This is a genomic window from Actinacidiphila epipremni (assembly GCF_012034175.1).
GTDB lineage: Bacteria > Actinomycetota > Actinomycetes > Streptomycetales > Streptomycetaceae > Actinacidiphila > Actinacidiphila epipremni.
In genome coordinates this window covers 1-56,298 of the sequence record NZ_JAATEJ010000040.1, presented here as the reverse complement: position 1 = coordinate 56,298, position 56,298 = coordinate 1, and the positions used below count along the sequence as shown (strand labels likewise).

At 75.2% G+C, this 56,298-nt stretch carries 50 protein-coding genes; 31 read left to right on the top strand and 19 right to left on the bottom strand.

Annotated features, from left to right (window positions below; translation table 11 throughout):
- Positions 1–295 precede the first annotated feature (295 nt).
- Entirely contained in the window at positions 296–1,369 is a 1,074-nt protein-coding gene (locus HCN08_RS32755) for a hypothetical protein (protein WP_167986957.1), read from the bottom strand.
- Between the two features lie 541 nt (positions 1,370–1,910).
- Positions 1,911–2,159, bottom strand: coding sequence for a hypothetical protein (locus tag HCN08_RS32750; RefSeq protein WP_167986956.1), 249 nt, complete (start codon positions 2,157–2,159; stop codon positions 1,911–1,913).
- Positions 2,160–3,148: 989 nt separating this feature from the next.
- On the opposite strand from HCN08_RS32750, the gene HCN08_RS32745 reads away from it, so the two are divergent.
- Entirely contained in the window at positions 3,149–4,738 is a 1,590-nt protein-coding gene (locus HCN08_RS32745; RefSeq protein WP_167986955.1) for a GMC family oxidoreductase, read from the top strand.
- A 191-nt stretch (positions 4,739–4,929) separates the two neighbouring features.
- On the opposite strand, the gene HCN08_RS32740 is transcribed toward HCN08_RS32745, so the two are convergent.
- Positions 4,930–5,655 (bottom strand): class I SAM-dependent methyltransferase, encoded by a 726-nt coding sequence (locus tag HCN08_RS32740; RefSeq protein ID WP_167986954.1) that lies wholly within the window; start codon positions 5,653–5,655, stop codon positions 4,930–4,932.
- A gap of 195 nt (positions 5,656–5,850) precedes the next feature.
- On the opposite strand from HCN08_RS32740, the gene HCN08_RS32735 reads away from it, so the two are divergent.
- From HCN08_RS32735 to HCN08_RS32725, 3 genes are all read left to right on the top strand, one after another.
- Complete coding sequence (locus HCN08_RS32735; RefSeq protein WP_167986953.1) at positions 5,851–6,195, top strand: MerR family transcriptional regulator; 345 nt, start codon at positions 5,851–5,853, stop codon at positions 6,193–6,195.
- A gap of 321 nt (positions 6,196–6,516) precedes the next feature.
- Entirely contained in the window at positions 6,517–6,720 is a 204-nt protein-coding gene (locus tag HCN08_RS32730) for a cold-shock protein (protein ID WP_009715709.1), read from the top strand.
- Positions 6,721–6,911: 191 nt separating this feature from the next.
- Positions 6,912–8,432 carry a DEAD/DEAH box helicase gene (locus HCN08_RS32725; RefSeq protein ID WP_167986952.1) on the top strand — a complete coding sequence of 507 codons (1,521 nt, stop codon included), beginning with the start codon at positions 6,912–6,914 and terminating at the stop codon, positions 8,430–8,432.
- Positions 8,433–8,519: 87 nt separating this feature from the next.
- Here HCN08_RS32725 and HCN08_RS32720 read toward each other — a convergent pair whose 3' ends face one another.
- From HCN08_RS32720 to tap, 3 genes are all read right to left on the bottom strand, one after another.
- Positions 8,520–10,532 (bottom strand): RICIN domain-containing protein, encoded by a 2,013-nt coding sequence (locus HCN08_RS32720; RefSeq protein WP_167986951.1) that lies wholly within the window; start codon positions 10,530–10,532, stop codon positions 8,520–8,522.
- 525 nt (positions 10,533–11,057) lie between these two features.
- On the bottom strand, positions 11,058–11,618 hold the full coding sequence (gene tpg / locus HCN08_RS32715; RefSeq protein ID WP_167986950.1) for a telomere-protecting terminal protein Tpg: 561 nt from the start codon (positions 11,616–11,618) through the stop codon (positions 11,058–11,060).
- A gap of 3 nt (positions 11,619–11,621) precedes the next feature.
- Complete coding sequence (gene tap, locus HCN08_RS32710) at positions 11,622–13,931, bottom strand: telomere-associated protein Tap (protein WP_167986949.1); 2,310 nt, start codon at positions 13,929–13,931, stop codon at positions 11,622–11,624.
- Between the two features lie 206 nt (positions 13,932–14,137).
- Between tap and HCN08_RS32705 the strand changes: the two genes are divergently transcribed.
- The gene (locus HCN08_RS32705) at positions 14,138–15,640 is read left to right on the top strand and encodes an extracellular catalytic domain type 1 short-chain-length polyhydroxyalkanoate depolymerase (protein WP_167986948.1); all 1,503 of its coding nucleotides are present in this window, start codon (positions 14,138–14,140) and stop codon (positions 15,638–15,640) included.
- Positions 15,641–15,694: 54 nt separating this feature from the next.
- Here HCN08_RS32705 and HCN08_RS32700 read toward each other — a convergent pair whose 3' ends face one another.
- From HCN08_RS32700 to HCN08_RS32685, 4 genes are all read right to left on the bottom strand, one after another.
- Positions 15,695–16,219 (bottom strand): methylated-DNA--[protein]-cysteine S-methyltransferase, encoded by a 525-nt coding sequence (locus tag HCN08_RS32700; protein ID WP_240970670.1) that lies wholly within the window; start codon positions 16,217–16,219, stop codon positions 15,695–15,697.
- A gap of 81 nt (positions 16,220–16,300) precedes the next feature.
- Entirely contained in the window at positions 16,301–17,206 is a 906-nt protein-coding gene (locus tag HCN08_RS32695; protein WP_240970668.1) for an aldo/keto reductase, read from the bottom strand.
- A 176-nt stretch (positions 17,207–17,382) separates the two neighbouring features.
- The gene (locus tag HCN08_RS32690; protein WP_167986947.1) at positions 17,383–18,282 is read right to left on the bottom strand and encodes an RNA polymerase sigma-70 factor; all 900 of its coding nucleotides are present in this window, start codon (positions 18,280–18,282) and stop codon (positions 17,383–17,385) included.
- 85 nt (positions 18,283–18,367) lie between these two features.
- Positions 18,368–19,114, bottom strand: a complete 747-nt coding sequence (locus tag HCN08_RS32685) for an SDR family oxidoreductase (protein WP_167986946.1) — start codon at positions 19,112–19,114, stop codon at positions 18,368–18,370.
- Positions 19,115–19,331: 217 nt separating this feature from the next.
- Here HCN08_RS32685 and HCN08_RS32680 point away from each other — a divergent pair, with 217 nt between their 5' ends.
- The 4 genes from HCN08_RS32680 (at position 19,332) to HCN08_RS32665 (ending at position 26,739) form a co-directional block, all read left to right on the top strand.
- A complete protein-coding gene (locus tag HCN08_RS32680) occupies positions 19,332–20,783 on the top strand; it encodes a cytochrome ubiquinol oxidase subunit I (RefSeq protein ID WP_322974819.1) in 1,452 nt (483 codons plus the stop codon).
- On the top strand, positions 20,780–21,802 hold the full coding sequence (locus HCN08_RS32675; protein WP_167986945.1) for a cytochrome d ubiquinol oxidase subunit II: 1,023 nt from the start codon (positions 20,780–20,782) through the stop codon (positions 21,800–21,802). The genes HCN08_RS32680 and HCN08_RS32675 overlap by 4 nt, the downstream gene beginning before the upstream one ends.
- Positions 21,803–22,150: 348 nt before the next feature.
- A complete protein-coding gene (locus tag HCN08_RS32670; RefSeq protein WP_407648924.1) occupies positions 22,151–26,389 on the top strand; it encodes a SpoIIE family protein phosphatase in 4,239 nt (1,412 codons plus the stop codon).
- Entirely contained in the window at positions 26,386–26,739 is a 354-nt protein-coding gene (locus tag HCN08_RS32665) for an STAS domain-containing protein (protein WP_167986944.1), read from the top strand. Before HCN08_RS32670 ends, HCN08_RS32665 begins: the two co-directional genes overlap by 4 nt.
- Before the next feature lie 82 nt (positions 26,740–26,821).
- On the opposite strand, the gene HCN08_RS32660 is transcribed toward HCN08_RS32665, so the two are convergent.
- On the bottom strand, positions 26,822–27,376 hold the full coding sequence (locus tag HCN08_RS32660) for an SRPBCC domain-containing protein (RefSeq protein WP_167986943.1): 555 nt from the start codon (positions 27,374–27,376) through the stop codon (positions 26,822–26,824).
- A 312-nt stretch (positions 27,377–27,688) separates the two neighbouring features.
- Between HCN08_RS32660 and HCN08_RS32655 the strand changes: the two genes are divergently transcribed.
- The 16 genes from HCN08_RS32655 to HCN08_RS32590 all read left to right on the top strand — a co-directional run bounded on the left by HCN08_RS32655 (position 27,689) and on the right by HCN08_RS32590 (position 42,735).
- Positions 27,689–28,762, top strand: a complete 1,074-nt coding sequence (locus HCN08_RS32655; protein WP_167986942.1) for an NADH-quinone oxidoreductase subunit B family protein — start codon at positions 27,689–27,691, stop codon at positions 28,760–28,762.
- Positions 28,759–28,881 (top strand): hypothetical protein, encoded by a 123-nt coding sequence (locus HCN08_RS36320; protein WP_265738303.1) that lies wholly within the window; start codon positions 28,759–28,761, stop codon positions 28,879–28,881. The genes HCN08_RS32655 and HCN08_RS36320 overlap by 4 nt, the downstream gene beginning before the upstream one ends.
- Positions 28,882–28,910: 29 nt before the next feature.
- Entirely contained in the window at positions 28,911–30,698 is a 1,788-nt protein-coding gene (locus HCN08_RS32650) for a nickel-dependent hydrogenase large subunit (RefSeq protein ID WP_167986941.1), read from the top strand.
- Entirely contained in the window at positions 30,695–31,270 is a 576-nt protein-coding gene (locus HCN08_RS32645; RefSeq protein WP_240970667.1) for a hypothetical protein, read from the top strand. The genes HCN08_RS32650 and HCN08_RS32645 overlap by 4 nt, the downstream gene beginning before the upstream one ends.
- Entirely contained in the window at positions 31,267–31,917 is a 651-nt protein-coding gene (locus tag HCN08_RS32640; protein ID WP_167986940.1) for a DUF5947 family protein, read from the top strand. Before HCN08_RS32645 ends, HCN08_RS32640 begins: the two co-directional genes overlap by 4 nt.
- Positions 31,914–32,582: a DUF6084 family protein gene (locus HCN08_RS32635; protein WP_167986939.1), complete on the top strand. Its 669-nt coding sequence runs from the start codon at positions 31,914–31,916 to the stop codon at positions 32,580–32,582. Before HCN08_RS32640 ends, HCN08_RS32635 begins: the two co-directional genes overlap by 4 nt.
- The gene (locus tag HCN08_RS32630) at positions 32,579–33,976 is read left to right on the top strand and encodes a hypothetical protein (protein WP_167986938.1); all 1,398 of its coding nucleotides are present in this window, start codon (positions 32,579–32,581) and stop codon (positions 33,974–33,976) included. Before HCN08_RS32635 ends, HCN08_RS32630 begins: the two co-directional genes overlap by 4 nt.
- Positions 33,973–34,545 carry a hydrogenase maturation protease gene (locus HCN08_RS32625; protein WP_167986937.1) on the top strand — a complete coding sequence of 191 codons (573 nt, stop codon included), beginning with the start codon at positions 33,973–33,975 and terminating at the stop codon, positions 34,543–34,545. The genes HCN08_RS32630 and HCN08_RS32625 overlap by 4 nt, the downstream gene beginning before the upstream one ends.
- 3 nt (positions 34,546–34,548) lie before the next feature.
- Positions 34,549–34,656, top strand: a complete 108-nt coding sequence (locus HCN08_RS37020) for a DUF6893 family small protein (protein ID WP_407648923.1) — start codon at positions 34,549–34,551, stop codon at positions 34,654–34,656.
- 158 nt (positions 34,657–34,814) lie between these two features.
- Positions 34,815–35,216, top strand: coding sequence for a hydrogenase maturation nickel metallochaperone HypA/HybF (locus HCN08_RS32620; protein ID WP_167986936.1), 402 nt, complete (start codon positions 34,815–34,817; stop codon positions 35,214–35,216).
- A gap of 3 nt (positions 35,217–35,219) precedes the next feature.
- Positions 35,220–36,188, top strand: coding sequence for a hydrogenase nickel incorporation protein HypB (gene hypB, locus HCN08_RS32615; protein ID WP_167986935.1), 969 nt, complete (start codon positions 35,220–35,222; stop codon positions 36,186–36,188).
- The gene (gene hypF / locus HCN08_RS32610) at positions 36,185–38,545 is read left to right on the top strand and encodes a carbamoyltransferase HypF (protein WP_167986934.1); all 2,361 of its coding nucleotides are present in this window, start codon (positions 36,185–36,187) and stop codon (positions 38,543–38,545) included. Before hypB ends, hypF begins: the two co-directional genes overlap by 4 nt.
- 83 nt (positions 38,546–38,628) lie before the next feature.
- A complete protein-coding gene (locus HCN08_RS32605) occupies positions 38,629–38,985 on the top strand; it encodes a HypC/HybG/HupF family hydrogenase formation chaperone (protein ID WP_240970665.1) in 357 nt (118 codons plus the stop codon).
- Positions 38,982–40,106, top strand: a complete 1,125-nt coding sequence (gene hypD, locus HCN08_RS32600; protein WP_167986933.1) for a hydrogenase formation protein HypD — start codon at positions 38,982–38,984, stop codon at positions 40,104–40,106. Before HCN08_RS32605 ends, hypD begins: the two co-directional genes overlap by 4 nt.
- Before the next feature lie 55 nt (positions 40,107–40,161).
- The gene (gene hypE, locus HCN08_RS32595; RefSeq protein ID WP_167986962.1) at positions 40,162–41,202 is read left to right on the top strand and encodes a hydrogenase expression/formation protein HypE; all 1,041 of its coding nucleotides are present in this window, start codon (positions 40,162–40,164) and stop codon (positions 41,200–41,202) included.
- A 3-nt stretch (positions 41,203–41,205) separates the two neighbouring features.
- Positions 41,206–42,735: a N,N-dimethylformamidase beta subunit family domain-containing protein gene (locus HCN08_RS32590; RefSeq protein ID WP_322974817.1), complete on the top strand. Its 1,530-nt coding sequence runs from the start codon at positions 41,206–41,208 to the stop codon at positions 42,733–42,735.
- Positions 42,736–42,737: 2 nt separating this feature from the next.
- Here HCN08_RS32590 and HCN08_RS32585 read toward each other — a convergent pair whose 3' ends face one another.
- Positions 42,738–43,451 (bottom strand): ScbR family autoregulator-binding transcription factor, encoded by a 714-nt coding sequence (locus tag HCN08_RS32585; protein WP_407648922.1) that lies wholly within the window; start codon positions 43,449–43,451, stop codon positions 42,738–42,740.
- Positions 43,452–43,590: 139 nt separating this feature from the next.
- On the opposite strand from HCN08_RS32585, the gene HCN08_RS32580 reads away from it, so the two are divergent.
- Positions 43,591–44,529 (top strand): ScbA/BarX family gamma-butyrolactone biosynthesis protein, encoded by a 939-nt coding sequence (locus HCN08_RS32580; protein WP_167986932.1) that lies wholly within the window; start codon positions 43,591–43,593, stop codon positions 44,527–44,529.
- A gap of 327 nt (positions 44,530–44,856) precedes the next feature.
- Positions 44,857–45,549, top strand: coding sequence for an HAD family hydrolase (locus HCN08_RS32575; protein WP_322974821.1), 693 nt, complete (start codon positions 44,857–44,859; stop codon positions 45,547–45,549).
- A 20-nt stretch (positions 45,550–45,569) separates the two neighbouring features.
- On the opposite strand, the gene HCN08_RS32570 is transcribed toward HCN08_RS32575, so the two are convergent.
- A complete protein-coding gene (locus tag HCN08_RS32570; RefSeq protein WP_167986930.1) occupies positions 45,570–46,337 on the bottom strand; it encodes a DAK2 domain-containing protein in 768 nt (255 codons plus the stop codon).
- Positions 46,338–46,375: 38 nt separating this feature from the next.
- The gene (locus HCN08_RS32565) at positions 46,376–47,395 is read right to left on the bottom strand and encodes a dihydroxyacetone kinase subunit DhaK (protein ID WP_167986929.1); all 1,020 of its coding nucleotides are present in this window, start codon (positions 47,393–47,395) and stop codon (positions 46,376–46,378) included.
- 151 nt (positions 47,396–47,546) lie between these two features.
- Here HCN08_RS32565 and HCN08_RS32560 point away from each other — a divergent pair, with 151 nt between their 5' ends.
- The gene (locus HCN08_RS32560) at positions 47,547–49,217 is read left to right on the top strand and encodes an ATP-binding SpoIIE family protein phosphatase (RefSeq protein ID WP_167986928.1); all 1,671 of its coding nucleotides are present in this window, start codon (positions 47,547–47,549) and stop codon (positions 49,215–49,217) included.
- Positions 49,218–49,245: 28 nt separating this feature from the next.
- Here the strand turns inward: HCN08_RS32560 and HCN08_RS32555 are convergent, their stop codons facing one another.
- Positions 49,246–49,629, bottom strand: coding sequence for a DUF3040 domain-containing protein (locus HCN08_RS32555; protein WP_167986927.1), 384 nt, complete (start codon positions 49,627–49,629; stop codon positions 49,246–49,248).
- A gap of 197 nt (positions 49,630–49,826) precedes the next feature.
- On the opposite strand from HCN08_RS32555, the gene HCN08_RS32550 reads away from it, so the two are divergent.
- Positions 49,827–50,372, top strand: a complete 546-nt coding sequence (locus HCN08_RS32550) for a cysteine hydrolase family protein (RefSeq protein ID WP_167986926.1) — start codon at positions 49,827–49,829, stop codon at positions 50,370–50,372.
- 105 nt (positions 50,373–50,477) lie between these two features.
- On the opposite strand, the gene HCN08_RS32545 is transcribed toward HCN08_RS32550, so the two are convergent.
- Complete coding sequence (locus tag HCN08_RS32545) at positions 50,478–51,788, bottom strand: alcohol dehydrogenase catalytic domain-containing protein (RefSeq protein ID WP_167986925.1); 1,311 nt, start codon at positions 51,786–51,788, stop codon at positions 50,478–50,480.
- Positions 51,789–51,974: 186 nt separating this feature from the next.
- On the opposite strand from HCN08_RS32545, the gene HCN08_RS32540 reads away from it, so the two are divergent.
- Positions 51,975–52,631, top strand: coding sequence for an HhH-GDP family DNA glycosylase (locus HCN08_RS32540; RefSeq protein ID WP_167986924.1), 657 nt, complete (start codon positions 51,975–51,977; stop codon positions 52,629–52,631).
- 39 nt (positions 52,632–52,670) lie between these two features.
- Here HCN08_RS32540 and HCN08_RS32535 read toward each other — a convergent pair whose 3' ends face one another.
- Positions 52,671–54,194 carry an MFS transporter gene (locus HCN08_RS32535; RefSeq protein WP_206319519.1) on the bottom strand — a complete coding sequence of 508 codons (1,524 nt, stop codon included), beginning with the start codon at positions 54,192–54,194 and terminating at the stop codon, positions 52,671–52,673.
- A gap of 87 nt (positions 54,195–54,281) precedes the next feature.
- Between HCN08_RS32535 and HCN08_RS32530 the strand changes: the two genes are divergently transcribed.
- Positions 54,282–55,181 (top strand): LysR family transcriptional regulator, encoded by a 900-nt coding sequence (locus tag HCN08_RS32530; RefSeq protein WP_322974816.1) that lies wholly within the window; start codon positions 54,282–54,284, stop codon positions 55,179–55,181.
- Positions 55,182–55,197: 16 nt separating this feature from the next.
- Here HCN08_RS32530 and HCN08_RS32525 read toward each other — a convergent pair whose 3' ends face one another.
- Positions 55,198–55,476 (bottom strand): hypothetical protein, encoded by a 279-nt coding sequence (locus HCN08_RS32525; protein ID WP_167986922.1) that lies wholly within the window; start codon positions 55,474–55,476, stop codon positions 55,198–55,200.
- Positions 55,477–55,562: 86 nt separating this feature from the next.
- The coding region (locus HCN08_RS32520) for a phosphatase domain-containing putative toxin (RefSeq protein ID WP_322974815.1) at positions 55,563–56,298 on the bottom strand (736 nt) is incomplete at its 5' end.

Genomic DNA, 56,298 nt, shown 5'->3' with positions numbered 1-56,298 from the left:
CTAGCGCTTCGGCCGCCTGGCCGACGAACCCTCCCCCGTCGACTTCACCGCCCCCGCCTCCCGCTGCGAGCCCATCGAGGGCCAGGCGTACGGCCAAGTGCCCACCGAGCGCGCCGGCGTCGCCCCAGCTTGGAAGGTCGAAGAGCCGGTCTACTTCGGTCCGGAGCGGGGCCCAGCCCGCATCGTGCACCGCGGCGACTGCCGCGCCGCCCGCGAGCGGCCCGACGCCGCACCATGCCCGCTGTGCCGGCCAGACCGGCCGCTGCGCACTGCGGCGTAGGCCCGCCTGACGCCGTCACTCCGGGAAGTCGCCCTCTTCGACCATGCGGAGCAGCTGCGCGCGGAGCTCTGCCAGCTTGGCGGGGTCGCCGGCGACCTCCGCCGTCACCACCATGCAGCCCATGCTGGGATCCCCCTCCACGACCTCCACAACCTGGTGGTCCGTGCGGCCGGTGGCCGCCATCGTCAGGACCGTCGCGGGTTCGCGGCGCACGTCGTCGGTGAACAGCTCTTCGCTGACGCCGAAGCCCGTCCCGTCGAAGCCGGCCTCCGACGCCTGCTTGAACCCCTTCAGCGCATCGGCCAGGACGCCGAACTTCTCCGGCTCTATCCGCAGCCGCAGCGTCTCCAGGTACATCGCGCTCAGCGCACCCGCGTCCGGCCGATTCGTGCTGTCCTCATCACTCATCCGCCCACCCCTCCCCGGCCGCTGCGGCACGTCCACCCCCGTGCACACCGGGCCTCGCCAGCGCATGAGGCGCCGGCCCCAGCGGCGCGGCCGGTAGCCGGGCCGCTGCGGCAGTGCCCCTGCGGGACCGCCGCGGCCCTTCTTCTGCGCCTTCGGCCTCGAGGCGTCCCGCCCGAGCTCGCCAGCCCGGCGCTTGAGCTCCTCGAGCCGTGCCTGCCGCTCCGGGCTGATGACGAACTCCTGCTCCTGGTCGTCGTCCTGGCCGTGCTCCTGGTCCTGCCCGGCGTCGCTGGCGGCGCCGAACGCCAGCTGCTCGTACAGCACGGTCACGGTCTCCCGGTCGATCGGCGAGGGCTTGCCGCGCCGTGCGGACCGGCCCGGCCGGCTGCCGGAGCCAGGGTCCTGGAGGCCCCCAGGAGGGCCTGGAGGCGGATGCGGGTGGCCACCCGCGTCGTACACACTCAGCTCCACAGCGGTGCCCTCAGGGGGCGGCGGGGCGCGGTGCCAGGCGGCGGTGTAGACAGTGTTGCCCGGGCGGCCCGCCCGGCGCCCGGGAGCCGGCTGCGGAGTGACGTCGACACAGTGGCCGCAGATCGCCGCGTCCACGAACCGGCTCTCCAGGCCGGATTCGGCGCGGCGGAAGTGCCCGCGGTGGATGTAGACCGTCGCAGCAACGTCCACGCCCGCCAGGTCCACGTCGACACCGGCTCCGGTCCCGGCCGGGGTGGGCCAGATGGTGCGGATCGCGACCGCGGCTCTCCCCCGGCCCCACTTCCCCCGCCGCAGCTGAGCCTGGTTGTGCCGAAGCGGTGTCAGTCCTCAGAGCTGCCGTAGCGAGCACGCAAGGATCGCCTCCCGCCCCTGGACCAGAGGCCGACAAGTACAGAGGGTTCGCCCGCAACTCCGACCACGCTGCCGACGGTTCCGCCGATCCCCAGGTCGAGGCAGCCCTCCGGGCAATGGCGGTTGGCCAACGCACTCTGGCCGATGATGCCGAGGCCCTGGACCTCGATGCTGCTGACGCCGTGGGGAACCAGTCCCGCACCGGCGCTTCCGCACTCTCGACGGCCTGTCGAAACGCATGGCAGGGCTGATCCAACGCCCTCCTTCGAGCATGCGGTACCCGGGCAGGCCAGCGGTCCGGCAGGCCGGACGTCCGTCTGACCGGTCCGCCGGATGCAGCAGGGGCGGTCGGTCCGCCGGGGCCTGAGCAACTGGCAGGTCAGCCGGCGTGCTTGCTATTGCTCCTGGACGTGGTGTTCTTCTCCGCCGGCTTCCTGCGGTCACCGAGGTGGTGGACGGCGTCCCGGTCGCCGCGCTGCCCCCGGGCGCGGCCTGCCGATACCTGCAGCGCCGGCATCAGGTCGACCACGCCGCCCTCGGGCACCGCCGGCCCGGGTGCCTCGGGCGGCCCCCGGTGCACGGCCCTGGCGCCGATCAGCGCCCTTGACCGCTGCGGCGCACTCGTCACGCACCCCGGTTCATGTCCAGGCCTCAGCCGGCGGAGATGCACTTCACCGGCCGCGTCCACTCCGTCCTCGGACAGGCCGACGAAGGCCGAGCGCGGCAGCCCGGCCCCGTCCGGGACAGCACCGGGACAGCACCGGGAGGTGGGCTTCCCCCGCGCAGGCGCGGGCGCGGTCCCGGCAGCAACAGTCCAACCTGACCGTATTGAGCGGTATTTGAAAGGTTTTCATTTCGACTGCTCATGTCCTATCAGTTGCTTTCGATGGACGAGCGAAAGGTGATCCGTGCGACGAACCGAGGACGACGCGGGCCCAACCGCCAAGCGCCCGCGGGTGCCCGCCGCAGCCCTCCGACGGGCCCGTCACACCGGTCTCATCCCCGCCCCCGGCATGTCCCCGGGCCGCCGATCCCGGGCCGCCGTGGAGGCCCGGGACGCCGTCCGGGCCGCGATGTTCTCCTTGCCCGTCCCCGGCGTCGCGGCGGCCGACCCGACCGCAGGCGCGCCCGGCGCCCGGACCCGACCGCGTACGGCGAGCAGGCGAACATGACCGCGTTCGCGATGCGGGTGGCGCCCGAGGGGGTGACGGAACCGGGCCGGGCCATGACACTGCTGCGAGGGCACGGTTCCCTCGCCGCCCGGAGCATCACGCTACCGGGCCGGCAGCAGGGCACGGAGCGCCAGGGGGCCAGGAGGGCGGGCGCGGTGGGCAGGGGTGGGCAGGGGCGTGTTCGGCGGGGGCGGACGCTGCGGGTCCGGGGGGCGAGGGCGGTCGGAGGGGTGCGGGGTCGGGAGGGGCCGTGGGGGGCGAGGCGGACGGGGGGCGGGGTTCGGGTGGGGGTACGGGGCGGGGGCGGCTCGCGGGGGCCGGGGGTGGCCGGTGCCGGGGCGGGCGGGCCGCACCCGGGGCGGGGCGGGGCGGGGGGCCGTGCACGTTGAGGTCGAAGTGGCCGCGGTGCGCGGCGCGTTGGATTCCCACTCGTGATCGGAGAAGCATGTCGACACCGTCATCATCCTCCCCGTTCGACTACATCGTCGTCGGAGGCGGCGCAGCCGGATGCGTGCTGGCCGCCCGGCTGTCGCAGGACCCCGCGTGCCGGGTCCTGCTGCTGGAAGCCGGCCCCGAACTCGACCCGGCCGCCGTGCGGACACCGGGGACGGCGCTGCAGCTGCTCGGCACCGACGCCGTCTACCGCGACCGCACCGTGGCCCAGGACGGCGCCGGCGGCCGGGTGATCGACCTCCCCAGCGGCCGGGGCCTGGGCGGCGGGAGCTCCGTCAACACCCTCACCTGGTTCCAGGGCCACCCGCAGGACTACGACGGCTGGCGGGCCGCCGGAGCCGAGGGCTGGGGATGGGAGGACGTACTGCCCTACTTACGGCGCGCCGAGCACCACATCCTGGGCGACGGCCCCTTCCACGGCGCCGGCGGCCCCATGACCGTCGACTTCGCCCGGGACCTCAACCCCTCCTCCATCGCGTTCGTCCAGGCCGGCGAACAACTCGGGGCACCGGTCAGCCAGGACCTCAACGGCGCCGAGCGCACCGGATTCGGGGTCACCCAGTCCAACATCCGCAACGGCGTGCGCCACAGCGTCGTCGACGGCTACCTGCGCCCCGCCCGCACCCGGCCCAACCTCGTCGTCCGCACCGGCACCCCCGCCACACGCATCCTGTTCGACGGCCGCACAGCCACCGGCGTCGAGACAGCCGGGAGCGGGCCCGCCACCGCCCGCCGGGGCGTGATCCTCAGCGCCGGTGCACTGCGCACCCCCCAGCTCCTGATGCTCTCGGGCATCGGACCGGCCGCACACCTGGCCGAACACGGCATCCCGGTACTCGCCGACCTGCCGGGCGTGGGATCCAACCTCCACGACCACCCCATGATCACCCCCGTGTGGCCGATCACGTCCGGACCCACCCTCCTGGACGCCTTCGACGACCACGCACAGACCGCCTACCGCCTCATACACCGCGGCCCACAGGCCTCCGCAGCGGCCCAGACCCTCGCAATGCTGCCACTACGCGACGGCGACGCACCGGACCTGCAGATCTACTGCTCACTACTGGGAGTCGAACCCGGCCTGATCCCCATGGACCGCCCCGCGGTGACCGCCCTGACCGTACTGCTCACCCCCGCCAGCCGAGGCAGCGTCCGCCTCCGCTCGGCCGACCCCCACCAACCCCCGCTCGTCGACCCCGCCTACCTGACCGACGACCGCGACCGCACCGCACTACGGCACGGCCTGGACCTGGTACGAGCCCTGTTCCAGACGCCCGCGCTCAAAGCCGTCACCGGCCCCGCCCTCCACCCCTCCCCCGACGCCGACCAAACCGAACTCGACACCTTCATCACCCAAAGCCTCACCTCCATCTGGCACCCCGTAGGCACCTGCCGCATGGGCCCAGGCCCCGACACCGTCGTCACCCCGCAACTCAACGTCCACAACCTCCACCACCTCTACATCGCCGACACCTCAGTCATACCGACCATCCCCCGCGCCAACACACACGCCCCCACCATCATGATCGCCGAAAAAGCCGCCGACCTCATCACCACCCAAACCCACCCCCACGCCCAGTAACACCACAACCCCAACACCGGAACAGGGCACGGCGGCAGGGCGGGGCGGGGCGGGGCAGCAAGATGCACACCGGACCGCACATGCGGGGCGGGACGGACACATCACCAACCCCCCCGCCCCGCACCACACAACACCCCACCACCGATCCACAGCCACAAACCGCAGCGATAACCACCGCCGAACACCACCGATCAGGCGCGGCGGGCCAGGAAAACGAACTCCCGCCCCGGACGGTCCGGTGCGTCACGGACCTCCTCCACCACGAAGCCGTGCGCGAGCAGGTCCCGTTCCACCTCCCCCCGCTCGCGGAAGCGCAGCGTCGAATCCGACGTCAGCACCTGGCCGTCCGCGGCAAAGACATAGGTCCAGCGGAACGACACCAGCGGCAAGCAGACCTCCGTCAGATCGACCCAGCTCTCGACGGGGCCGACACCCGGGACCTCCGTCACACTGGAGGACAGCTCGCGCGTCCACTCCTGCCAGGCGCGCCTGGCGGGGATGCGGGTCTCAAAAACGAGACGGCCGCCCGGACGCAGCGCGTCATGGGCCGCGTGCAGGGTCCTGTGCCACGACCACGGATCGACGATGGCCTGGGCGACGTTCGCCGTCATCGTCGCCAGGTCGGCCCGCAACGCAGGCGCGCTCGTGGCGTTGCCGCAGAGCCAGCGGACGCGTTCGGCGCCGGGCTTGGTCCGGGCCACGTCGATGGAGGCCTGGGCGGGGTCGACGGCGGTGACCTCGATTCCCCGTTCGGCCAGCAGGAGGGCGAAGACGCCCGTTCCGCAGCCGATGTCCAGCACGCGGTGGGCCTCATGCTCCTGGGCCATGCCGAGGTAGGCGTCGAGGTCGCTGCGGTCGGGGTCGAGCAGGTCGTAGATCGCGGCGAGGCGGGGATGCGTGAAGCACTCGTCAGGCATGCGACCGACCGTAGGCCGGGCTGGGCCCGGGAGCCACGGGGTTTCACGGGTGGCGTGGGTCGGGGCGACGCGGCGGGGGAAATCTGTCGTGGGGGCGTTAGACATGGTTGGGGGGCGGGGATAGGGTTTGGGGGGTAGGTGGCGGTTGGGAAGGGTGCCCGGGGCGTGGGGGCCGGGGCCGAGATGAATGGTGTGATGGGCGACAGGAACGGCCGGGCGGTCGACAATCTCGATGACGATGACTACCCCGCGTACACGATGGGGCGGGCCGCCGAGATGATCGGGACCACGCCGGCGTTCTTGCGGGCGCTCGGGGAGTACCGGCTGATCACGCCGTTGCGGTCGGGCGGCGGGCATCGGCGTTACTCGCGGTATCAGCTGCGGATCGCCGCCCGGGCGCGGGAGCTGGTCGACGCGGGGACGCAGCTGGAGGCGGCGTGCCGGATCATCATGCTCGAGGACCAGCTCGACGAGGCCCTGCGGATCAATGACGAGCTGCGCCGGTCGATGCAGGGGGCCGCGCCGGGCGGCGGGGGCTGAGGGCGGGGCCGAATCCGGGGCGGGGCGGTTGCGGATATCTCCTGTCGGCGGTGCAGAAATGCGCGCGGGGGGAGATGAGTAATGCGGGGTGACGGTGCCGAGGGGAAGGCAGCGCCATGCGCCGCGGGCCTCGCCGTGCTAGCGTTGATCTCGGTTGCAGTTGTGGTTCCCAGTACTTCGGGCGCTTTTCACCGTCGCTGACTCGCTGACGGTGGAATGCGTTCACGTGTGTCCCGGTCGATTTCCGGGAGGGGCAATCATTGCGGCGACACGGGGTCCGCGAGGTGCGGATTCCGGGCACTGCCCCGAAGGAGATTTGACATGGCTACTGGCACCGTGAAGTGGTTCAACTCGGAAAAGGGTTTCGGCTTCATCGAGCAGGACGGTGGCGGCGCCGACGTCTTCGCCCACTACTCGAACATCGCCACCCAGGGCTTCCGTGAGCTCCAGGAAGGCCAGAAGGTGACCTTCGACGTCACCCAGGGCCAGAAGGGCCCGCAGGCCGAGAACATCGTTCCCGCCTGATCTCACGCACAGCAGGCCGGGGCCCGCACCTTGGGGTGCGGGCCCCGGCCTGTGACGCGCTGGTCTCCTTTTCGAGGGCCGCCGTACGACCGCGGCCCGTATATGCATTTCCATCGGTTCGTTCCTGCGATTCTTCTGCGCGTGACTTTCTGCGGGGGATTCTCGACGTGCCGTATCAAGGAAGGTTCTCCGTGAACCGTACCGTTCGCACGAACGACCGATTCTCCCGAAGCCGCACCAACCGCAGCGGCGAATTCTCCGGCACTTCCGAGCGTGGCGGCAGCCGCGGCCAGGGGCGCCCCTCAGGAAACCGGTCCCGTAACACCGGACGACGCCCCGCCGCGCCGCAGGGGGAATTCGCCCTGCCTGTCGCCGGCACTCCCCCGCTGCCCGCCGTGGAGACGTTCGACGCCCTGGAGATGCCCGCGCCGCTGCTGGCGGAGCTCGTCCGGCAGGGTGTCACCGTTCCCTTCCCGATCCAGGCGGCCACGCTGCCGAACTCGCTGGCCGGGCGGGACGTGCTGGGCCGCGGGCGCACCGGGTCGGGCAAGACGCTCGCCTTCGGGCTCGCCCTGCTGGCCCGCACCGCCGGGCAGCGCGCGGAGCCCGGCCGGCCGCTGGCCATGGTGCTGGTGCCGACCCGGGAGCTGGCGCAGCAGGTGACCGACGCCCTCACCCCGTACGCGCGGGTCCTGCGGCTGCGGCTGGCGACCGTGGTCGGCGGTGTGTCGATCGGCCGGCAGGCCAGTGCGCTGCGCAGTGGCGCGGAGGTCGTGGTCGCCACGCCCGGACGGCTCAAGGACCTGCTGGCGCGCGGCGAGTGCCGGCTCGACCAGGTCGCGATCACCGTCCTCGACGAGGCCGACCAGATGGCGGACATGGGCTTCATGCCGCAGGTCACCGAGCTGCTCGACCAGGTGCGCCCGGGCGGCCAGCACATGCTGTTCTCGGCGACGCTGGACCGCAACATCGACCTGCTGGTGCGGCGCTACCTGACCGACCCGGTCGTCCACTCGGTGGATCCCTCGGCCGGCGCGGTCTCCGCGATGGAGCACCGGGTGCTGCGGGTCCAGGAGACCGACAAGCGCTCGGTCGTCACCGAGATCGCGGCGCGCGACGGGCGGGTCCTGCTGTTCGTGGACACCAAGCGCTCCGCCGACCGGCTCACCCAGCACCTGCTCAAGAACGGGGTGCGCGCGGCGGCGCTGCACGGCGGGAAGTCCCAGCCGCAGCGCACGCGCACGCTGGCGCTGTTCAAGACGGGGCATGTCTGCGTGCTGGTGGCGACCAACGTCGCGGCCCGCGGCATCCATGTCGACAACCTCGACCTGGTCGTCAACGTCGATCCGCCCGCGGACCACAAGGACTACCTGCACCGTGCCGGGCGCACCGCGCGGGCCGGCGAGTCCGGCAGCGTGGTCACCCTGGTGATGCCCGAGCAGCGGCGCGAGATGGACCGCGTCATGGCGACCGCCGGCATCAGCCCGCAGACCACCGCGGTACGGCCCGGCGAGGCGGAGCTGAGCCGGGTCACCGGGGCCAGGACGCCCTCCGGTGTCCCCGTCACGATCACCGCGCCCGTCGAGGAGACGGCCCGGCGTACGGCCGCCTCCCGGGCCGGCGGGGGGCGCTCCGGGCGCAGCCGCCGCTCCGGCGGGCCGGCCCGTGCCAAGGCGCCCGCCGCGTCGAGGCGGCGGCCCTCGGCCGCATAGCCTCCCTCGGCGCCCGTACGGCCCCGGCCCCTCCCCCACGAGCAGTCGTGGGGGAGGGGCCGGGGCCGTTCTGCCGGGGCCGGGGGGCTACTGCCGGGCCAGGGTGAAGGACTGCGCCGGGCCGCCCGTGCAGGACCACTGCTGGAGCAGGGCGCCGTCGGCGGTGGAGACGTCGGTGACGTCGAGGCAGTTGGCGGTGTTGTTGCGCGGGGTGAAGGTGTAGCTGCCGTCGGGGTGGGAGACGGGCTTGAACTGCTCGTTGGTCGCGCCCCCGTACGACCACAGCTGGATCTTCACGCCGTTGCCGGTGGCGGCGGTGCCGCCGGTGACGTCCCAGGCGGCGCCAGCGGACTTACGGGTGACGACCTTGTAGAAGCCGCTGTCGGTCGGCTGGAACTGCCACTGCTGGTTGGTGTTCCCTGCGGTGCAGGTCCACTGCTGGACGGCGGTGCCGTTGGCCGTGCTGCCGCCGGTGGCGTCGAGGCACTTGTGGCTGTTGGCGTTGGTGACGGTGTACCAGGCGGTGGGGTCGAGGGTGCCGGGGGTGGTGCCGCCGGTGGACGCGGGCCAGATGTAGGTGCCGACGGTCTTGGCGGGGAGGGTGGAGGCGATCTGCTGGGTGCCGTTGCGCAGGGTGAAGGGCTGGTTCGCGCCGGTCTGGTTGACCACGACGGTGACGAGGGAGCCGTCGGGGTTGAGGAAGGCGACGTCGGTGACGGTGCCGGTGCTGCCGTAGTTGGTGGACACCCGCTGGGCGCCGCGGGCCACGAACTTGGAGAACTGGGAGAAGATGTAGTACTCCGGGGTGGCCCAGTAGGTGTCGGGGTTGCTCGCGCTCTGGATGAGCATGCTGGGGTCGGGTGAGCCGGACCACTGCTCGGGCTTGCGGTTCTGGTCCAGCATCGTGACCCAGTCCTCGTACATGATCGACTGGTTGCGGAAGTACTGGACGATACGGTCGGCTCCCGCGGTGCCCCAGACGGCGCGTTCGGTCATGGCGACGTCCTTGCCGGGGTAGTTCGCCTTGACCTGGCCCATGGTGGACGGGTCGCCGCCGTAGTCGTGGAAGGCGATGCCGTCGACGGCGTTGAAGGCGTCGCTGGGTGAGCCGGGGGCGCCGAGGACGCCCGAGGTGTAGGAGGCGCCGTCGGAGAAGTTGTGGTCGAAGGCCCAGATCTTGGTGCTCGCGGCGCCGTTGGCGTTCAGCTCGCCGCGCAGGGCGACGGCCAGGCGGCGTTCCTGGTCGGCGGTGAGGGTCATGCCGGGGTAGTCCGGCGGCGAGAACAGGGGCTCGTTCTGCAGGGTGAGCGCGGTGAGCGGGAGGCCCTGGGCGGCGTAGGCGGTGACGGCCTTGCGCAGGTAGGTGGCGAGCACCCCGATGTTGCTGTCGGGCAGGGAGCCGCCAATGAGGCTGTTGTTGGTCTTCATCCAGGCCGGCGGGCTCCAGACGCTGCCGAAGAGCTGCAGGTCGGGGTTGATGGCCTTGGCCTCGCGCAGGACGCCGATGATGTTGTAGTCGATGTCGTGCTGGATGGAGAAGCGCGACAGGGTCGGGTCGGGCGCGCCGTCGTCGTAGGTGTAGAAGGTGCGGGCGGTGAAGTCGCTGGTGCCCAGCGGGATACGGGCGACGTTGAAGCCGGCGCCGCTGACCGGGTCGACGAGCTTGTGGAGGGCGGCGTCGCGGGCGGCGGGGCTCATCCGGGACAGGTTGTAGATGGTGGACTCCTCCAGGGAGGAGCCGACGCCCATGACGGACTGGTAGCGCGTGCCGGTGTCGGCGGTGATGGTCGCCGTGCCGCTCGCGCCGCCGGCGGTGAGGTCGGGCTGCCGGGAGAGCTGGTACGGGGTGCCGGCCAGGCCCGCGGCCGGGTTGGTGAACCAGTTGCCGTCCATCGGCGCGAAGCCGGAGGTGCGCGACTCCGAGCTCCAGTAGACCTGGACCTGGGTGCCCGCGGCGGACGCCGGCTGGACGGCGGCGAGGCCGCCGGTGCCGATGAGCGCGCCGGCCAGGGCGGCGGCGGTCGCGGCCAGCCGCCGGGTACGGCCGGGGCGGCGCGGTGCTCGCCGGGTCGGGTGGGGGCGCGGGTGGAACGGGTGCATCGGTCCTCCGGGGTGGGGGGCGCGGGACAGGGCCGGCGTACGGGGCCGGTGGTGGTCGGTGCGCAGGGCGGGGCGACGGGTCGACGGTGCGGGAAGCGCGGCCGGCGTGACGGTCCGCCGGGGCTGCCGGGGTGGCCGGTGCGCCGGGGCGTCAGGCCGGGCCGGCTGTGGGGGACGACCGCCGTGTGTTCAGAGGTTGTCGTCAAGGGTGGGGCTGTCGCCGGGTTGCCTTCAGCGCCTGATTGAAGGGGAGGCACTGGGGGCGGTCAAGGGGGCGGGCGGAAAAAACGGTGGCGTCGGCCGAATCCCCTTGTTACAGCACAATGTTTCATGGTTCGGGATACGCAAGCGCCTGTACGGGCCGCCCACTGGCGCACCCTTGACAGCGTCGGACGCGGCGGGCTTTGCTGAGGGCGCGCCACAAGCGCCGCTCGTTTGTTACAGGTTGTTTCAGCCGCCGTATGCCTTCGTGCCGTTGCGGAACAGCGGCCGATGTTCACCGCTTCCGCCCGCCGCCGCGGCCGGTCAGAAGTCGAGTTCGATGTAGTCGATGTCGGTGAGGCGGACCTCGTCCAGGGTGGCGGCGCGGCGCCCGCGGTCGCGGAAGTACATGTCGCGCAGGCCCTCGGCGACGATCTTCCGCAGGTCGCTCTCGGTCGCGCCGGCGGTGCGGGCGTCGAGGAGGCGGGCGGCGATGTCGGGGGGCAGGTGCTGGGTGATGCGGCGCATGCGGGAGTCGTCGGTGGAGCCGGGGGCGCCGGAGTAGCCGAACCGGGCGCGGGTCTCGACCACCAGGCCGGTCGCGGTGGCGGCGCGCTTGTGCGCGCGGGCGCGGACCCGGGGCTGCCAGTCCTTGCGGACCTCCTGTTCGAGGCGGGCGGCGAGTTCGGGGCGGGGGTGGCGCAGGGTGCCCTTGACGTAGCGCTCGACGGTGCGCCGGGAGATCCCGAGGCGGGCGGCGACCTGGCGGGTGGAGCCCTTCTCGTGCCGGACCAGGAAGCGCATCCGCGCGCCGGCGGTCTTGGGGAGGGGGCGGGTCGCGGTGGCGGCGCTCGCCCGGTCCAGGCTGTCCTGCAGCAGGCCCACCGGCTACTCCCCCTCGTCCGGGGCGTCGTCGCCCTTGATGTGGCGGGCCGGGTTGTACTGCTGCTCCAGCAGGTCGACCGCCCAGTACAGCTCGCGGGTGCCCTCGTGCTTGACCATGCCCGGTGAGACGCCGAGGCGGAAGGTGCCGGGGGCGGGCTTGCCCGCGGCGTCGTACGGCAGGACGTCGAGCGGCGAGGGGCCGGGGGCGGGGTAGACCGCGCAGTCCGACAGCAGCGCGACCGGGGTGCGGGCGCGGTCGCCGAACCGTACGGTCCACACGCCGTGCTCGGCGGTCGCGGACAGCACTCCCCCGGTCGCCGCCGCGACCTTCAGCAGCTTGCGGTGCATGTTGACGCGGGCCGCGGAGATCACGGCGGCGCGGATGTCGGGCCGCCAGGTGGGGCGCTCCAGGGCGGGCCACCGCTCGCCGGGGCGGTACTGGGCGCCCTGCGGGCGTTCGCGCAGCTTGCCGATGCCGCCCTTGACGGTGGACTTGACCGCCGTGAGGACGGCGGCCATGCCGGGGTCGGCGTCCTTGTGGCCGGCCATCGCGTCGAGGAAGCACCGCGGGGTGAGGTCGGCGGTCACGCCGAGGTCGGCCATGGTCGCTTTGTACGCCTCGCTCAGGTGCTTGTACCAGGGGTCCAGGTACGGGCCCGCGGCGGGCCGGACGTACGCCTCGGCCGGGCGCAGCTCCAGGGGCAGCCGGTAGGTGTCGATCAGCTCGGCGGCGTAGGCGACGGTCGGGGTGGCGTACCAGGCGGGTCCCGTGGGGCGCCGGCCGTCGGGCGTGAAGGGTGACGGGAGGCGCGGGTCCAGGGCGATGCCGGACAGGTCCACCAGCCATGCGCCGGGCAGGGCCTTGTCGAATCGCGGGGCCCGTACGTGCTCGGGTGCGCCGAGGCCGACGACCAGGCGGTTGGCGGCGGCGAGGAAGGCGGTGTTGACGTCGATGCCGACCGCGTAGCCCTGCGCGCACTCGGCGTCCGTCAGGTCCTGCGGGTCGCGGATCCAGTCGAAGGCCTCCTCGTCGATGACCTCGGCCGTGGTGCGCCGGTGCCCGCGCGGGAAGAGGGCGGTGACGACCGGGTGCTCGTCGGGGGCTTCGGGCGGTGCCGGGTCCACCGGGTGGGTGAGCGAGCCGGGGACGGGCCCGGAGACCCAGGCGCCGGTGGTGTCGTCGCGGACCGCGCGGGTGGGCGGGCGCAGGGCGGTCATCAGCTCCAGGCCGGTGACGGCGGTGGAGCCGCGCGGGGTGAGCACGCGGGTGGCGTACGTGGTCAGGGCGCGGGCCAGTTCCGCGGGCGGGAGCGTGTCGGCGGCGGCCCAGGCGCGGGAGTCCAGGGCGTGCCAGGGCAGGACGGCCAGTTGTACGCACTGGCGTTCGCCGCCCTGGACGGGGCGGTAGCCGCGGGCCCAGGGGCCGAAGCCGCGCCGGGTCAGCTGCCATTTCGCGCGGGTGATCTGCCGGACGACCGGGTGGTCTTCGGCCAGGCGCATCGAGCGGCGGTCGGTCAGTTCCGGCGGGAGGCCGAGGCGCTCGGCGGCGGCTGCGGTGAGGACGACGAGCGGGTCGGCGTCGCGGCCCGAGCGGTGCAGGCGGGGTGCGCCGAGCCGGGCCTCGGCGAGCGTCCACTCCACCAGTTCCGGCACGGACGACGCCGGGCACGGCAGGACCAGGCCGCCGGCGCAGTAGAGCGAGCCGTCGCCGTCCAGGACGCCGAGGGGGCCGTGGGCGAACCTCGGGTCCGCGGGCGCCGGGGTGGCGGGGGCGGGCGCGGGCCCGGCGTTCCGCGCCGGCCGGCTCGCGGGGGCCGGGCGGCGCGGCCGGGGGGTGGCGGCGGGCGGCGGCGCGGCCGGGGCGGGCGGTACGGGATGCGGGGCGGCGGGCAGTGCCGGCGGCTCAGGGATTGCGGGCGCCGGACCGGAGGCGGGGCCGGCGGGCGGTGCCGGCGGCTCGGGGGCTGCGGGCGCCGGGCGGGGCTCGGGGCCGGCAGCCGGGGCGGGGGCCGCAACAGTAGCCGCAGCCCCCGCAGCCGCAGCCGGTGCTTCCGGCGCCGGGAAGCGGGCCGCGAGGCCCTCCAGCAGCCGGGCGTACGCCGCGCGCTGCGGCGGGCGCGGCTCGGTCCTGCCGGCCTCCCAGTTCCCCACCGCCTCCCGGCGGGTGTCGACCGCCTTGGCGACCTGCGCCTGGCTCAGCCCGGCGGCCTCCCGCAACCGCTTGCGCTCGGCCGGCGGCGGCAGGGTCTGCCCGGCCGCGACCTCGTCGAGCAGCGCGTCGACGGCGCCGAAGAGTTCGTCCTGTGTCGGCACGGCTCACCTCCGCCATGATCCTATCGGCGATCGCGCACCCGATAGCGTACGAATCGCTCATGACACGCGCGGCCCGCGCCCGCCCGGCCGCGCAATGGCGGTGGGCGCCACTTGTGGGCGCAGGGCATGGCGGTCCGTCACGTAGGGGGCGGGGAAGGGCGGTCGTACCGTCCAACGGCAAAGGATCCCCCCCTCAGGAGTGCGCCATGACCAGCTCTCCCGTTGTTCCTCCCCCACATGTCCGATGGCGGGCCTGCCGCCGGGCCCTCGGCGCGGTGGCCGGTGTGCTCGCGCTGATCGCGGCCGGGCTCGGTGTGCTCGCGGGTGCCGGTACGGCCGCCGCGGCGGCGACGCTGACGCAGGTGACGTCGTTCGGCTCGAACCCTGGCAACCTCGCGATGTACGAGTACGCGCCGGCCGGGCTGCCGGCGGGCGCGCCGGTGGTGGTCGCGCTGCACGGCTGCGGGCAGTCCGCGAGCGACTACTTCACCCACTCCGGCTGGCAGAAGTACGCCGACCTGTGGGGCTTCGCGCTGGTCTTCCCGCAGACCAGCGCCTCCAACAACGCGCTGTCGTGCTTCAGCTGGTTCGACCCGGCCAAGGACGGCCGCGGCAAGGGCGAGGCGGCCTCGGTGGTCTCGATGGTCTCGCACGCGGTCGCGCAGTACGCCTCCGACAGCCGCCGGGTGTACGTCACCGGGCTGTCGGCCGGCGGCGGGATGACCGCGGACCTGCTGGCCGACTACCCCGACGTCTTCGCCGGCGGCTCGGTCGACTCGGGGCTGCCCGCGCAGTGCGCCACGTCGCAGACGGCCGCGTCCACCTGCCAGTACGGCAGCCTCAACCTGACGCCGGCCCAGCTGGGCGACAAGGTGCGGGCGTCCTACCCCGGCTACACCGGGCCGTGGCCGCGGGTGGCGATCTGGCAGGGCGCCTCGGACTACACCGTCTACCCGGTCAACGCCACCGAGCTGCGCGACCAGTGGACGAACGTGTGGGGCATCGGCCAGACCGCGTCGTCCACGCAGTCCCTGCCGGGCGGCACCACGCTGAGCGTGTACGACGACGCGTCGGGCGCGCCCGCGGTGCAGCTCTACCAGATCGCGGGGATGGGCCACGGGCTCGCGGTGGACCCCGGTTCCGGCACCGAGCAGTGCGGTACGGCGGGCTCGTACTACCTGGACACCATCTGCTCCAGCTACTACACGGGGCTGTTCTGGGGCCTGGACGGCGGGTCCACGCCGCCCGGCGGCGGTGGCGGCGCGCTGCCCGCGCCCGGCGGGCTGGCGGTGTCCGGCACGACGGACACCTCGGTGTCGCTGAGCTGGTCGGCGGTGGACGGCGCGGCCTCCTACCGGGTCTACCGCGGCGGCGCGCAGGTCGGGTCGCCGGCGTCGGCCTCCTTCACCGACACCGGCCTGGCGGCGGGCACGGCGTACAGCTACACCGTGGCGGCCGTCGACTCCTCCGGGGCGGTCGGGGCGGTGTCGGCCGCGGTCGCCGCGACGACCACCGGGGGCGGCGGCAGCGGGCAGTGCTTCACCGCCAGCAACTACGCCCAGGTGGCGGCCGGCCGCGCGCACACCGCCGGCGGGTACACGTACGCCGACGGGTCGGACCAGAACATGGGCCTGTGGAACGTGTTCACCACGCACACCCTGCGGCAGACCGGCCCCGACTACTACGTGATCGCCGACGGCGGCTGCTGACGCGCGCGCCCCGTCCCGCGGGCCGGTACGGGTCCGCGGGACGGGGCGCGGCTGTCACATCAGGGCCGGCTGGAGGGCGCCCTCGTGGGTGAGCAGCCACACCTTGCGGTCCACGCCGCCGGCGTAGCCGCGCATCGTGCCGTCTGCGCCGATGACGCGGTGGCAGGGGCGTACCAGCAGCAGGGGGTTCGCGCCGATCGCCGCGCCGAGGGCCTGGATCCGCTCGCGCGGCAGGCCGAGGCGTGCGGCCAGGGTTCCGTAGGTGGTGGTCGTGCCGTAGGGGATCGCCTCCAGGGCGTTCCAGACGCGTTGCTGGAAGTCGGTTCCCGCCGGGGTGAACGCGACCGGGAAGCCGGTGGGTTCGCCGGCGAAGTACGCCTCCAGCCGGGCGGTGACGTCCGCGAACGGCGCCGCGTCGTGCCGCCAGGTGGGCAGGACGGCCGGTGCGTTCCTGGCGCCGGGCATCGACAGCGCGGTCAGCGTCGGGCCCGCTTCGGTCTCCTCCCCCACCAGCAGCAGGTCGCCCAGGGGGCTGGTGAAGGTCGTCCAGGCGGTCATCGTCGCCTTCCTCTCGTCCATGGCCTCTGCTTCCACAGTGCCGTGCGGGAGGCCCGGCTTCCGGCGGTTTTCGGACATGGCGTTGAGGGGCGGGCCGGGAGCTCAGGGGGCGGCCGGTCCGCCGAGCAGGGCGAGGTCGTCCGCGGTCAGGCGCAGGTCGCCGGCGGCGATGTTCTCGGCGAGGTGGGCCGGATCGGTGGTGCCGGGGATGGCCAGCATGTGCGGGCCGCGGTGCAGCGTCCAGGCCAGCCGGATCTGCGCGGGGGTGGCGCCGTGGGCGCGGGCGACGGTGTGCACGCGGGCGTCCTGCTCCGGTGCGGCGGCCGACTCGCGGCGCAGGCCGGAGACGGCGAAGTAGGGGACGAAGGCGATGCCCAGATCCCGGCAGAGGTCGATCGTGCCGTTCTCGTCGGCGCGCCGCCAGTCCAGGCCGTACGCGTTCTGCACGCAGACCACCGGGGCGACGGCCCGGGCCTCGACGATGTCGTCAGGACGGGCGCTGGACAGGCCCAGGTGCCGGATCAGGCCCTGGTCGCGCAGTACGGCGAGGGCGCCGAAGAGCTCGGCGACCGGCGCGGTGCCGCCGGGGCCCTGGAGGCGGAGGTTGACGACGTCGAGGTGGTCGCGGCCGAGCTGGCGCAGGTTCTCCTCGACCTGGCCGCGCAGCTGGTCGGGGCGTGCGGGGCCGAGCCATTCGCCGGAGGGGTCGCGGCCGGGGCCGACCTTGGTCGCCACGACCACCTCGCCGGGCCAGGAGGCGAGCGCGCGGCCCAGGAGCTCGTTGGCCGAGCGCAGCGGCGAGAAGTAGAAGGCGGCGGTGTCGACGTGGTCGACGCCCTGGTCGAAGGCGCTGTGCAGCAGCCGGACGGCGGCGGCGCGGTCGATGGGCGCACCGTCGGAGTTGCCGCGCATGCCGTTGCCGGTCAGCCGCATCGCGCCGTAGCCGACCCGGTGGACCTCCAGGTCGCCGAGTGTCCAGGTCCCCGCCGCAGTCGTCCTCGTGCTCAATCCCGCTCCTTCGCCCGCCGGTCGGTCAGGGTCCGGAGTATGCGGGAGCCGGGGCCCGCGGCGACAGGGCGGCGGGGCGGGGGGAATGTCACACGCGCGGCGGGAACCGGGGTGCGCCTGCCGGGCGTTGGAGGAGGTGGACGCGGTACTCCCCTCGGCCTCGACGCGGCACTCCCTCAGCGGCGGATGAGGTGCGCCTCGGAGGCGACGACGCGGGTCAGCTTCTCGGGGTTGCGGACGTAGTACATCCCGGTGACCAGGCCGCCGCGCATGCTGAAGGACAGCACTCCGTCGAGCTCGCCGTCCAGCCGCACCACGAGGGCGGGGTTGCCGTTGACGGTGGTGGCCTCGCCGGTGGGGGTGCCGCCGGTCTTGCGGATGACGCCCACGAGGAAGCGCAGTACGTTGTCGGCGCCCGTGATGGGGCGCAGCGCGGCCTGCCTGAGCCCGCCGGCGTCGTTGACGTAGACGACGTCCGGGGCGAGGACGTCGAGCAGGCTGCGCAGGTCGCCGGTCCGCAGCGCGTGCTGGAAGGAGTCCAGCGCGGCTCGGGACTCGGCGCTGGTGACGGCCGTACGGGGGCGGCGGGCGTCGACGTGCCGGCGGGCGCGGTGGGCGATCTGGCGCACCGCGGCGGGCGTCTTGTCGACGGCGGCGGCGATCTCGTCGTACCCGACGTCGAAGACCTCGCGCAGCACGAAGACCGCGCGCTCGGTCGGCGAGAGCGTCTCCAGGACGAGCATGAGCGCGAGCGACAGGCTCTCGGCCAGCTCGACGTCCTCGGCCACGTCCGGTGCGGTGAGCAGCGGTTCGGGCAGCCAGGGGCCGACGTACGCCTCGCGGCGGCGCTTGAGGGTGCGCAGCCGGTTGAGGGCCTGGCGGGTGGTGATCCGCACCAGGTACGCGCGGGGGTCGCGTACCTGTGCGAGGTCGGCGCCGACCCAGCGCAGCCAGGTCTCCTGGAGGACGTCCTCGGCGTCGGCGGCCGAGCCGAGCATCTCGTAGGCGACGGTGAACAGCAGGTTGCGGTGGGCGACGAAGGTCTCGGTCGCCGGGTCGGCGGCGTGGTCGTTCATGCGGAAAGCGTCTCTCCGTCTCTTTCCGGGTCGTCGGGCGGGGCTGTCCGGCGCAGGTGTCAGGCGGGGCTGTCCGGCGCGGGTGTCAGGCAGCGGTCGCCGCGGTCTGCTCCGTGAGCCATTCGGTGAACGTCTGGGTGCCCCGGGTGCCGGGCCCGGACGGGCGCAGGCCGCCGGCGCTCATCCCGCCGGGGAAGCGGACGGGCACGACGGGGCGGCGGCGGGCGAGGCCGGCGGCCATGACGCGCCGGGCCATGTCGACCAGCGACTCCTCCCGCGGGCCCGCGAGGTCGGGGGCCATGCCCTGCGGCCCGGCCAGGACGAGGTCGGCGAGCGCGGCGGCCACCTCCCGTACGGCGACGGGCTGGACGGGGGCGGTGGGCACCAGGGCGACGGGGCCGGGGAGGTTGGCGAGCATCTGGCCGGCGAACTCGTGGAACTGCGTGGCCCGCAGGATGGTCCACGGCACCGCCCCGCCGCGCACGATCTCCTCCTGCCGCACCTTGCCGGCGTAGTACGGGTACCTGACCCGGTCGACGTTGACGATGGACAGCGTCACCAGGTGCGCCACGCCGGCGTGCTCGGCGGCCCGCAGCAGGTTGCGCCCGGCCGTGTCGAAGAAGCCGACGGCGACGGACTTGCGCATGGCCGTGACGTTGCTGGCGTCGACGACCGCCTCGGCTCCGGCCAGCGCCGCCTCCAGGCCGTCCCCGGTCACCAGATCCACGCCCGCGCGGCGGGACAGCGGCACGGGGGCGTGGCCGCGCGCCCGCAGCTCCTCCACCACGAGCCTCCCGGCGACGCCGGTGCCACCCGCGACTGCGATCTTCATGACTGCTCCCGTTCCTGTCGTCCCCGCCCTGTCGGCGCTTGCGGACATCAGGACACCGGGAGCGCGCGCCCCGTGACAGCCTGCGGCCCGTGACCAGTGTCACACCGCCCCCGGCCGCAACGCTTTGTCCCGGCGCGTCATATATGCCGCCAATGGGGGGTTTACCTAGAATCCAGGGACCATCGGCTGCGGCCGGCGAGCTGCGAGACGGGGAAAAGTGACCACTGCGAAAGAGCTGGCGGCCGGGTTGCTGTCGGCCGCTCCGGCCGATCCCGCGCAGCTGCTGCCCGCGCGCCAGCAGATGGCCTTCACCCTCGGCTTCCACATCATCCTGGTGCCCTTCGGCATCGCGCTGACCACGCTGATGCTGGTGGCGAACTGGCGGGGGCTGCGGAAGGGGGACGCCGAGGCGCTGGTGCTGGCCCGGCGGTGGTCCAAGGTGGCGGCGGTGCTCTTCGCGGTGGGGGCGATCACCGGGACGGTGCTGTCGTTCGAGCTGGGGATCCTGTGGCCGGGCCTGATGCGCGACTACGGCGCCGCCTTCGGGTTCCCCTTCGCGATCGAGGGGCTGTTCTTCTTCCTCGAAGCGATCTTCGTGTCCATCTACATCTACGGATGGGACCGGATGCGGCCGTGGGCGCACTTCTGGTCGGGCATCCCGGTGTCGCTGGCCAGCGTGGGCGGGGCGGCGTCGGTCATCGCGGCGAACTCCTGGATGAACCAGCCCGGCGGTATCACCGTCAGGGGCGGCCGGGTGGTGGACGTGCGCCCCGGGGAGGTGTTCTTCAACGGCGCCTTCTGGCTGGAGTTCCTGCACATGTTCCTGGCGGCCTACATCGTCGCCGGCTTCGTGGTGGCCGGGGTCTACGCGGTCGGCATCCTGCGCGGCAGGAACGACCGCTACCACCGGCTGGGCTTCCTGATCGGCTTCGTCACCGGGGCGGTCGTCATGCCCTTCCAGATCCTGGTCGGCGACACCATCGCCCGCGCCGTCTACGACGACGAGCCGGTGAAGTTCGCGGCGATCGAGATGCTGCCGCGCACCGGCAGCCACGTCCCCGAGACCCTCGGCGGGGCGCTGGTGGACGGCCGGGCGCAGTACGGGCTGCGTGTCCCGGACCTCGCCTCGCTGCTGGCCGGGTTCTCCCCCTCGACCACGATCCACGGCTTCGAGGAGGTGCCGGCCGCGGTGCGGCCGACGCAGGCCCAGGTCAACATCGTGCACTGGGCGTTCGACGTCATGGTCGGCACCGCGACGCTGCTGCTGCTGCTCGCGCTGTGGTTCGCCTGGCTGTACTGGCGGCGCCGGCAGGACTTCGCCCGGAACCGCTGGCTGATGTGGCTGGCGGCGGTGGCCGGGGCCATCGCGGTGCTGTGCCTGGAGAGCGGCTGGGTGGTCACCGAGGTGGGCCGCCAGCCGTGGATCGTGGTCGGGCAGCTGCTCACCCGCGACGCGGTGACCACCCGCGGGAACATGTGGGCGGTGTACGCGGTCGTCCTCGGCGTCTACGCCGGGGTCGGCGGCGGCGCGCTGTGGGTGCTGCGGGTCATGAAGCGCCGGTGGGGCAGCGAGGGCGACACGGCGGTCGCGGTGCCGTACGGTCCGGCGCCCGGCGGCGGCCGGCAGGCGGTGCCGGCCGGGCGGTCCGACGAGGGGGGCCGTGGATGACCGACACGGTGGCGGTGTTCCTGTTCGTCGGCGTCGTCGCCTACTGCCTGCTGGGCGGCGCGGACTTCGGCGCGGGCTTCTGGGACCTGGTCGCGGGCGGCGCCGAGCGGGGCCGCGGGCCCCGGGCGCTCATCGACGACTCGCTGGCACCGGTGTGGGAGGCCAACCACACCTGGCTGATCTACTGCCTGGTCGTGCTGTGGAGCGCCTTCCCCCGGGCCTTCGCCGCCATCACCACCACGCTGTACGTGCCGCTGCTGCTGGCGGCGCTCGGCATCGTGCTGCGCGGCGCCGGGTTCGCCTTCCGCAAGGCGTCCTTCACGACCGCGCACCGGCGTGTGTACGGGGCGGTGTTCGCGCTGTCCTCGGTGCTGACGCCGTACTGCTTCGGCGCCGTCGCCGGCGGCATCGCCTCGGGGCGGGTGCCGACCCGCGGCTACGGCGACGCCGTCACCTCCTGGTGCAATCCGACGAGCGTGCTCGGCGGGGCGCTCGCGGTCGTGGTGTGCGCCTTCCTGGCGGGCGCCTACCTGACGGTGGCCGCGCGGCAGCGCTCGGGCCGCTCGGGGCTCTTCGGGTACTTCCGGCGCCGGGCGCTGGCGGCCGGGCTGGTGGCGGGCGCCGTGAGCATCGGCGGCATCTTCGTGCTGCGGGCCGACGCGCGGCGGCTCTTCGACCACCTCAGCGGCCGGGCGCTGCCGCTGGTGGTGGTCGCGGCCGTCGCGGGGGCGGCGGCGGTCGTGCTGCTGTGGAGCGGCGGCACACGGCTGCTGCGGGAGATCGCCGCGCTGGCGGTCGCCCTGGTGGTCGTCGGCTGGGGCGTGTCGCAGTACCCGTTCCTGCTGGGCACCCATCTGAGCCTGACCGAGGCGGCCTCCCCCGGCAGCACCCTGAACGTGGTGGTCGCGGTCGCCTGCGTCGCGGTGGTGCTCATCGTGCCGTCGATCGTCCTGCTGTTCGCGCTGGCCGGGCGGGGCAGCATCGGCGCGGACCACGCCCGCGCCGGCGAGGCCCGCTGAGGCTGCGCCGCCCGGCTGCCGGGCCCCGGAGGGCCGGGAGCACCCGGTCCGCCGCGGGGTGGCAGAAGCACGGCTCGTGCAGGCCGGTAAGGTCGGTGACCGGGCCGAGGGCGTCATGAGCGTGTCGTCGAGGGCGCCGCGCGGGCCGGCGGTGGAGAAGTCCGGTCCCGCACGGTTCTTCCGCCGCCCGGACGCCTGTCCGCCGCCACGCCTTCCACTGGTTCCGCACGGCGCCGTTTGCCCGCCGGTCAGAGGGCAGCAGAGGGCTGGAGGCATCCTACGGGCCCGGCCGGTGCGGGCGGTGCGGGGGCCGGCGGCGGAGCAGGGCACGCGGACGAAGGGTCGGAAGTGGCGGTACGGGACGACGGGCAGGGCCGGAAGCGGGCCGCGGCCGGCGGCGGGGTGTTCGCCGGCGACGGGCAGATCCACCGGGACCTCGCGGCGGTCGACTGGGCCGCGACACCGCTGGGCCGGCCGGAGTCCTGGCCGCAGAGCCTGCGCACCGCCGTCGGCATCCTGCTGTCGTCGCGCTTCCCGATGTGGATGGCCTACGGGCCCGAGCTGACGTTCTTCTGCAACGACGCCTACCGGCGCGACACGCTCGGCCGCAAGTATCCGTGGGCGCTGGGCCGGCCGTCCCGCGAGGTGTGGACGGAGGTGTGGGAGCACAGCTACTCGCGCATCACCACGGTGCTCAGCACCGGGCAGGCCACCTGGGACGAGGCGCTGCTGCTGCTCCTGGAGCGCTCCGGCTACCCGGAGGAGACGTACCACACGTTCTCCTACAGCCCGCTGCGCGACGACGCCGGCACCGCGGTCGGGATGCTGTGCGTGGTCAGCGAGGACACCGAGCGGGTCATCGGCGAGCGGCGGATGGCCACGCTGCGCGACCTGGGGTCCGACCCGAGCGTGGCCCGCACCGAGGAGCAGATGCTGGCGTTCGCCGGCCGGCAGCTCACGCGCAACCCGTACGACCTGCCGTTCACGCTCACGTACCTCTACGACGAGGACGGCACCGCGCGGCTGGCCGGCCGCACCGGCCTGCCCGCCGGTCATCCCGCGGCGCCCGCGCGGCTGGCGGCGGCCGGGGACGGGGAGGGAGCCGGGGACGGGGACGGGGCCGGCGACGGGCGGCCGGGGAAGGACCCGGTGTGGCCGGCGCGGCAGGCGGCGGCGGGCGAGCCGTCGGTGGTGGAGCTGGTCGGCGAGCCGTTCGCGGCGCTGCCGGCCGGGGCGTGGCCGCTGCCGCCCACGCGGGCGCTGGTCGTGCCGCTGCAGCGGCAGGGCGCCGGGCCGTACGGCTTCCTGGTCGCCGGGCTCAACCGCTACCGCCCGCTGGACGACGCCACCCGCGGCTTCGTGGAGCTGGTCGCCGGGCACCTGGCCGCCGGGATCGGCAGCGCCCGCAGCTTCCGGGCGCAGCAGCGCAGGGCCGAGGAGCTGGCGGAGCTGGACCGCGCGAAGACCGCGTTCTTCTCCAACGTCAGCCATGAGTTCCGCACCCCGCTGTCGCTGATCATGGGCCCGGCCGAGGAGCTGCGGGCCCACCTGGCCGGCGCCGGGCCCGAGGTGCGCGGCGAGCTGGAGGTGATCCACCGCAACGCGCTGCGGCTGGGCAAGCTCGTCAACACGCTGCTGGACTTCTCCCGTATCGAGGCGGGCCGGATGCAGGCGCGCTACGAGCCGGCGGACCTGGCGACGCTCACCGCCGAGCTGGCCAGCGTGTTCCGCTCGGCCGTCGAGCGGGCGGGGCTGGCGTACGAGGTGGACTGCCCGCCGCTGGCGCAGCCGGTGCACCTGGACCGCGGCATGTGGGAGAAGGTGGTGCTGAACCTGCTGAGCAACGCGCTGAAGTTCACCTTCGACGGCACCATCCGGGTCGCGGTGCGCGACGAGCGCGGGCAGGCGGTCGTGACGGTCGCCGACACCGGGGTGGGGGTGCCCGGGCACGAGCTCCCGCGGCTGTTCGAGCGGTTCCACCGGATGGAGAACGCCCGCGCGCGCTCCCACGAGGGCAGCGGTATCGGGCTGGCGCTGGTCAGGGAGCTGGTCGCGCTGCACGGCGGCACGATCACCGCGGACAGCCGCGAGGGCGAGGGGACGGTCTTCACCGTGCGGCTGCCGTACGGGCACGCGCACCTGCCGGCGGACGCGCTGGTGGCGGGGGGCGGCGGGCCGGCGGTGACGGCGGTGGCCGACCCCTTCGTGCAGGAGGCGCTGCGCTGGCTGCCGGAAGCGGAGCCGGAACCGGAACCGGACGCCGGCGACCGGGGCGGGGGCGGCTCGGGCGCGCGGCAGCGGGCGGGGGCGGCGGCCGGCGGGCCCTTCGACGTGGTGGTGGCCGACGACAACGCCGACATGCGCGGCTACCTCACCCGGCTGCTGCGCGGCGCGGGCCACCGGGTGCGGGCGGTCGGCGACGGGCGGGCGGCGCTGGAGGCGGTGCGGGCCGATCCGCCGGACCTGCTGGTCGCCGATGTGATGATGCCGCGCCTTGACGGCCTGCGGACGGTGGCCGCGCTGCGCGCCGCCCCGCGGACGGCCAGCGTGCCGGTGCTGATGCTGTCGGCGCGGGCGGGCCAGGAGGCGTCCGTGGAGGGCCTGGAGGCCGGCGCGGACGACTACCTGGTCAAGCCGTTCTCCGCCGCGGAGCTGCTGGCCAGGGTGCGGGCGACGGTGGAGCTGGCCCGGCTGCGCTCCCACCACGCGCGGTGGCGCAGGGCGCTGACCGACGCGATGCAGGAGGCGTTCTTCGTGTGCGACGGGCAGGGCGCCGTCGTGGAGGTCAACGCGGCGTTCACCCGGATGCTGGGTTTCGGCCCGGAGGACCTGCCCTACCCCGCGGTGCCGCCCTGGTGGCCGGCGCGGGAGGCGGAACCGGAGGCGTACCGGCAGGTGGCCGACGCCTTCGGCGCTCTCGTGGAGCAGGGCGCGGGCACCCACACGCTGCCGGTGCGGCACCGCGAGGGGCACCGGCTGTGGGTGTCGGCGAGCCTGGCGCGGGTGCACGACCCGGACAGCGGGCGGTCGATGGTGGTGGGGACGTTCCGCGATGTGACGGCCGAGCGGTACGCGGTGCGGCGCGAGTCGGCGGTGGCGGCGCTGAGCCTGCGGCTGTCGCGGGCGGGCAGCACCGCGCAGGCGCTGGACGGCGCGCTGGAGGAGCTGTGCGGGCTGTGGCGGGCCGGAAGCGGCGTCGCGGCGGTCTTCCCCGCCGCCGGCCCGCCGCAGGTCACGGCCTGGGGTGCGCCCGCCGCCTGGGACGCGCTGGACGGCGGGCTGCGCGAGGCCCTCACGGCGCTGCGCGACGGGCCGCGCCTCGCGCCGTACGCGGACGGGCGCGGCGGGGTCGGGGTGGGCCTGGAGCATCCGCGCGGGCCGATGGCGGTGTGGCTCGGCCTCGGCGCGGGGCGGCCGTTCACCGACCGGGACGGGACGCTGCTGTCGCTGCTGGCCGGGCACCTGGCGCAGGGGCTCGCCCGCGCCTTCCAGATAGACCAGCAGCGCGAGACCGCGCTGGCGCTCCAGCGGGCCATCCTCGGCCCCGCGGCGCTGCCCGCGGGTTTCGCGGTGCGCTACGAGCCGGCGGCGCGTCCGCTGGAGGTGGGCGGCGACTGGTACGACACGGTGGCGCTGGCCGACGGGCGGATCGGCATCGTCGTCGGGGACTGCGTGGGGCGGGGCCTCCAGGCCGCCGCGGTGATGGGCCAGTTGCGCAGCGCCTGCCGGGCGCTGCTGCTGCAGGACCCGCGGCCGGACCGGGTGCTGCTGGCCCTGGACCGGTTCGCGGCCGACCTGCCGGGCGCGGGGTCCACAACCGTCTTCTGCGGCGTCCTGGACCCCGGCAGCGGGCGGCTGGCGTACTCCAGCGCGGGGCACCCGCCGGGTGTGCTGGTCGGCCCGGACGGTGCGACGCGGCTGCTGGACCAGGGGCGCTCCACGCCGCTGGCGGTACGCGGGCGGTCGGGCACCCGCCCGTACGCGCAGGACGTGGTGCCGGCGCGGGCGCTGCTGCTCCTCTACACCGACGGGCTGGTGGAGCGGCGCCGCCGGCCGCTGTCGGAGGGCGTGGAGCGGGCGGGCGCGACGCTGCGCGAGGGCCGGCACACCGGGACGCGGGAGCTGGCCGCGCTGGTCATGGAGCGGATGGCGCCGCCGGACGGCTACGACGACGACGTGGCGCTGCTGCTCTACCGCAGCCCGGCCCCGCTGGAGGTGGACTTCCCCGCCGAGGCGGGCCGGCTCGCGCCCGTGCGCAGGCAGCTGCGGGAGTGGCTGGACCGGTGCGAGCTGCCGGCGCAGACGGTGCAGAATGTCCTGGTGGCGGCAGGGGAGGCATGCGCCAACGCGGTGGAGCACGGCCATCGCGACGCGCCGGGCGGGACCGTGCGGCTGCGGGCGGAGGCCCGGGCGGACCGGCTGTACCTGTCGGTCGCGGACTCCGGGCGGTGGAAGCCCCCGGAGCCGGAGGCCGCGCCGCACCGGGGCCGCGGGCTGGCGCTCATGCGCGCCCTGATGCAGCACGTCACCGTCACACCGGGAGCCGGCGGCACGACCGTCGCGATGGACACCAGGACCGCCCCATGACCACACCGCTGACCTTCACCTCGTACGTCCGCGCCGACGGCGTGTCCGTGCTGGTCGCGACAGGCGAGGTGGACCTGAGCAACAGCGCGGACTTCGCCGCGGCCACCGACGCGGCGCTCGCCGGCGCCGCCGGGCGGCTGCTGGTCGACCTGCGCGGGGTGGAGTACCTCGACAGCGCGGGCCTGAACGAGCTGCTGATCCGGGCCGGGCGGCTGGAGATCGTGGCGGGCACGCTGCTGGCGCCGCTGCTGACGATCAGCGGGATCACCGAGCTCACCACGGTGTACGGCCTGACGGGCGGCGGCCCGACCGGCGTGGTGGCGCCGTGGGCGGCCGAGCCGCCGGCGTGAGCCGCCGCCGCGGCGCCGGGCGGCGTACCCGCGGCGTCCCGGCGGGCCGGGAAGCGCGGCAGGCCTGCCCGGGGGCGGCCGGTCAGGCCGGGCGGGAGGTGGCGGGGGCGGGGTCGACGGTGGCGGACAGGCCGTTGAGGACCAGCCGGGTGCCGCCGCGCAGGTGGGCGACGGCCTGGGCGGCGTCGGGGGCGGCGGTGAGCCAGGCGTACTGCTCGGTCCAGGTCAGGCGGGAGCCGGTGGGGGTGTCGGCGAGCTCGACGGTCACCAGGGACGTCCAGGTGCGGACGGCGTCGACCTCGGCGGTGTAGGCGTACACGATCCGGGTGTCGGGGACGATGTCGAGGAAGTGCGAGCGGTTGGCGAGGTGTTCGCGCAGGTCGCCGGAGACGAAGACGTTGCGGGAGGTCTCGCCGCCGCCGACCCGGAAGTCCAGTGCGTGCTCGGCGGTCGCCGACGGGCCGGGCAGCCGGAACCAGCGGCGGCGCAGCCCGGGGTCGGCGAAGCCCTGGAAGACCCGGGCGCGGGGGACGGTGAAGTCCACCGCGAGGACGAAGGAGCCGTGCAGGGCGCGTGCCGCCGGGTCGTCCCCGGCGGCGCCGGCGGCCGGTTCCGCGGCGCGGTCGTCGTCGTCCATGGCGGCAACGTAGCACGGCGGCCGGTACCCGCCGGCCGGGGGAAGCGCGGCGTGCATTGGTGTGACCCGGCGGCCGGGGCGCGCGGGGTGCGCGGCGGGGCGGCCGTAGCGTCGCGGGCGTCGGCACGTCCCCGTCGTCCCGGCGCCGTGCGCACGCCCTCGCGGGCGGGCCTTGCCCGCGAGGGCGTGTGGCGGTCGCTGCGGCGGGGCCGCCACCGGAACGGCGCAGTCCGATGTCGCACCGGCTGGCGCGCGGCAGAACAGTGGTTCTGACATGCGGGTTTCGTCCCCCGCGCGCAGAGGAGGATCCCGATGACGACCGCGCCACCGGCCGAGCAGGCCGACACCACGGGCCAGGGGGACAAGCCGATCCATGTGCTGTGGATCAACGCCGGGCTGAGCTGCGACGGCGACTCGGTGTCGCTGACCGCGGCGACGCAGCCGAGCATCGAGGAGATCGCGCTCAGCGTGCTGCCGGGCCTGCCGAAGGTCGAGGTGCACTGGCCGCTGATCGACTTCGAGTGCGGTCCGGTGCAGGGCGCGGACACGTTCATCGAGTGGTTCTTCAAGGGCGAGCGGGGCGAGATCGACCCGTTCGTGCTGGTGATCGAGGGCTCGATCCCCAACGAGGCGATCAAGCCCGAGGGCTACTGGTGCGGTTTCGGCGACGACCCGCAGACCGGGCAGCCGATCACCACCAGCGAGTGGATCGACCGGCTGGCGCCCAAGGCGCTCGCGGTCGTCGCGATCGGCACCTGCGCGGCGTACGGCGGCATCCACGCGATGGAGGGCAATCCGACCGGCGCCATGGGCGTGCCGGACTACCTGGGCTGGGACTGGAAGTCCCGGGCCGGCATCCCGCTGGTGTGCGTGCCGGGCTGCCCGATCCAGCCCGACAACTTCGCCGAGACGCTGGTCTACCTGCTGCACCAGGCCGCGGGCCAGGCGCCGATGATCCCGCTGGACGAGCAGCTGCGCCCCAGCTGGCTGTTCGGCGCGACGGTCCACGAGGGCTGCGACCGGGCCGGCTACTACGAGCAGGGGCAGTTCGCCGCCGTGTACGACAGCCCGCAGTGCCTGGTGAAGCTGGGCTGCTGGGGCCCGGTGGTCAAGTGCAACGTGCCCAAGCGGGGCTGGATGAACGGCATCGGCGGCTGCCCGAACGTCGGCGGCATCTGCATCGCGTGCACGATGCCGGGCTTCCCGGACAAGTTCATGCCGTTCATGGACGAGCCGCCCGGCGCGACGCTGTCGGTCGCCGCGAGCGGCACGTACGGGCATCTGATCCGCCGGCTGCGGGCGGTCACGCTGCACACCGTGGACGCCGAGCCGAAGTGGCGCGGCCCGCGCGAGAAGCTCACCACCGGCTACCGGCCGCCGTGGTGAGCGCCGCCGGGAGCGGTGGCCGCCGGCGGCCCGCCCGTACCACCGCCGGCGCCACCACCCGGCTCAGCGCCCGGATCGGCGCCCGCACCACCACCCGCATCCCCGTCCGCATTCACTGACGTTCCACCGAAGGGCACGGCACGAGACGATGGCGACACCGACGAAGAAGGCGGCCGGGGACGGCAGCGGCCTGGTGGAGATGTCCTGGGACCCGATCACCCGGATCGTGGGCAGCCTGGGCATCCACACGAAGATCGACTTCAAGCAGAAGAAGGTCGCGGAGTGCTACAGCACCTCGTCGGTCTTCCGCGGCTACAGCGTCTTCATGCGCGGCAAGGACCCGCGTGACGCGCACTTCATCACCAGCCGCATCTGCGGCATCTGCGGCGACAACCACGCCACCTGCTCGGTCTACGCCCAGAACATGGCCTACGGCGTCAAGCCGCCGCACCTGGGCGAGTGGATCATCAACCTCGGCGAGGCCGCCGAGTACATGTTCGACCACAACATCTTCCAGGAGAACCTGGTCGGGGTCGACTACTGCGAGCGGATGGTCCGGGAGACCAACCCGGGCGTGCTGGAGCTGGCCGAGCGCACCGAGGCGCCGCACGCCGCCGACCACGGCTTCCGCACCATCGCCGACATCATGCGCTCGCTCAACCCGCTGGAGGGCGCGTTCTACCGCGAGGCGCTGCAGGTCAGCCGCTACACGCGGGAGATGTTCTGCCTGATGGAGGGGCGGCATGTGCACCCCTCGACGCTCTACCCGGGCGGTACGGGCACGGTCGCGTCGGTGCAGCTGTTCACCGACTACCTCAGCCGGCTGATGCGGTACGTGGAGTTCATGAAGCGCGTGGTGCCGCTGCACGACGACCTGTTCGACTTCTTCTACGAGGCGCTGCCCGGTTACGAGGAGGTCGGCCGGCGGCGGGTGCTGCTGGGCTGCTGGGGCGCGCTCAACGACCCGGAGCACTGCGACTTCACATACCGCAACATGTCTGACTGGGGCAAGCGGATGTTCGTCACCCCGGGCATCGTGGTGGACGGCAAGCTGGTCACCAACGACCTGACCGAGATCAACCTCGGCATCCGCATCCTGCTGGGCAGCTCGTACTACCAGGACTGGGAGGGCCGGGAGAAGTTCGTCACGCACGACCCGCTCGGCAATCCGGTCGACGAGCGGCACCCGTGGAACCAGCACACCATCCCCGCGCCGCAGAAGCGGGACTTCGACGGCAACTACAGCTGGGTGATGTCGCCGCGCTGGTTCGACGGCAAGGACCACCTGGCGCTGGACACCGGCGGCGGCCCGATCGCCCGGCTGTGGTCGACGGCGCTGTCGGGGCTGGTCGACATCGGCTACGTCAAGGCCACCGGCCACAGCGTGGTGATCAACCTGCCGCGGACGATGACCAAGCCGGAGACCACCTTCGAGTGGAAGATCCCGCAGTGGAGCAACGCGCTGGAGCGCAACCGCGCCCGCACGTACTTCCAGGCGTACGCGGCAGCGGCGGCGCTGCACTTCGCCGAGCAGGGGCTGGCCGAGGTGCGGGCCGGGCGCACGCAGACGTGGGAGAAGTTCGAGGTGCCCGACGAGGGCCTGGGGGTCGGCTTCACCGAGGCGGTGCGCGGTGTGCTCTCCCACCACATGGTGATCCGCGACGGCAAGATCGCCAACTACCACCCGTACCCGCCGACCCCGTGGAACGCCAGCACCCGCGACAGCTTCGGCACGCCCGGGCCGTACGAGGACGCGGTGCAGAACACCCCGATCTTCGAGGAGAACTCCCCGGAGAACTTCAAGGGCATCGACATCATGCGGGCGGTGCGCAGCTTCGACCCGTGCCTGCCGTGCGGGGTGCACATGTACGTCGGCGGCGGGCGCACGGTGCAGACGCTGCACGTGCCGACGGGCCTGAGCGGGATGGGCGGATGACCGCGGCCCAGGTACGCGAGGGCGCGCCGCGGGTGGGGAAGGGCGCGCCGGAGGTCCCGGACGCCGAGGCGGCCGGGCGGCGGGTCGAGGCGGTCCTGGACCGGCTCGCGCAGACCGGCGACCGGGCGGCGTGCCGGGCCGCGGAGGAGCTGGTGCGGGCGCTGATGGAGTTCTACGGCGCCGGTCTGTCGCGGGTGCTGGCGCTGGCCGGGCAGGGCGGGCGGCAGGCGGTGGAGCGGCTGCTGGACGACGAGCTGGTGTCGGGGATGCTGGTGCTGCACGACCTGCACCCCGAGGGCATCGAGGCCAGGATCGCCCGGGCGCTGCGCGCCCTGCCGGGTGGCCCGGTGGAGCTGGTGGGCTTCGACGCGGCCACCGGGGTGCTGCGGCTGCGGACGGCCGCCACCGGCGGCTGCGGCTGCGGGGGCGGCACGGAGGCGTCGCGGCAGGCGGTGGAGGACGCGCTGGCGTGCTTCGCCGCGGAGGTGACCCGGGTGGAGCTGGAGCCGGCCTCGGGTGGGCCGGTGCTGCTGCAGATCGGGCCGCGGCCCGGTGCGGCGGGCCCGTCATGACGGTGGGCCGGCGCGCCGCGGGCCCGGCGGCGACGGGGCTGCGGCGCTTCGCCGCGCCGGCATCGCGGGAGGAGCGGTGCGAGCTGTGCGACGCCGAGGTCGCCGGTGGGCGGCACCGGCACCTGGTCGACACCGAGCGGCGGGTGCTGGCGTGCGCGTGCCTGGCGTGCGCGATGCTGTTCGAGAACCCGGGCTCGGCGCGCGGCCGGTTCCGTACCGTGCCCGACCGCTGGCTGACCGATCCGCGGCACCGGGTGGACGACGGGGCGTGGGAGCTGCTGCAGATCCCGGTCGGGGTGGTGTTCTTCTTCCGCAACGCCGCCCTGGACCGCTTCGTCGCGCTCTACCCGAGCCCGGCGGGCGCGACGGAGAGCGAGCTGGACCCGGCGCTGTGGCAGCAGGTGCTGGACCGCACCCGGCTCGCGGGGCTGCTGGAGCCGGACGTCGAGGCGCTGCTGCTGCGCCGGGGCGACCGGGGCTGCGCGTGCTACCTGGTGCCGATCGACGTGTGCTACGAGCTGGTCGGGCGGATGCGGATGCTGTGGCAGGGCTTCGACGGCGGGGCGCAGGCCCGGGCGGCGCTGGAGGACTTCTTCGCCGCCGTGGCCCGGCGCGCCAGGCCGCTGCGGGAGGACGGGACGACGTGACGGGCTTCTCCTTCGCGTGCACCGGGGTGCGCGCCGACCGGTACGCGGCCGGGCCGACACTGGTCTTCCGGCTGCGGGTGGCCACCGCCGAGCAGGACACCCGGGTGCACGCCATGGCGCTGCGCTGCCAGTTGCGCATCGAGCCGGCCCGCCGCGGCTACGGCGAGGCGGAGGCGGCCGGGCTCGCCGACCTGTTCGGTGAGCGGTCGCGCTGGGGCGGCACGCTGCTGCCGCTGCAGTTCGCGCACGTGTCGGTGATGGTGCCCGGCTTCACCGGCAGCACGGAGGTGGACCTGCCGGTGCCGTGCACGTACGACCTGGACGTGGCCGCGACGCGCTACTTCGACGCGCTGGAGGGCGGTGAGGTGCCGCTGCGGCTGCTCTTCTCGGGCACGGCCTTCACCGGGCCGGGCGGTTACCGGGTGGAGCCGGTGCCGTGGGACCGGGAGGCGGCGTACCCGATGCCGGTCGCGGTGTGGCGGGAGATGGTCGAGCAGCACTTCCCGGGCTGCGGCTGGCTGCGGCTGCCGCGGTCGGCGATGGACGCGCTGCTGGCCTACCGCTCGCGGCGGGCGCTGCCGTCGTGGGAGGCCACCGTGGAGGCGCTGCTGGCCGGGGCCGGCGGCGCCGCGGCGGAGCAGGTACGGGAAGGGGCGGTGTCGTGACGGCGCGGGCGGCCGGGCGGTTCGAGGCGGCGCGGGCGGTGGCGGACGCGGTGCTCTTCGAGGGGTACGTGCTCTATCCGTACCGGGCGTCGGCGGCGAAGAACCGGCTGCGGTGGCAGTTCGGCGTGCTGGTGCCGCCGCGGTGGGGCGAGGGCAGCGGGGAGCCGGCCTTCCAGCGCACCGAGGTCCTGATGGAGCCGCGGCGCGGTGCCCGGCTCTTCGCCGAGCTGCGCTTCCTGCACGCCCGGCGGCGCAGTGTGCAGCAGGCCCTGCCCGGCGGGGGCTTCGCGGACGTCGAGGCGCTGGAGCTGGCCGACCGGGTGCTCACGCCCTGGGACGAGGGCGTGGAGGAGCGGGTCGAGGTCGAGGTGCCGGTGGCGGAGCTGGAGGGCGGGCACGTTGTGCCGTTCACCGTCGCCGGGAGCACGCAGAGCGAGGACGTGCACGACGGCGGGCGGCTGGTGGGCCGGCTGGTGCACACCCGCGAGGAGCTGCGCGGGCGGATCGTGCTGTCGGCGGTGGAGCTGCCGGGGCCGTACGCGGTCCGGCGGCTCACCGCCGTGGTGGACAACACCGCGGACTGGGCGCCGGATCCGCCGGTCGAGGGCGGGGCCGGGCGGGCGGCGGCGCTGCCGCGGTCGCTGATCTCGGCGCATCTGATGCTGGGGCTGGACGCCGGGCGCTTCCTGTCGCAGACCGATCCGCCGCAGTGGGCGAAGGCGGCGGTGCAGGAGTGCGAGAACGTCCACTCCTGGCCGGTGCTGGCCGGCTGCGGGGGCGGCGCGGACGTGGTGCTGGCGTCGCCGATCATCCTGGAGGACCATCCGGCGATCGCCCCGGAGAGCCCGTGCGCGCTCTACGACGCCCTGGAGATCGACGAGATCCTGGCGCTGCGCACCGCGACGCTGACCGAGCAGGAGAAGCGGGAGGCGCGCGGCACCGACCCGCGGGCCGCCGCCGTGATCGACCTGGCCGACTCGATGCCGCCCGAGGTGCTGGACCGGCTGCACGGCGCGGTGCGGTCGCTGCGCGAGGTCACCGGGCCGGACACGCCGGCCGGTGACGTGGACCTGCTGCCGGAGCCCGGCACGCCGTGGTGGGACCCGGGCGGCGACCGCACGGTCGACCCGGAAACCGACCGGGTCGTCGTCGACGGCCGGCAGGTCGGCGCGGGCTGCCGGGTGGTGCTGCGGCCGGGGCTGCGCCGCACCGACGCGCAGGACCTCTTCCTGCACGGGCGCAGCGCGCTGGTCGAGGCAGTGCTGCACGACGTGGACGGCGGGGTGCACCTGGCCGTCACCGTCGACGGCGACCCGGGCGCCGACATCCGGCGCGAGCAGGGCCGGTTCCTGTACTTCCAGCCCGACGAGGTCAGCCCGCTGGAGGACGCGTGAACGCGGCCGGGCCCGCCGCGGGCGCGCGGTCCGCGGGACCGGAAGCGCGCGGGCGGACGCTGGTGGCGGGGGTCGGCAACATCTTCCTCGGCGACGACGGCTTCGGCGTGGAGACCGTACGGCAGCTGTCCGCGGCCGGCGGGCTGCCCGCCGGGGTCGAGGTGCTGGACTCCGGGGTGCGCGGCGTGGACCTGGCGTACCGGCTGCTGGAGGGCTACGACACCTTCGTGCTGGTCGACGCGACCGCGCGGGGCGGTGCGCCCGGGACGCTGTACGTCCTGGACGCCGGGGAGTGCGGGGCGATCGAGAGCCCCGACGCGGTCCTGGACGGGCACCGGATGACGCCGGACGCGGTGCTGGCGCTGCTGGGCACGCTGTGCGCGGGCACCGGCGGCACTCCCCCGCGCCGGGTGACGGTCGTGGGCTGCGAGCCGGCCTCGGTGACCGAGGCCATGGGCCTGAGCCCGCAGGTGCGGGCGGCGGTGCCGGCGGCGGTCGGGCTGGTGCGCGACCTGGTCGGCGCGGACGAACCGGCCGCGGCAGCGGTCGCACACGAGAGGAACACGTAAGCCATGGTGAAGAAGTTGCTGACCGTCGGGGCCGTCGCGGCGGCCATGGGTGCGGCGCTGGCGCAGGTACTCCCGGACATCCGGCGCTACTTGCGGATGCGCGCGATGTGACCCGTGGGCGGTGGGCCGGTGCGCCGGCGCGCGGCATCAGCGCGGGGCGCCTTGCGCCGAACGGGTAGTCGCGCGCGGCGCCGGCCGCGTGGCGGCGGCCGGGCGGCGCCGCCGGGTCCTTTAGTGGAGCCGGGCGGCCGGTCGGCAGGGGATGAACGATGCACGAGATGTCCATCGCGATGGCGGTGATCGAGCAGGTGGAGCAGGCGGCGCGGTCCGCCGGCGCCACCGGTGTGCACAGCGTCCACCTCCAGGTCGGCGAGCTGGCCGGAGTGGTGCCCGACGCGCTGTCGTTCGGCTTCGGGCTCGGCTGCGAGGGCACGCTGCTCGCCGACGCCCGGCTGGTCACCGAGACCGTGCCGGGGCGCGCCCGGTGCCTGCCGTGCGCGGACGAGTGGGCGGTCGGGATGCCGCCGGACCTGTGCTGCCCGGTGTGCGGCACGGCCGCCGCCGAGCTGGTCTCGGGCCGTGAACTGCAGATCACCGGCGTGCGGTTCGACGACGCCGGCACATCCGGCGGGCAGCGCCGGGAACGGCAACCGACCGGTGAGGAGCGCTGAAGCATGTGCCGAGTGGTGGACCTGCAGCAGGCCGTACTGGCGGGCAACGACGTCCGGGCGCAGGAGTTGCGCGCCGGGCTCGCCGCGCGCGGCACGACGGTGGTCAACCTGCTCTCCAGCCCCGGCAGCGGGAAGACCGCGCTGCTGGAGCAGGAGCTGCTGCTCGCCGGCGAGCGCGGCCTGCCGGTCGCGGCGCTGACCGCGGACCTCGCGACGGAGAACGACGCCAGACGGCTCGCCAGGTCCGGTGCGCCCGTCAAGCAGGTGCTCACCGACGGGCTGTGCCACCTGGAGGCGCACATGCTCGCCCGGCACCTCGACGGCTGGCTGCCGGACGGCACGCGGCTGCTCTTCGTGGAGAACGTCGGCAACCTGGTGTGCCCGGCCTCCTACGACCTCGGCGAGACGCTGCGGGTGGCGCTGGCCTCGGTGACCGAGGGCGAGGACAAGCCGCTGAAGTACCCGGCCGCCTTCGGTCTCGCCCATCTGGTAGTGGTGACCAAGGCGGACCTGGCGCAGGCGGTGGGCTTCGACGAGGCGGCCTTCCGGGCGCATGTGGAGCAGGTCAACCCGGGCGTGGAGGTGCTGCTGACGTCGGTGCGCGGCGGGCTGGGCGCCGGGGCGCTGCTGGACCGGGCGACGGCCGCGGCGGACGGCGGGCCGGTGCACGCGCCGGTCATGGCGCGCGGCGGCACGGCGGCGGGGCACACGCACGGCGGCCACGGGCACGCTCACCCGCACGAGGACGAGCACACGCACGACCGCATGCATGACCACGGGCACGGCGGTGCGCCGGAGGGCGTGCACGCGCATCCGCACGCCCTTCCGGCGTCCCACGCGCACGCGCAGGGCGGCGCGCACGCGCCCGGGCGCCCTCACCCGCACGAGGACACACCCGAAGGCACGCGCGAACCCGCCCCGGGGCACGCCGCCGCGAGCGGGCGGCCCGGCGCGGTGACCGCGCGGTCATGACGCAGGCCCCCGTGGAGGCCGCCGCCGGGCCGCGGCGGCGCAGCCGGGTGACCGTCACGGGCGTGGTGCAGGGCGTCGGCTTCCGCCCCTACGTGCACGCGCTCGCGACCTCCCTCGGGCTCGCCGGCCATGTCACCAACACCGGGGACGGCGTCGTCGCGGAGGTCGAGGGCCCACCCGGCGCGGTGGCCCGGTTCTGCGAGCGGGTCGGGCCGGGGGCGCCGCCGCTGGCCGCGGTGGAGTCGGTGGACCTGTGCGAGCTGGCCGTGACCGGCGGCAGCGGCTTCGCCATCGTGCCCTCACGCGGCGGCGGCCCGGTCCGTACGCTCGTGCCGCCCGACACCGGGACGTGCGCGGACTGCCTGGCCGAGCTCGCCGACCCGGGCGACCGGCGGTACCGCCACCCGTTCATCAGCTGCACCAACTGCGGGCCGCGGCTGACCATCGTGACCGGGCTGCCGTACGACCGGGCGCACACCACGATGGGCGGCTTCCCGATGTGCGGGGCGTGCGCGGCGGAGTACGCCGACCCGGCCGACCGGCGCTTCCACGCCCAGCCGATCGCCTGCCACGACTGCGGCCCGCGGCTGCGGCTCGTCGTCCCCGGCAGCCCGGACACCGGCGGCGCGGACAGCGGCGGAGACCCGGTGGCGGCGGCCCGGGCGCTGCTGGCCTCGGGGGCGATCGTCGCCGTCAAGGGCCTGGGCGGCTACCACCTGGCGTGCGACGCCGGCGACGAGGCCGCGGTGGCGCTGCTGCGGCGGCGCAAGGCCCGCGGCGGCAAGCCGTTCGCGGTGATGGTGCGCGACCTCGCGGGCGCCGGGCGGCTCGCGCAGGCCGGGCCGCGGGAGCGGGAGCTGCTCACCGGGCCGGTACGGCCCATCGTGCTGCTGCGCCCGCGCCGCCCGGGCGTCGCGGGCGCGGTGGCGCCGGGGGCGCCCGACATCGGGGTGATGCTGCCGTACACACCGGTGCACCATCTGCTGCTGGGGCTGCCCGGGGACCCGCCGGGGCCGGCGGCGCTGGTGATGACCAGCGGGAACGTCTCCGGTGAGCCGATCGTGACCGACGACGCCGAGGCGCTGGAGAGGCTGGGGCCGCTCGCGGACGCCTTCCTCGTCCACGACCGGCCGATCCGGGTGCCGTGCGACGACTCGGTGGTGCGGGTGGTGGACGGGGCGGTGTCGCTGGTGCGCCGCTCGCGCGGCTACGCGCCGCTGCCGGTCGCGCTGCCGGTGGACGTGGAGCCGGCGCTGGCGGTCGGCGGGGACCTGAAGAACGTGCTGTGCCTGGGCGCCGGGCGGCGCGCGTGGCTGTCCGGGCACATCGGCGACATGGACGGCCTGGCCACGACCCGGGCCTTCGAGCAGGCGCTGGGGCAGCTGTCGGACGTGACGGCGGTACGGCCGCGGGTGCTGGCCGCCGACCGGCATCCGCGCTACCGCTCGGCGGCGTGGGCGCGGGCGCACGCCGAGGGCCGGCCGGTGGTGCGGGTGCAGCACCACCACGCGCATGTGGCGGCGGCGATGGCCGAGCACGGGCTCGGCGCGGACCGCCGGGTCGTCGGGGTCGCCTTCGACGGCACGGGCTACGGCGACGACGGTGCGGTGTGGGGCGGGGAGTTCCTGCTCGCCGGCTACGACGGCTTCGCGCGGCTGGCCCGGCTGGCGTACGTACCGCTGCCCGGCGGCGACGCGGCGGTGCGCCGGCCGTACCGGATGGCGCTGGCGCACCTGCGGGCCGCGGGCCTGGCCTGGGCGCCGGACCTGCCGCCGGTCGCGGCCTGCCCGCCGGACGAACTGCGGGTGCTGGAGCGGCAGCTGGAGCGCGGGCTGAACTGCGTGCCGACCTCCAGCATGGGGCGGCTGTTCGACGCGGTGTCGTCGCTGGCCGGGGTGTGCCGGCTGGCCGGCTACGAGGCGCAGCCGGCCGTGGAGCTGGAGGCGGCGGCGCTGGCGGCCGGGCCCGGCGGCGGCCTGCACCCCGGTTACGCCTTCGCGCTGCGGCCCGGCGCGGCCGGGGACGCCGAGCTGGTCGCCGACCCCGGGCCGGTGCTGGCCGCGGTGGTGGCGGACCTGCGGGCCGGGGTGGGCGCCGGCGGCGTCGCGGCGCGCTTCCACCGGGCGGTCGCCGCGCTGGTGCGGCAGGTGTGCGCGGCGGCCCGCGAGCGGCACGGCCTGGACACCGTCGCGCTGACCGGCGGGGTGTTCGGCAACGCGCTGCTGGCGCGGGGCTGCGCCGAGGGCCTGCGGGCCGACGGTTTCACGGTGCTGCTTCACCGGCTGGTGCCGCCCAACGACGGCGGCCTCGCGCTCGGCCAGCTCGTGGTCGCCGCCCGCCGCGGCGGGGGCGGATGAACCGCCGCTCCCCCGCATACCGGACGGCCCCGGCGTCCACCCGCGTATCCCACGGATCCCCCCACCCACAGCAAGGAGAGCCCATGTGCCTGGCGGTGCCCGGCAGAGTGCTGGAGATCGAGGACCGGGACGGCACCCGGATGGCCAGTGTCGACTTCGGCGGCGTCGTGAAGGAGGTGTGCCTGGAGTACCTGCCGGACCTGCGGGTGGGCGAGTACGCCATCGTGCACGTCGGCTTCGCGTTGCAGCGGCTCGACGAGGAGTCGGCGCTGCGCACGCTGGAGCTGTTCGCCGAGCTCGGCGTGCTCCAGGAGGAGTTCGGCGACCCGTGGGAGGCCGCGGCGCACAGCGGCGGCGCCCCCGGGGCGCCGGGCGCGGACGGCACGGGCACCACGGACGGCACGGACGGCACGGACGGCACGCGGGAGGCGCTGCGGTGAAGTACATCGACGAGTTCCAGGACCCGGACCTGGCGCGGCGGCTGCTGGACCGCATCCACGCCACCGTCACCCGGCCGTGGGCGCTGATGGAGGTGTGCGGCGGCCAGACCCACACCATCATCCGGCACGGCATCGACCAGCTGCTGCCCGACGAGGTGGAGCTGATCCACGGGCCCGGCTGCCCGGTGTGCGTGACCCCGCTGGAGGTCATCGACAAGGCGCTGGAGATCGCCTCCCGGCCCGAGGTGATCTTCTGCTCGTTCGGCGACATGCTGCGGGTGCCGGGCACCGGCCGCGACCTGTTCGGGGTGCGCGGCGAGGGCGGCGACGTACGGGTGGTGTACTCGCCGCTGGACGCGCTGCGGATCGCGCAGCAGAACCCGGACCGCCAGGTCGTCTTCTTCGGCATCGGCTTCGAGACGACCGCGCCGCCCAACGCCATGACGGTCCACCAGGCGCGCAAGCTCGGCATCCGCAACTTCAGCCTGCTGGTGTCGCATGTGCGGGTGCCGCCGGCGATCGAGGCGATCATGCGCTCCCCCGACTGCCGGGTGCAGGCGTTCCTGGCGGCGGGGCATGTGTGCAGCGTGATGGGCACCGGCGAGTATCCGGCGCTGGCCGAGCGGCACCGGGTGCCGATCGTCGTCACCGGCTTCGAGCCGCTGGACATCCTGGAGGGCGTGCGGCGCACGGTGGAGCAGCTGGAGCGCGGTGAGCACACCGTCGACAACGCCTACCCGCGGGCGGTGCGGGCCGAGGGCAACCCGGCGGCGCGGGCGATGCTCGACGACGTCTTCGAGGTCACCGACCGGGCGTGGCGCGGTATCGGGGTGATCCCGCGCAGCGGCTGGCGGCTGGCGGAGCGCTACCGGGAGTTCGACGCCGAGCACCGCTTCTCGGTGCACGGCATCGACACCGTGGAGCCGGCGGCCTGCCGGGCCGGCGAGGTGCTCCAGGGGCTGCTCAAGCCGCACCAGTGCGAGGCGTTCGGCACCGTGTGCACCCCGCGGACGCCGCTGGGGGCCACGATGGTCTCCAGCGAGGGCGCGTGCGCGGCGTACTACCTCTACCGGCGGCTGGACGCCGCCCCGGCGCGCCAGGAGGCGACCTCCGTTGTCTGAGCTGTCCGGACTGCCCGAGACCTTCCCGGCGCCCGCGGGACCGCCGCCGGTGGACATGCTGGGGTGGACGTGCCCGGCGCCGCTGCGCGACCAGCCGCGGGTGGTGATGGGGCACGGCGGCGGCGGGGCGATGTCGGCGGAGCTGGTGGAGCACGTGTTCGCGCCGGCCTTCGGCGGTGAGGTGCTGGCGCAGCTCGGCGACGCGGCGGCGGTCACCCTCGGCGGGGCGCGGCTGGCCTTCTCGACCGACTCCTACGTGGTGCGCCCGCTGTTCTTCCCCGGCGGCTGCATCGGGGACCTCGCGGTCAACGGCACGGTCAACGACCTGGCCATGTGCGGCGCCCGGGCCGCGTACCTGTCCTGCGCCGTGATCCTGGAGGAGGGCGTGGAGATGGCGGTGGTCGCGCGGGTCGCGCAGGCGATCGGCGCGGCGGCCCGGGCGGCGGGCGTGGAGGTGGCGACCGGCGACACCAAGGTCGTGGAGTCCGGGCACGGCGACGGGATCTACCTCAACACGGCGGGCATCGGGCTCGTCCCGGCCGGGGTGGACCTGCGCCCGCAGCGGGTGGTGCCCGGCGACGTGGTGATCGTCAGCGGGCCGATCGGCGCGCACGGGGTGGCGGTGATGAGCGTGCGCGAGGGCCTGGAGTTCGGGGTGGAGGTCGTCAGCGACACCGCGCCGCTGGGCTCGCTGGTGGCGGCGATGCTGGAGGTGACGCCGGACCTGCATGTGCTGCGCGACCCGACCAGGGGCGGCCTGGCGGCGTCGCTCAACGAGATCGCCGGGGCGGCGCGTGTCGGCGTGGTGGTGAACGAGCGCGCCGTCCCGGTGCCGCCCGCGGTGGCCAACGCGTGCGCGGTGCTGGGGCTGGACCCGATGTACGTGGCCAACGAGGGCCGGCTGGTGGCGTTCGTGCCGCGCGGGCACGCGGACGCGGTGCTGGCGGCGATGCGGGCGCATCCGCAGGGCGCGGGCGCGGCGGTCGTCGGCGAGGCGGTGGCGGACCACCCGGGCATGGTCGTGGCCCGCACGGGCCTGGGCGGCACCCGGGTGGTGGACCTGCCGGTCGGCGAGCAGCTGCCGCGGATCTGCTGAGCCGTGGCCGGGGCGACGGGCGCCGGGGCCGCCCGCGCGGGCGGGGGCCGGCGCGGGTTGACCCGGCGGGCGGTGGTCGCGGCGGCGTCCGGCGCGGTGGCGGCGGGCTGCGGCGGCGGGTCGCCCGCGCGGCGCCGGCCGCCCGGCACGGGGCCGGGCACGGCGGCCTGGGAGCTGGCCTCCACCGGGCCGGACGAGGCCGTCCAGGGGTACGCGGACAAGGTCAGCGTGCGGCCCGGCGAGAGCTTCCGGCTGCATGTGTCCACCACCGCCCGGGCGTTCCGCGTCTCGGCCTTCCGGGTCGGCTGGTACGCCGGCCGGCAGGCGGCGCTCGTGTGGTCGTCCGGCACGGTGGCCGGGCGGCGGCAGGCGCGGCCGGCGCTGGCCGTGCCGCGGCGGACGGTGGGGGCCGGCTGGGAGCCGAGCCTGGAGGTCGCCGCGCACGGCTGGCCCGAAGGGGCGTACCTGCTGCGGCTGGAGGCGGACTCCGGCCACCAGCGGTACGTCCCGCTGGTGGTGCGCTCGGCGGGCGCGGCGGGCCGCACGCTGCTGATGCACGCCGCCGCGACCTGGCAGGCGTACAACGACTGGGGCGGCTACAGCCTCTACCGCGGGCGCGACCACACCTACGAGCACCGCTCGCTCGCGGTGTCCTTCGACCGGCCGTACGCCGGCAGCGGGGCGGAGAAGTTCCTGGTCTACGAGCGGGCCGCGGTGGTGCTGGCGGAGCGGCTGGGGATCCCGCTGGCGTACACCACCGGCCTGGACGTGCACCGCGACCCGGCCGTGCTGCGCGGGGCGACGACGGCGGTGGCGCTCGGGCACGACGAGTACTGGACGCCGGAGCAGCGCGGGCATGTCACCGCGGCCCGGGACGCGGGCACCAACCTGGTCTTCCTGGGCGCGAACACCTGCTACCGGCGGGTGCGGCTGGAGCCGGGCGCGGACGGGGCGCCGCGCACGGTGGTGTGCTACAAGAACGCCTTCCACGCCGATCCGTACCTGGCCCGGCACCCCGGCATGGCGACCACCGACTTCCGCTCGGGGCCGGGCGCCGACCCGGAGTCGTCGCTGACCGGTGTGCTGTACGAGGGCTATCCCGCCGACGCGCCCTACGTGGTGGAGAGCCCGGGGCACTGGGTCTTCGCGGGCACCGGCGTGCGGCGCGGGGAGAGCTTCCCGCACCTGGTGGGCGTGGAGTACGACCGGGTCACGCCGGACGCGCCGACGCCGTCGCCGATCGAGGTGCTCGCGCACTCGCCGCTGACGTGCAAGGGGCGCCGCAGCTACGCCGATTCGGCGTACTACACCGCGCCGGGCGGGGCGGGGGTCTTCGCCACCGGGACCATGCGCTGGGTGGAGGCCCTGATGGCGGGCACCGACGCGGACGGCGCGGACCACGGCATGGACGCCCGCACCGGCGCCTTCGTCACCCGCGCCACCGAGAACGTCCTGGCCGGCTTCGCGGCGGGCCCGGCCGCGCGGCACCGCCCGGCGCCGCGGGACAACGCAGGCGCGCTGTACGGCCGCTGACGCTACGCCAGGGCCGGCGCGGCATCCGGGTCCTGGTCGGGGTCCGGGTCCGGGTCCGGGTCCGCCGAGGGGGCCGGGTCCGCCGACGGGGCGGCGGCGTGGGCGCGGTCGAGGAGGGCGGGGGTGTCGGGGTCGGTCTGGAGGGCCGGCAGCAGCACCTCCCACATGCCGCGCAGCCGCTCCTCGATGCGCGCCCGGCCGTCGAGGGCGTCGGAGACGGTGTGCAGGCCGAAGAACGCGTAGACGACGGTGAGCGCGGCGGTGTCGGGCGCCACGCCCGGCGCCAGCTCCCCCGCGGCCCGTGCCTCGCGCAGCAGTTCGGTGACCGTGTCGATCCACGCCTGGAACGGCCCGGGCACGGGCGCGTCGATGGCCTTGCGCTCCATCCACAGCCGGGACCCGGCGCGTACCACGACGTCGTCGCGGAAGGCGCGGGCGACGGCGAAGCTCAGCGACACCAGCTTGTCGACGGCCGGCGCCGCCGCGGTCCGGACCTGGGCGATCAGTGCCGGCCAGGTGGCCAGCGTCGCACCGACGACCGCGAGCGCGAGCTTCTCCTTGTTGCTGAAGTGGAAGTAGATCGCGCCGCTGGTGCGGCCGGAGCGGGCACTGATGTCGCTGATGCTGGTGCCCGCGTACCCGCGTTCCTCGAACAGCTGCGCCGCGGCCTCGACCAGATACCTGCGTGTCGTCTCGGCGCGTTCCTGCACATCCACTCCGCAATTTCCACTTGCCGCCATCTGTGCGCGGCCCGGTCGCCAACGGGATGCAATCTAGCGCCTGCGCGACTTCCCGCCGTTACATCCACGAAGCAATCCGGGTGCGAATTTCCCGAACGCACGTTTCTCTTGTTATATGAAAAACTTGGTCAGCGCTCCACCCGCCCCGGATCGCGCCCGCGATCTGAGTTGGTCGCGGACCGTTCCGCGGGAGATGGTGCATCGCACATCAGTGGCCGAGGTGCTGCTGACCGACGTCAGGGGGGATCCGGCCGGCGGCTTCCACGCGGCGGCGTGCTGGCCCCGCTCGCATCCGACGTTCTCCGCCGACGGCAGCGGCCGGCACAGCCCGCTGCTGGTGGTCGAGACGCTGCGGCAGCTGGGGATCTACCTGCCGCTGCGGTGGTTCGGGATGCCGCCGACGACCCGGATGCTCATCGACGACCTGTACTTCGTCCTCGACCCCGACCACGAGCCGCACCCGGTGGCCGGCTGCACCGAGGTCACCTGCGCGGTCAGCATCGCCGACCCGCGGCGCCGCTCCGACGGCCGGCTGACGGCGCTGCGCCTCGCGGTCTCCTTCCGGGCCGGCGGACGGCTGTTCGCGCAGGCCGGAGGCGGTGCGCGCTTCCTGCCGCCGGAGCGGTACGCGGCCGTGCGCGGCCGGCGGCTTGAGGCCCGGCTGCCGGCGTCCGCGCCGGACGGGCGGCCCGACCCGGCGGCGGTCGGCGTGGCGCGCCCGGGCGACGTGGTGGTGGCGCGGCGGGCGGGGGCGCTCGCGGTGGAGCCCGCCGACTTCGGGCATCCGTTCTACTTCGACCACGCCAGCGACCACATGCCCGGCATGGTGCTGCTGGAGGCGGCCCGCCAGGGCGCGGCCGAGGCGAGCGGCGGGCGGCTGCTGCGACCGGTCAGCGGGGTGATGGCGGCCTCCCGCTTCACCGAGTACGACCCGCCCGCCCGCGTGGAGGCGGTCGCACACCACCGGACCTGCCTTTTCCGTATCCGCCAGGGCGGCGCGGTGACGGCCTACGGGGCACTGGGTTTCGCGCGACTTCTGCGCGACACGCCGTAATTACTTGACTACCGTTCGTCGTCGTCAATAACGTAACGATCGTTATGTTCCTGGTGGTTCCCGGTGGCGCGGGTGACCGCCAGGGGCCTGCCACCGTGCGCTTTCTCGCGCGTGTCGCGGTTTCGCGACGGTGTGCCGGGCCGCTTTCGCCGCCGGAGCAGACGGGCGTTTCCTACGTGTGCTCGGGCATTCCTGAACGGAATCTCGCCAATGAACCACATCCCCCTTTCCGTTTCCCCGTCACCGACGGACCCCTCGCTCCCCCCGGGGGCGCCGGGCGCCCCGGGCACCGCCCCGGTCGGCGCGCAGCGCCCGGCGGCAGCGCGCATCAAGCGGGCGCGGCTGCTGTCCTGGACCCCCGACGCGGTCGTCTTCGACTGCGACGGCACGCTCATGGACACCGAGCGGCACTGGCAGGACGCGCGCGAGCTGACGCTGCGCGAGTACGGCCTGCAGGCCGCGCCCGGCTTCGCCGAGCGCGCCAAGGGAGTGCACTACACCGAGTGCGGCCAGCTCATGGCCGACGAGGCCGGCCGCCCCGAGCTGACCGGCAAGCTCACGCAGGCGCTGCTCGACCACTTCCGCACGCTGGTCGCGGCCGAGCCCACGACCATGCCGGGAGCCGCAGAGCTCGTGGCCAACGCGGCGAAGTTCGCGCCGCTGGCGGTCGCCAGCAACTGCCCGGCCGACGTGGTCGAGACCTGCCTGTCCACGGCGGGCCTGCTGTCGTACTTCGACCATGTGGTCGTGCCCGACTCCGCGGTACGGCCCAAGCCCGCGCCGGACGTCTACCTCACCGCGGTGCGGCTGTGCGGCGCCCGTCCCGAGCGGGCGCTGGCCGTGGAGGACTCGGCGTGCGGCGTGCAGGCGGCGCTGCGGGCGGGGCTGCGGGTCATCGGCGTCGGGCCGTGGCCCGGCGAGGAGGCCGCCTCGGACGTCGACCTGTGGGTGCGCCGGCTCGACGACCCGGACGTCTTCGAGTGGGCCGGGCGCCGGGTGGCGCAGGCGCTCGGCCGCTGAGGCCGGGGCGTACCCGCCGCTCAGTGCAGCAGCGGCGCGAGCGAGGTGACGGGGCCGCCGGCGGCGGTGAACAGCAGCGCGATCCCGACCGCTCCCGGGTCGGGGACGCCGGCGGCCCGGTCGCCGAGATAGCTCGCCCGGCCGCGGCGGGCGGTGCTGCGCGTGGTGTCGTGCACACCGCGCCAGGCCGCTCCCGCGGCCTCGCCCAGCGCCTGGGCCGGGTCGTCGGTGGTGGCCGCGGCCAGTGCCCGGGCGGCCGGGTCGAGCGCGTCCACCAGCGTCTTGTCGCCGACCTCGGCGTCGCCGACCCGCTGGATCGCCGCGAGCCCGCCGCGCACGCCGGCCGCGAGGGCGGCGGTGGGCGAGCCTGCACCGCCCTCGCGCACCGCGTCGGCCAGTTCCTGGAAGAGCAGGCCGAACAGCGGGCCGCTGGTGCCGCCGACCTCGTCGAGGAAGGCGGTGGCCGCGGCGGCCAGCGGCGCCGCCGGTGACGCGTCGGGGGCGGCCCGCCCGGGGGGCGGGGTGCCCGCGGCGGGGCCTGCGGGGGTGACCGCGCGGCCGGTCGGCAATGCGGCGTCGCCGGTGGGCGGCGACAGCAGCCGGAGGGTCGCCTGGAGGCCCGCGACGAGGTTCATGCCGAAGTCGCCGTCGCCCACCTGCTGGTCCAGCGCGGTCAGTTCGGTCTCCGTCGCCGTCGCCGTCGCGGCGAAGCCGTGCACCCAGCGGTGGGTGAAGTCGGCGAAGGCCAGTGGCCCGGTCTGCTCCGGTCGGGTGGTTGTGTCGCTCATGGTGCGTCCTCCCGTTGTCGGCGGCACCGCTGCTCCCGCTAGCGGGTGGTCCGCCCCGGGCGGGCGGGCCAGGCGGGAGCGGCGGCGGGGGCGTCGTACAGTCGCAGCACCTCGTCGTCGGCGTCGAGGAGTGTGACGGAGAAGCCGCGCATGTCCAGCGCGGTGACGAAGTCGCCGACGAGGGTGCGGACGGTGGTGGCACCGCGCTTGTCCAGCAGCAGCGCGACCTCGCGCAGCACCGCGTACAGCTCAAGGCGGGTGACTCCGCCCAGGCCGTTGACGAGCACGATGAGCCGGGAGTCCCCTGACAGGTCCAGTGCCTCGGCGAGCGAGGCGACCATCTCCTCGGCCAGGTCGCGCAGCGAGCGGGTGCTCAGGGTGCGGGCGGCGCGTTCGCCGTGGATGCCGACGCCGTACTCCAGCGTGCCGGGCGGCAGGGTGAAGGCGGGCTCCCCGGTGACCGGGGAGGTGTGCGAGGCGGAGGCCACGGCGAGGCTGCGGCTGCGCGCCACCAGCGCGGCGCCGAGGTCCTCCAGTTCGGCCAGGCCGCGGCCGTCGTCGGCCGCGGCGCCGAGGATCTTCTCGACCAGCACCGCGGCGCCGGTGCCGCGGCGGCCGGTGGCCGACTCCGCGGACTGCGAGGCGACGTCGTCGTCGATCAGCACCCGGCCGCAGGCGATGCCCTCGTGGGCGAGCCGTTCGGCGGCGATGCCGAAGTTGATGCGGTCGCCGGTGTAGTTCTTCACCAGCAGCAGCACACCGTCCTCGCGGGCGACCGAGCGGGCCGCGGCGAGCACCTGGCGGTTGTGCGGCGAGGCGAAGACCCGGCCGGGGCACGCGGCGTCCAGCATGCCGGTGCCGACGTAGCCGAGATGCAGCGGTTCATGTCCGGAACCGCCCCCGGAGACCAGGCCGACCCGCCGGGTGGGCGCCGGATGCAGCGCACGCAGATAGCCGTCCCGCTCGTCCCAGCGGACGGTGTCCGCGTGGGCGAGTGCGAAGCCGGCCAGCGCGTCGTCCACCAGGTCGGGGAGGGCGTTGGCGAAGTACAGGCTCATGGCGCGACCTCCTGTCCCCTCATCATCGTCAGGTCTGCGCCGCCGTCCGGCAACCGATGCCGGTCGGGGCCGGTGCCGGGCCGGCCGACGCCGGGGGTCGCCGGCCCGGCACCGGGTGGCGGGGGCGCGGGGGGCGGCCGACACTGGGGGCGTGACCAGGCTGACGAGGCGGCACGCGGCGGGGGACGACGCGCTGCGGGCGGCCGTCGCCGCGGTCGGGAGCACGCTGGACGTGGCGCGTACCGCGGACGAGCTGGTCCGCGCCGCCGTGCCGGCTCTCGCGGAGCTGGCCGTGGTGGATCTTTTCGACGGCGTCACGGACGGCGAGGAGCCGCCGCCGGGGCCGGTCGACGGCTGGGCCGTGACGCTGCGGCGCGCCGCGGTGTGCCCGTCGGGGCAGCCGCGCGGCGGCGCCGCGGTGGGGGCCGAGGTCGGCTACCACCCCGGCAGCCCGTACGAGCGGTGCCTGGACGGTGGCGGCCCGCAGCTGGTGGCCGAGGCCGCCGAGGGCGCGGCCTGGCTGCCGGCGGAGGCGCGCGCGGTCGCGGCGCACGGCGTGGTCGTCGTGCCGCTGGCCGCGCACGGCGCTGTCCTCGGCCTGCTGCACCTCTACCGCGGGCGCGAGTACGCCCGCTTCCACCGCGACGACCTGGACGTGGCCGCGGGCCTGGGCCGGTACGGCGGTGCGTGCCTGGACAACGCGCGGCGCGCCACGCACGAGACGCGCTCGCTGGAGGCACTGCGGCACGCGCTGCTGCGCGATGTCGTGCCCGCGCACCCGTCCGTCGAGCACGCCCGGCGCTATCTGCCCGGGCGGCTGGACCGGGGCGCCGGCGGCAGCTGGTGCGACGTGATCGCGCTGTCCAGCGCGCGGGTCGCGCTGATCGCCGGCGACGCCACCGGGCGCGGCATGCAGGCGGTCGCGCGGGCCGGGCGGGCGCGCTCGGCGATCCGGGCGCTGCTGAGCATGGACCTGGCGCCCGGCGAGCTGCTCACCCATCTGGACCATGTGGTGCGGCGGCTCGTCGCCACGAACAAGGCCGCCGGGGAGACGAACGGCGTCACCACGACGTGCCTGGTGGCCTTCTACGACCCGGTCAGCGGGCGCTGCCAGGCCGCGAGCGCCGGCCATCCGCCGCCGGTGCTGGTCCGGCCGGGGCGGCGGCCGGAAGCGCTCGACATGCCGGTGGGCCGGCCGTTCGGCGAGCACGGGGTGCCGTTCGAGACGGTCACCTGGGACATCCCGGACGGCGGTGTGCTGGCCTTCCACGCCGGCGGCCCGGCCCGCGGCCACGGCGGCGGGCCGCCGGCGGCCCTGCTGCGGGCGCTGGAGGAGCCGGCCGACTCGCTGGAGGAGATGGCCGGCAACGCGGCCGACGCGCTGCGCGAAGGGCGGCCGGCCGACGAGGACGCGGTGCTGCTGCTCGCCCGGCCGCGGCCCGTGCCCGCCCCCGATGTGGTGTCGTGGGAGCTGCCGCCGGAGCCCGCGGCCGTCTCGCGGGCCCGCGATCTCGCGGCGGGGCAGCTCACGGCGTGGGGCGCGGAGGACGAGGCCGCGACGATGCGGCTCATCGTCAGCGAACTGCTCACCAACGCGATCCGCTACGGCCGGCCGCCGCTGACGCTGCGGCTGATCCGCGGCGACCGGCTGGTGTGCGAGGTCGCCGACGCCTCCAGCACCTCGCCGCACCTGCGGCACGCTGCGGGCACGGACGAGGGAGGCCGCGGGCTGTTCCTGGTGGCACAGCTCGCGGATACCTGGGGCACGCGCTACACCCCGCAGGGCAAGACCATCTGGGCGGAGCAGCCGCTGGACGGCTGACCACCCGTGGTCCGGCCGGGCGGCGGGCTCACCCGCCGCGTCCGGGCCCGCCGCGCACGGACCCCGGTGGTGCCTCCTGCCGGCGGCGCCTGCCGCCGCGGTGCACCGCCCAGCACGCCACACCGGCGAGCGCGGCTGCGCTCGCGGCGAGCAGCAGGCCGGCCGCCGACAGGGCGAGCGCGGTGAACAGCAGCACCAGTGCCAGGACGCTCGCCCACGCCGTGACCCGGCGACCGCGCGGGGCGCCGCCGGCCGGTTCCTCCAGCGGCGGCGGGGCCGGCTCGGGCGCCCGGAGCGGCTCCGGGCGGGACCGGCCGAAGTCGGCGAGCGTCCTGGCCAGCCCGGGATCCTCCCGGGTGAGCGACCGCTCGATGTCGGCGATCACGCGTCGTTCGTGCAGGGAAAGGACCATCGTGCGCCTCCTCACCCCCGAGAGGCCCGGCAACCGTCGCGGGTGCTCGCCGTCCGTACCCGCGGCTGCGACCCGCCCTTGTCCGCCGACTACCCGCGGAACGGAACTCGCAATCGCCCCATAAGGGTTATTTCTGACATGGCTCGCCCGGTGCCGCCGGCCGCGACGCCCCCGGGCGCGGAGGCAGGATGGGAGGCATGGACAGGCACGGGACGTCCGCGCTGGTGGTCGTCGACATGATCAACACCTACGACCACCCGGACGCGGACCTGCTGGTGGAGTCGGTGCGCGAGGCGCTGCCCGCCGTCACCAGGGCGCTGGAGGCCGCGCGCCGGCACGGCACCGACGTCATCTACGTCAACGACAACTTCGGGCGCTGGCGCTCGCACCACGACGAGCTGGTGACGGCGGCGCTGAAGGGCCCGCACGCGGAGCTGGTGGAGCCGGTGCTGCCGGACGAGGACGCGCTGTTCGTGGTGAAGGCCCGGCACTCGGTCTTCTACCAGACGCCGCTGGAGTACCTGCTCCAGCAGCAGGGCGTCGGGCATGTGGTGCTGTGCGGCCAGGCCACCGAGCAGTGCGTGCTCTACTCGGCGCTGGACGCGCACATCCGGCATCTGGACGTCACCGTGCTGCGCGACGCCGTCGCCCACATCCACCCGGACCTGGCGGACGCGGCGCTGCGGATGATGGAGCGCAACATGGGCGCGCGGATCGTCGACGTGGACGACATGGACTGGTGAGCCGCGCGCTTCCCGGCCGCCGACCCGCCTTCGGGCCGCCGGCCTTCCGGCCGCCGTCTGCGCGGGCGGCGGCTGCGGGTGCGGCGGCTGCGGGTGTGCGGCGGGTCAGCCGCCCTGCCCGGCGGCGCGGGTGCCGCCGGCGCCCGCGGTGGTGGCCGCGCCGGAGCCGGCGTGCTCGCCGGAGGCCGGCGGCATACGGCCCTCGCCGCCGAAGTCCAGGGCGACCTTGGTCCAGCCCTGCTCGCGGCGGTCGAAGGACGCGTACGCCTCGATGACGTCCTCGACGGCGGGCCACCGGGTCGCCAGCGGGGACGGGTCGAGCGCGCCGGCCGCCACCAGCGAGACCAGGTGCGGCACGATCGCCCGGTGGTTGCAGTTGCCGGACTTCAGCGTGAGGTTCTTCATGAACGCCTCGCCGAAGGGGTACGTCTCCACCCGCGGCGGGTACACCCCGACGGTGCCGATCGTGCCGGCCTTCGCGACCGCCCGCACCGCCCAGCGGGCGGCCTGGGAGGGCGCGTCGCCCGGCACCCAGGTGTCGCCGCTCGGCCGGGCGTCGGGGGCCGCCCGGGCCCGCTCCCGCTCGTCCTGCTCCGCGCGGCCCGCGGCCTGCTCGGCGGCGGGCCCGCGCGCCGGGCGCTGCGCGTCCACGCCGACCGCGTCGACGACCCGGTCCACGCCGATGCCGCCGGTGAGCTCCCTGATGGCCTCGACGGGGTCCTCGGCGTTGAAGTCGACGACCTCGGCATGCTGGCGCGCCGCGAGGTCCAGCCGGCCCGGCACGCCGTCGACGAGGATGATCCGGCCCGCGCCCTGGAGCCGGGCGCAGGCGACCGCGGCCTGCCCGACCGGGCCGCCACCGAGGATCGCGACGGTGTCGCCGGTGCCGATCTCGGCGAGCCGGGCGCCGAACCACGCGGTGGGGTAGATGTCGGACAGCAGTACGCCCTGCGCGTCGTCCACGGTGTCCGGCAGCGGTACCAGGCCGACGTGCGCGTACGGCACCCGGGCGTACTGCGCCTGGAGGCCGTCGAGTCCGCCGGCCGCCTCGGGGCCGCCGAAGAAGACGGTGCCGGCCTGCGGGCCGCCGGGGTTGGCCCGGTCGCACTGGGCGTAGTAGCCGGCCCGGCAGTAGGAGCAGCTGCCGCAGCCCACGGTGGAGGGCACGACGACCCGGTCGCCCGGGCGGAAGTCGCGCACGCCCGAGCCGACCTCCTCCACCACGCCGACGGCCTCGTGGCCGAGGATCCGCCCGGGCGCCATGCCGGGCATGGTGCCGCGGACGAAGTGCAGGTCGGTGCCGCAGATCGCGGAGGCGGTGATACGCACCACCGCGTCGTAGCGGTCCTGGATCTTGGGTTCGGGTACGTCGTCGAGCCGGATGTCGCCGATCGCGTGCCAGACCACGGCCTTCATGTACATCACTTCCCTCGGACGGGCGTACGGGCCTACGGGCGCGGGCGGCCGGCGCGGACCGGGCCCGCCCCGTGGCGGGTGTCCGGCGGGGCGGGCCGTAAACGGCGGATCGCCCGCCGCACGGCGGTTGGGCCGGGGGCGTACGGGTACCCGCAGGTCGAACGCATTCACGGGAGGTGGTTTGCGATGGCCGGCACCACCCGGCGGGACGTCATGCACGCGCTGCTGGACACCTGCGGGCACACCTATGCGCAGGACGCGGGCATCCGCCTGAAGAACACCCCGCAGCCGCTGTGGCAGCTGCTGGTCCTGGCCGATCTGCTCAGTGCCCGGATCAGCGCGAACATCGCGGTCGCGGCGGCCAAGGAGCTGTCGGCGGCCGGTATGCGCGACCCGCGGCGGATGGCGGACGCCACCTGGCAGGAGCGGGTCGACGCGCTGGGCCGCGGCGGCTACCGGCGCTACGACGAGCGCACCGCCCGGCAGCTCGGCGACGGCGCGCGGCTGGCGCAGCAGCGGTACGGCGGCGACCTGCGCGAGCTGCGCGAGGAGGCGGACGGCGACGTGGACGCGATGCGGACCGCGTTGCAGGAGTTCCCGGGCGTCGGGCCCGCCGGCGCCGACATCTTCCTGCGCGAGGCGCAGGCGGTGTGGCCGGAGGCGGCGCCGTACTTCGACGGCAAGGCGATGCAGGGCGCCCGTGCCCTGGACCTGCCGGCCAAGCCCGGGGCGCTGCTGGAGCTCACCGACGACGCGGAGCCTGCCGTGGTGGCGGCGGCGCTGGTGCGGGTGGCGCTGGACAAGAAGGCGCCGGAGGCGGTGCGCGAGGCCGCGCACGCCTGAGCCCGCCCCCCGGCCGGCCTGCGCCGGCGGCCCGCGCGCTCACCCGTCGGCCCGGGCCGGGCGGCGGCGGGCGCGCAGCAGCGGGAGAGCCGCGAGCAGCGCGCCGAGGAGCAGTACGGCGGCGCCGACGTACCGCAGCCCCGCGTCGGCCCCGGTCACGAAGGCGGTCACGATGTCGTGCCGGCGGGCGGGGCCCGCGGCGGCGAGGGCCTGGGCGACGGTGTGCGGCTCGCCGTGGGCGCGGATGTCCGGTGGCAGGGCGTCGTGGAAGCGGGCGGTGAGGACGGTGCCGATGACGGCGACGCCGAGGGCGCTGCCGAACTCCCGGGTCGTGGACTGCAGTCCGGCGCCGACCCCGGCCTGGGCCGGCGGGAGGGACCCGGCGATCGCGCCGGACAGCGTCGGCAGGGCCAGCGTCACCCCGGCCCCGATGACGACGAGCCAGCCGGCGTAGGCGGCGTACGGCGTGCCGGTGCCGCTGGTGGACAGCCCCAGCATGCCGCCGCCGACGAGGGCGAAGGCGAGCGCGACGGTGGCGTCCAGGCCGATGCGGTGGGCGAGCTTGCCGACGTGCCGGGCGCCGAGCACGATCGGCACGGTGAGCGGCACGATGCCCAGGCCGGTGCGCAGCACGCCGAAGCCCTTGCCGTACTGCAGGAACGAGGCGTTGACGTAGAACAGGCCGAACATGCCGAAGAAGACGGCCGTCATGCCCAGGCACGCCCCGCGCAGCCGCGGCAGCAGGAACAGGCGCGGGTCGAGCAGCGGGTGCCGGACCCGCAGTTCGACCAGGGTCCAGGCGGTGAACAGGGCGGCGGCGCCGGTGAAGCCGCCGAGGACGACCGGGCTTCCCCAGCCGGATTCGGGGCCCTGGACGATGCCGACGAGCAGCGCGACGGACGCGGCGACCAGCAGCAGGGCGCCGAGCGGGTCGAGGCGGCGGTCGTGCCGGGCGGAGACGGGCGCGACGCGCGCGGTGAGGGCGGCGAGCAGCAGGGCGAGCGGCACGGCGGCGGCGAACAGCCAGCGCCAGGACCCGCCGCTGAGCACCGCTCCCCCGCCGACGTTGCCGGCGACGCCGCCGAGGCCGGTCATCGAGGCCCAGGTGGCGATGGCGGCGGCCCGGCGCTCGGGCGGCACGGCGTGCAGCAGCACCGCGAGGGTGTTGGGCAGCACGGCGGCGGCGCCGACGCCGGTGACCGCCCGCCCGGTGAGCAGCACCGGCAGGCCGGGCGCGGCGGCCGACAGCAGGGCGCCGGCGGCGAAGAGGAGCAGCCCGGCCAGCAGCACGCCCTTGCGGCCGAAGCGGTCCCCGGCGGCGCCGCCGGGGATGACCAGGCACGCGAAGACGACGACGTAGGAGTCGACGATCCACACCAGCGCGGAGGCGCCGGGGTGCAGGGTGCTCGCGGCGAGCATCGGGACGGTGAGGTTGACGGCGGCGACCATGCCGACGACGAGGGCGACGCAGGCGCACATCGCCGCGAGCAGGGGGCCCTGGCGGGGTTCGGGCGGCGGGGCCGTGACCGGCGCGCCGGCCGGTTCGAGGACGTTGTTTCCCATGCCGGTGACGCTAGGCAGGCCGGCGGGTGGCGTGCCACGCAACTTCGGCAAGGTGCTTTTGCGTGCGGCGCAACTATGCTGGCCGGTGTGACGGCGACCGATCTGGACCTGAACCTGCTGCGGGTCTTCGACGCCCTGCTGGCCGAATCCAGCGTGACGGCCGCGGCGGAGCGGCTGCACCTGTCGATCCCGGCGACCAGCCGGGCGCTGGGCCGGCTGCGGCGGGCGATGGGCGACCCGGTGCTGGTGCGGGCCGGCCGCGGCATGGCGCCGACGCCGTACGCGCTGCGGATCGCGCCCCGGGTGCGGTCGCTGCTGGACGAGGCGGCGGCGCTGGTCGGCGCGGAGCGCGAGGTCAGCCCGGCGGACCTGGAGCGTACGTTCACCGTGCGGATCAACGACGGGGTCGCGGCGACGCTGGCCTCGGCGGCGGTGGAGGCGACCGCGGCGGTGGCGCCCGGGGTGGTGCTGCGGTTCGTGGCGGAGGGCAACGAGAGCCTGGAGGCGCTGCGGGACGGCACGGTGGACCTCGACATCGGGGCGGGGGACGACACCGCGCCGGACGTGCGGTCGGCGCTGCTGTACCGGGAGCGGGTGGTGGGTGTCGTCGCGGAGGCGAGCCCGCTGGGCCGGGACCGCCCGCCGACCCTGCGGGAGCTGTGCGCCCACCCGCATGTGTCGGCGTCCCGCCGGGGCCGCGCCCGGGGCCCGCTGGACGACGTGCTGGAGGCGGCGGGGCTGCGCCGCCGGGTCGCGGTGGTCGTGCCGACCTTCGCGGTGGCGGCGCTGCTGGTGGCGTCCAGTACCTACGTGGGCCTCCTGCCCGCCCGGCTGGCTCAGGCGCACGCCCGGGCGCTGCGGCTGCGGGCGTTCCCGATCCCGGCGGAGCTTCCGCCGATCGACGTACGGCAGTTGTGGCACGCCCGGCTCGACGCGGATCCGGCGCACCGGTGGCTGCGGGAGACACTGGCGGCGGCGCTGCGCTGAGTCGGGTTGCGGGCCCTCAGGTGGTGGTGCGGTGCCGGCGGCGGGCCAGGCGGGTGGCGTCGGCGGTGGCCAGCAGGGCGAGGGCCAGGCAGATGGCGGCCAGGACGACGAGGACGGTACGGCCCGGCGAGTCGCCCGGCTCGGAGACGGCCGCCCACCACGAGAGCAGGCCGGCGCCGGCCAGGAAGAGGGGCGCGTAGACCAGGGAGAGCAGCAGCCGCAGGCCCAGTGCGGACTTGGCCCGGATCGGTTCGGTGCCGGCTCGTGCACGCCGGCGGGTGTTCCGCGGTCCCATGGCGCTCCTTCCGCTGCCGGTGGCGCGTGGGTCCTCAAGCACTTCGGGTACCCATTGCCCCAGCGGGCATTCCGGGCGCGCGGGCGCTACAGGGAGGCGCGGATCCGGCGCGGGGCGTCGAGCAGCCGGCTCACGCCGCGCACCAGCATGGGGGGCTGGTCGCTGTCGCCCGGCGAGACGTGCAGCACGTAGTAGACCTGCTCGATCGACGGCGGGCCGACCGCGAGGGTGCGCAGGGCCGCCTGGCGCGAGGTGGCCTGGCCGGTGCGCACCAGGTAGGCCGCCGTCATGGAGCCGGTACGGCCGACACCCGCGCCGCAGTGCACGTACACCGGGCCCGGCGAGTCGCGGACGACCGCGAGGAAGGCGTCGACCTGGGCGCGGGTGGGCGTCTGGCCGTCGCGGACCGGGAGCCGCACGGAGGCCAGGCCGGCCTGCGCGGGGCGGGCGAGGTCGGCGGGCGGCAGCTTCTCCGCCCGCAGGTCGACGACGGTGCGGATGCCGCGCCGGGCCAGCTCGCGATATCCGGCCTCGGTGGGGGCCGAGCCGCGCCACACCTTGCCGTCGACGCGCAGGAAGTGGTTGATGCCGGCCTCGGTGTGCCGGCCGCCGGACGCGTCGTGCCGGGCCCACCCGCTGAGCGCGAGCATGCCGCCGACCGAGCCGGCCCACAGCACGCCGTAGCCGAGCAGGCAGTACAGCAGGTACCTGCCGGTACGCCGGGCGAGCGCCCGGCCGTCGAACGGCAGCCGTGGCGCCGAGGCCGGCGCGGCGGCGGGCCGGGGCGGGGCTTGGGGAGAGGGGAGCGGGGACAAGCGCTGT

Bases quoted from the DNA above. Each gene is read 5' to 3' on its own strand.
- HCN08_RS32745 (WP_167986955.1), top strand. From the start codon at position 3,149: ATGTCGACACCGTCATCATCCTCCCCGTTCGACTACATCGTCGTCGGA.
- HCN08_RS32565 (WP_167986929.1), bottom strand. From the start codon at position 47,395: ATGAGCCTGTACTTCGCCAACGCCCTCCCCGACCTGGTGGACGACGCG.
- HCN08_RS32605 (WP_240970665.1), top strand. From the start codon at position 38,629: ATGTGCCTGGCGGTGCCCGGCAGAGTGCTGGAGATCGAGGACCGGGAC.
- HCN08_RS32570 (WP_167986930.1), bottom strand. From the start codon at position 46,337: ATGAGCGACACAACCACCCGACCGGAGCAGACCGGGCCACTGGCCTTC.
- HCN08_RS32650 (WP_167986941.1), top strand. From the start codon at position 28,911: ATGGCGACACCGACGAAGAAGGCGGCCGGGGACGGCAGCGGCCTGGTG.
- HCN08_RS32545 (WP_167986925.1), bottom strand. From the start codon at position 51,788: ATGAAGGCCGTGGTCTGGCACGCGATCGGCGACATCCGGCTCGACGAC.
- HCN08_RS32700 (WP_240970670.1), bottom strand. From the start codon at position 16,219: ATGGACGAGAGGAAGGCGACGATGACCGCCTGGACGACCTTCACCAGC.
- HCN08_RS32655 (WP_167986942.1), top strand. From the start codon at position 27,689: ATGACGACCGCGCCACCGGCCGAGCAGGCCGACACCACGGGCCAGGGG.
- HCN08_RS32555 (WP_167986927.1), bottom strand. From the start codon at position 49,629: ATGGTCCTTTCCCTGCACGAACGACGCGTGATCGCCGACATCGAGCGG.
- HCN08_RS32640 (WP_167986940.1), top strand. From the start codon at position 31,267: ATGACGGTGGGCCGGCGCGCCGCGGGCCCGGCGGCGACGGGGCTGCGG.
- hypB (WP_167986935.1), top strand. From the start codon at position 35,220: ATGTGCCGAGTGGTGGACCTGCAGCAGGCCGTACTGGCGGGCAACGAC.
- HCN08_RS32645 (WP_240970667.1), top strand. From the start codon at position 30,695: ATGACCGCGGCCCAGGTACGCGAGGGCGCGCCGCGGGTGGGGAAGGGC.
- HCN08_RS32730 (WP_009715709.1), top strand. From the start codon at position 6,517: ATGGCTACTGGCACCGTGAAGTGGTTCAACTCGGAAAAGGGTTTCGGC.
- HCN08_RS32525 (WP_167986922.1), bottom strand. From the start codon at position 55,476: ATGGGACCGCGGAACACCCGCCGGCGTGCACGAGCCGGCACCGAACCG.
- HCN08_RS32735 (WP_167986953.1), top strand. From the start codon at position 5,851: ATGGGCGACAGGAACGGCCGGGCGGTCGACAATCTCGATGACGATGAC.
- HCN08_RS32620 (WP_167986936.1), top strand. From the start codon at position 34,815: ATGCACGAGATGTCCATCGCGATGGCGGTGATCGAGCAGGTGGAGCAG.
- HCN08_RS32550 (WP_167986926.1), top strand. From the start codon at position 49,827: ATGGACAGGCACGGGACGTCCGCGCTGGTGGTCGTCGACATGATCAAC.
- HCN08_RS32690 (WP_167986947.1), bottom strand. From the start codon at position 18,282: ATGAACGACCACGCCGCCGACCCGGCGACCGAGACCTTCGTCGCCCAC.
- HCN08_RS32705 (WP_167986948.1), top strand. From the start codon at position 14,138: ATGACCAGCTCTCCCGTTGTTCCTCCCCCACATGTCCGATGGCGGGCC.
- HCN08_RS37020 (WP_407648923.1), top strand. From the start codon at position 34,549: ATGGTGAAGAAGTTGCTGACCGTCGGGGCCGTCGCGGCGGCCATGGGT.
- HCN08_RS32540 (WP_167986924.1), top strand. From the start codon at position 51,975: ATGGCCGGCACCACCCGGCGGGACGTCATGCACGCGCTGCTGGACACC.
- HCN08_RS32535 (WP_206319519.1), bottom strand. From the start codon at position 54,194: ATGGGAAACAACGTCCTCGAACCGGCCGGCGCGCCGGTCACGGCCCCG.
- HCN08_RS32720 (WP_167986951.1), bottom strand. From the start codon at position 10,532: ATGCACCCGTTCCACCCGCGCCCCCACCCGACCCGGCGAGCACCGCGC.
- HCN08_RS32660 (WP_167986943.1), bottom strand. From the start codon at position 27,376: ATGGACGACGACGACCGCGCCGCGGAACCGGCCGCCGGCGCCGCCGGG.
- HCN08_RS32675 (WP_167986945.1), top strand. From the start codon at position 20,780: ATGACCGACACGGTGGCGGTGTTCCTGTTCGTCGGCGTCGTCGCCTAC.
- hypF (WP_167986934.1), top strand. From the start codon at position 36,185: ATGACGCAGGCCCCCGTGGAGGCCGCCGCCGGGCCGCGGCGGCGCAGC.
- HCN08_RS32580 (WP_167986932.1), top strand. From the start codon at position 43,591: ATGAAAAACTTGGTCAGCGCTCCACCCGCCCCGGATCGCGCCCGCGAT.
- HCN08_RS32685 (WP_167986946.1), bottom strand. From the start codon at position 19,114: ATGAAGATCGCAGTCGCGGGTGGCACCGGCGTCGCCGGGAGGCTCGTG.
- hypE (WP_167986962.1), top strand. From the start codon at position 40,162: ATGCTGGGGTGGACGTGCCCGGCGCCGCTGCGCGACCAGCCGCGGGTG.
- HCN08_RS32740 (WP_167986954.1), bottom strand. From the start codon at position 5,655: ATGCCTGACGAGTGCTTCACGCATCCCCGCCTCGCCGCGATCTACGAC.
- HCN08_RS32665 (WP_167986944.1), top strand. From the start codon at position 26,386: ATGACCACACCGCTGACCTTCACCTCGTACGTCCGCGCCGACGGCGTG.